The sequence below is a fragment of the Lentisphaerota bacterium genome (assembly GCA_016873675.1).
In the GTDB taxonomy this organism is placed as follows: domain Bacteria; phylum Verrucomicrobiota; class Kiritimatiellia; order RFP12; family JAAYNR01; genus VGWG01.
Genome location: VGWG01000003.1, coordinates 1 through 57,671, shown reverse-complemented (window position 1 = coordinate 57,671; position 57,671 = coordinate 1). Strand labels below are relative to the sequence as shown.

Genomic DNA, 57,671 nt, shown 5'->3' with positions numbered 1-57,671 from the left:
TTCCGGGATCGCGCCGCGAGGCGATCCACGACTATCATTTCCGCGTCTGCGGTCCCGCCGTGCTGGAACTGCAATACACCTTCCTGCGCGATTGGTTCTACATGTGCGACGAGGACGCCCGCGCGCTGTTGGTCCCCGGACATTTCCCTCAGTCTGAGGCTGCCGGGAAGACGCCTCTGCGATTGCTCAACGCCAGCCCCAATGCCATCGAGCAGCCGCTGGTGGACGCCCTGTTCACCTTGCTCGGAACCGCCCGCCATCAAGTGCTGGTGGTTACGCCCTACCTGGTACTCTCCGAAGATTTGAGGCGGGCGTTTCGTGCCGCCGCCCTCCGCGGCGTCGCCGTCAAGGTGCTCCTCCCGGCGGTCAACAACCATCCGTCGGTGGACTGGGCCGCCCGCGCGTCCTATGACGAGCTGCTGCTTTCCGGGGTGCGTCTCTTCCTGCGCCGCCCGCCGTTCATCCATGCCAAGGCGCTGGTGGTTGATGGCCGGATCGCGCTCATCGGCAGCGCCAACCTCGACGCGCGCAGTCTGCGGCTTAGCTACGAAACCACGCTCGTGGCGTTCGATCCGGAATTTGCCGCGCGGCTCAAGCAGACCCTGCTGGACGACTTTGCCCGCGCCGATGAAATCACCCTCGCGGCCTGGCGCGCGCGGCCGCGCTACGCCCATTACCTCGAAAACTTCTTCAATCTCATGAGCCCGGCGCTGTAGGTCACTCCGCCTTCGCATCGGCCGAAATCGTTGTGACGAGGGTATGGGATTCGCCGGGTTCCAGGGAGAGGGCGTTTCCTCGCGCGTTGGCGGTCTCGACGCAGATCATGCGCGTGTACTCATCATCACCGAAGTCGGGCATCCGCTTCGCCTTGTCGATCCATGGGTTCCAGACGACGGTCGTGCGGCTGCCCCGCTTGGTCACGACAATCTGCCGCTCCAAGCCGGCATCGTCAATGACGCACTCCGCCTCGGTGTCGGTATAGACGCGATCCACCTCCTGTCGGATCACCAGCGGCGTTTCCTGCGGGCATCCGGCGGTGCCGGTGACCGCGTCGGTAAACGCCGCCCCCTCGAGTCCCCGCACGGTCACGTCCATAATCTGCCTCACCCCGAAATAGCTGTGCAAGGCCTCACTCACCGTAAAGGGGTGGGTGTCGTTGTTGCGGGTGGTCAGCTCCACCTTGAGCGCATTCTCGAGCGCGACGCGGAGCGTGAGGGAAAAACGGTGAGGCCACCAGACGCGGGTTTGGTCGGTGTCGTCCAGCGCCAGCCGAATCTCGGCGCTGCGCGAGGTGTATTCCGTCGCCGCGAGCCGCCACGGGACGATCCGGGCAAAGCCGTGCGCGGGCAGGGAGGGATCGACCGGATGCGGGCCGAACCACGGCCAGCAGACCGGTATTCCACCTCGGATCGGTTTTCCGGGTTCGAACCGTGAGGACTTGCTCATGAACAAGACCGGCAGGTGTCCGGCCGGCCGGTAGGAGAGGACGTGGCCACCATAGAGCGAGACCTCGCACGAGCCGGTGACGCCGGCAAGCGCGGCGATGGGCAGTCCCTTCTCGCTCGCGCGGAACGCGATCCTGCCCCGCGCGCCGTAACGGGTGTTGAGGGTAGCAATGTCGGGATAGTGCATGGGTAATCCTCCAGAGTGAACATCGTCTAGATCCGGGTGCCAAAAGACTCCCGAACGAGTCCGCGCGGCAGTTCGCTGATGAACCGCGAGGGCTTGCAGAAAAACATGCCGCCGTCGCGGGTGCGGCGGATCTCAGGAACGGCGAGCACCAGCTCGTCGCGGGCGCGGGTCACGGCGACGTAGAAGAGCCGGCGCTCTTCGGCATCGCCACCCGGATCGTCCAAGGTGCGGCTCGAGGGAAACATCCCCTCGGTGGCCCAGATCACAAAGACCACCGGCCACTCCAGCCCCTTGGCCTGATGGACCGTGCCGAGTTGCACCGCATCCTCTTCTTCGCCGCGATTCCGGCGGTTGTACTCGTGATCCACATTGGTCAGCAGCGCCACCTCCGAGAGAAAGGCAGGCACACTGGCTGCGCGCATGATCTGGACCTCGAGTTCCCGGATATCCTCGGCGCGGCGGTCGGCGAATTCGTAGGTGCGGGCCAGGTACGTCTTGTAGAACCGCTCATAAAACCGCTCGATCAACTCCCCGCCGTTGGAAGCGAGTCCCTCGTCGTGGTACTCCGCGAGAAGCCTCTCGATCGGCTCCCACTCGCCACGCATAGACGGCCGCATCAGCGCCGCCAGCGTCTGGCGCTGCGCCGGGTTGGCGGCGTCGAATCGCTCGCCGAGCTTGGCCCACCAGCCATCCAGTGTCTTGATGCCCACGCCGCGCAGCATCCCCAGGAGGCGATCAAAGCCCAGGCGGTCATCGGGACGCGCGCAGACCCGCAGCATCGCCAGCACGTCTTTGACGTGCGCCTGCTCAAACACCCCCACGCCCGAGGTGATCCGGCAGGCAATGCCCGCGCGCCCCAAGGCAACCTGCAATTCGATCGAATGGAAATGGGCGCGATAGAGCACAACCATATCGGCGAAGCGGTAGCCGTCGTCGCGGTAGCGGCGGATCAGCCGGATCACCGCATCGGCTTGTTCGTTGCCGTCGCGCAGCCGGAGCACCCGCGGCTTGGCCCGCTCGGGCCGCGTCGCCCGGAGCACTTTTTGAAACTGGTCGGGGTTCCTCGCAATGCACGCATTGGCCACCGCCAGAATTTCCGGCCCGCTGCGGTAGTTGCGCTCGAGCGTGACGAGCGCGCACGACGGGTAGCGTTTGGGAAAATCCATGATGTTCCGGAAGTCGGCGCCGCGCCAGGAGTAGATGCACTGAAAGTCGTCGCCGACGGCCATGACGTTGCGCCGCTGCGCGGCGAGCAGATCCACCAGCTTCGCCTGCGGGCCGTTGGTGTCCTGATATTCGTCGACCAGAATGTGCTCAAATCGCTCCTGATAGCCCCTGCAGATGTCGGCATGCTCGGTGAGGAGCCGCAGCCCGTGGGTCAGCAGATCATCAAAGTCCATGGCCTGCAAACCGACTTTCCGGGCTGCGTACGCCTCGCCGACGCGGATGATGTCGGCGACGTCCACCCGCAGCGCCTCGAGGTTCTCGTCAATCACGTCACCGATGGCCAGACCCCGGCTGGCGGCGTTGCTGAACAAGCTGGCGAGCACATCCTTTTTTGGAAAGTCCTTCGACTGGATACGCAGCTCCTTCACGCAGCCTTCAATCAGCGAACGGGCGTCGTCGCGATCCAGAATGGTAAAGTCGTTGCGGAAGCCGAGCCGGTCGGCATAGCGGCGCAGGAAGCGATTGCACACATGGTGGAAGGTGCCGCTCCAGACGCCGCCGACGGCGTCGCCGCACACCGTCCGCGCCCGTTCGAGCATCTCCAGTGCGGCGCGGTTGGTGAAGGTCAGCAGCAAAATCGCATCCGGCGGCACGCCCCGCTCGAGGAGATAGGCCACGCGATAGACGATGGTGTGGGTCTTGCCCGTGCCAGCGGCAGCTAGCACGAGCATCGGGCCGTCGCCAGCGGTCGCGGCCTGCCGCTGCTCGGGATTGAGGATTTTTTCGTACGGAATCATGGGGCATAGTCTCCGCCCGCCCGGTCAAACCGGGCGAGGCTATCGGCAAGGCCGCCGGGACGGTTGCGCCCGAGCCACACGCGGCTGTGCCCGGCGACGAGCGCCTCCCAGTCGCGGCGCAGTGCGGTGCGCGTGGATGCGTCGGTCAGCGTGCCTGCAAGCAGAACGCGGCCGCGCGAGGCGGCATGGGCCACGAGATGCGCCGATTGGCGCAGCTCCTCTTCCATCGCGTGCGCGTCGGGTGCCGCGCACCGCGCCTGCTCGACGGCGGCGGCGGCGCGGGCGGCCGTTTCGGCCACCACCGCCAAGGTGGCATCGGTGACACCCGCCCCCGGCTGCCGGTCGCGTCCGTTGCAGAGAATGTGAAACAGCTCGGTGCTGTTGGAGAGCTGCCGGCCGCAGCGCAGGTAGGCATCGCCCAAGTCGAGCGTCACCCGGCCGAGCGCGCCGGCGGCGTCTTGAAAGACCTGACGGTCGAGCACGGCCGCCAGATTCAGGTTCCGGTTGGCGGCCAGACACCACGAGACCGCCGCGCCCGTCACGAACCCCGGAAGGCTCACGGGCAGTGTCTGCCAGTGGCCGTTGTCCCCCCAGTCGGTGATCAGATAGCCCGAGGCGCCGTGGCGGAGCCCGTTCTCGGCCGCCGACACCAGATTCGCCCGGGCATTGGTCACGCGCCCCGCCAGACTGTTCCACGCTGAGGTGCCGGGACAAACGAAGAACGGAATGCCTGCGGCCGCGAATTTCTCGCCATGCGCGGCATAGGGGTGGTCCGCCTCGTAGCCCCACTCCAGCGCGATGACGTCCCGCGGCAGCTCGGGCACCAGCTCGGGATGATGGATGATGATGTCGCCCCAGAAGGTCATCGTGCGCCCGTGCGCCGAAACCAGCTTGTGGATTTCCAGCAGGAAGTCGAAATAGACCCGCCCGCGCCCGATGCGCGCCGCCTGATCACGGGACCGCCCGCAGCCGACATCCCATGTCTCGTCACAGCCGACGTTGAACAGCGGCGCGGTGAACAGCGGCAGCAGCTCCGCGTAGAGCCCGCGAAGGAAGGCCACGCTCGCGGAGTCGGTTGGACACAGGCTGAACGGGTGCGGACACGGGGTCTTGGACCACGGGAACAGGAAGCCGCCGTCCGGGCACTCGGCCAGCGGACGATAGGCATCATGCGTGAGCCACCGTTCCAGATGGCCAAACGAGTTCTGGTTGGGCACCAGTGCCACGCAGCGCGTTTTGCAATAGGCATCGAGACTGCGGATTTCCTCGGCGGTCATGGGGCTGGCGGCTTGCCAGACCGCCGCATGGGCGGAATAGGCAAACGTGTGTTCGGTGTAGAGCTCCAGATGGTTGATACGCCACTCCGCGAGGCGATCCACCAGCGCAAACAGCGTCGCCATCGTCGGCACCTTGTCACGGCTGATGTCGAGCATCACGCCGCGCACAGGGAAGTCGGGATGGTCGGTGATGCGGCAGGCGGGCAGCGCCCCGCCCGTGAGCCGCCGCATCTGACGCAGCGCCATTGCCGCATAAAACAGCCCTGCCGCGTCGGAGGCGTCGATCGTGACCGAGTCGACGCCGATGTGCAGCGCGTACCCCTGCGCTGGATGCCTGCCCGGCTGACACTCAATCCGAACGGCGGCGCGCTGGACGTCGGCCGACGGCGGATTGACAGCCGGGTGCCACGCCGGACCGAAGTCCGCCTCCAACGCCTGGAGCGCGGGCAGCAGTTCGGCGACCGGGCCACTGAGCGCGATCACCCCGCCGTTCCCGGCGAACACGCCAGCCTGCGCCTCGACGCGGCGCGGCACCGGAATCAGGTCATCCCAAACGGTTGTCACAGACATGAGCGTGCCTCCTTGCAAAGAGTCCGGGTAGTATGTCACACCTGAGCCGCGCGGGACAACAGAAACGGCCCGAGCGCCGCCTCCAGCTCCGCGCGGCGGGTGGCGAGCATTTCGGGCGTCGCGGCCTCGATGATCAGCCGCAGGTAGGGCTCGGTGTTGGAGGGCCGAACGCTGATCCACCACGCGGGGAACTCCAGGCGCAGCCCGTCGAAGTCATAGACCGTGGTTGGCGGGCCGTGCGACTCGGCGGCGGCGCGCACGGCGCGGATGGCGTCGTCTTTCCGCTCGACGCGGAAGTTGACCTCGCCGGTCGTGGCGTAACGCCGGATGGGGGCGATGAGGTCGCTGAAGGTTTCGCCGCAACGGCGGGCCGCCGCCAACTGGCCCAGGACGATGAGCGCGGCCAGCTCGCCCGAGTCGCACCAGCAGAAATCGCGAAAGTAGTAGTGGCCCGCCAGTTCGCCGCCGCATACCGCGCCACAGGCGCGCAGCAGGACCTTGGCGAAGGCGTGGCCCACTTTGCCGATCACCGGCTCGGCGCCGTCGGCGCAAAGCGCCTCGATCACGCCGCGCGAGGTGCGGATGTCGTGGATCACCCGCGCCCCGGGCTCGGCGCGGAGAAAACGGCGCGCGATGATCGGAATCAGCAGGTCGGGCTGGATGAATGCGCCCGTTTCGTCGATAAACATCACCCGGTCGGCGTCGCCGTCAAAAATCACGCCCGCGTCGCAGTGGCGCGCCCTCACCACGGCCATGAGGGCCGCGCAGTTCTCGATCTCCAGCGGATTGGGCGCATGGTGAGGGAACCGGCCGTCGGGAGTGTCGTTCAGATAGACCGTCCCGTCGCCGAACAGCTCATGGACCAGCAGGGACGCCATGCCGTCGGAGCAATCGATCGCGAGCCGCAGCCCCGAAAGGTCGGGCAGCCAGGTCCGCAGGAAGGCAAGAAATGCGGCGGTGCGGTCGATCAGGCGGTACGCGCCAAGCTGCGCGGCCGGCGGCGGGAGACCGGCCGCTCCAATCCGGCGCTCCAGCTCGCACAGGCCGGTGGCATAGCCCACCGGGACAGCCTCACGCCGAGAGATTTTGAGACCGTTATAGTCCGCCGGATTGTGAGACGCGGTGATCTGCACCGAGGCGTCGTAACCGTCGATGGCTGTGAAATAATAGACCATCGGCGTGGTGCTGAGCCCCAAATCATCGACGGCGCATCCCGCCTCGGTGAGGCCGCGGACGAGGGCGTCGCGCATGGCGGGCGACGACAGCCGCGCGTCCCGCCCGACCAACACCCGACGCGCGCCCAGCAGCTCCGGCAGACAGCGTCCGATCCGGTAGACCGTTTCTGCGTCAAAGTCGGTGCCGTAGACCCCGCGGATGTCGTAGGCCTTGAAAGCGCTCATGGTACGCCCTCAGTCCAGGAACAGCAGGATGCCGCCCGATCCGTCGCGTCCCTGAAGCGTCTGGAGCAGCGTTTCCGCGCGGCTGGCGCTGTTGGTGTCGGCCCTCAACGCCCGGACCAGCTCCTGCCGCCGGTGAGCGGCAACGGCCTCGCGTTTCTCGCGCAGATGCTCCTGCTGCGAGGCCAGCCAGATGCCGCCCATCACATAGCCGAGGAGTATGCAGCAGGCGCCGATCAAGAACACCGTGCCCATCCGGATCTTAACGACCCGTTCGCTGGCCTGCCGCCAGCCATCCTCCAGCTTCCACCGTTCGCGCTCGGTCACCAGCTTCTCGCGCTCCAGCGCCATTCGCTCACGCTCGAGCTGGATTTTCTCCCGTTCGAGCTGCAGATCCACCCGCGTGATCGGTTCGCCCGTCTCATCCACTTCGATAACCGCTCCCGGATCCTGCATACGTCAGCCCTTTGAGGAGGTGTGTGCTCCGGTTCCTGATTCCCTTGGGCACATGTAATCACAAACCGTCACGCGGGGCAAGTCCAGAAACAAGCATTGCGAATCCACAGTGTTGGAAGTGGACAAGCGCTGCAAAATCTGTTTAAGTACGGGCGCTCGAATGAGCGCATGACGCCGCTCACGTGATGAAAGGATCAGCCATGGACCAAGCCATCCAAGTAAAACTCGAAGAACTCCGCGGCCTGTTGCAGGCCGATGGGGGCGATCTGGAACTCGTATCGATCGCGGGCAAGACCGTTACCCTCAAGCTGCGCGGCGCCTGCGGCTGCTGCCCCCACGCCGCCGCCACGCTCAAGCACGGCATTGAACGGGCGCTCCGCGAGTCGGTCGATCCCGAGATCACCGTCGTTCGCGCCTTGTAGCCCTCAAACACCGGCTTGCCGACGGGCCCGGCCACGCCTTCGACCGATGGGTCCAGACGGTCGGCGCGTGACGTCGGTTGAGCCCATTCAGATTCACCGATTCAAATTCACATTGACGGGTGGCCGTTTTTTTGTCATTATCCGCGCAATGTTCGCACCCGTGGTGAAATTGGCAGACACGTAAGATTCAGGTTCTTATGCCGAGAGGCGTGGGGGTTCAAGTCCCTCCGGGTGCACCAGCTTCAAAAAGGCCATTCTCATGGCCTTTCTTCCCCGGCAACAGGGGGGTGGCTATCAAAAGAGCAGGTCTTTGATTTCGAACGCAGTCATGTCCCCAAGCGCGGGTTCGGGAGTCTCGGTGATGCGTTCGACTTCGGCAAAGGTCGGACCCCGGTGGCACCAGTCGCTGAGGGCTTTGAGAGCGGCGGGGGAACCCTCCGCGACGATCTCCACGCTGTCGTCAGGAAGGTTGCGCACCCAGCCGGACAACCCCAGCGCACGCGCCTGGCGGCAGCAGGTGAAGCGAAACCCCACCCCCTGCACCCGGCCAAATACGTGTAGATGAAGCCTTTTCACGCGTATTCCCCTGACCCATTCTCGCCCATACGATATTCGCGAATAGCAGATGAGTCAACAGGAAATACGGAAGGTCAGAATGGGGTCAGAATTGCGCTTGCCAGCCGACGGCGGGGATGCTATAGTACGGGTTTCATGGAGGAGCAATGGCAGTCAAAATCAGACTTCGCAGGACAGGTTGCAACAACTGTGTGTCGTATCGCGTCGTGGCGGCGGACGGGCGTTCGCCGCGCGACGGGAAGTTCCTTGAGATGCTGGGGTGGTATGACCCCAAGCTCGAGGGAGAGAACTACAAGCTGGATCAGGAACGCATTGACTATTGGCGGAGCCAGGGCGCCCAGATGAGCGAAACCGTCGCCAATCTGGTGCGTCGCGGCAAACGCGCCGCCGTTCAGGCTTGAACGCCCCGGCGGGCGGGGATCGGACCCCCATGGCAACCCCCCTGCGCATTGATGTGATCACCGTGTTCCCAGGCATGCTGGCCGGCTTCTTCGCGGAAAGCATGATCAAGCGGGCGGTGAATTTCAAGGCGGTGGAACTGCGGACCATTGACCTGCGGGACTATTCGCAGGATGTGCGCCGGACGGTGGATGACCGGCCATACGGCGGGGGGCCCGGGATGATTCTGAAGCCCGAGCCCGTGATGAAGGCGGTGGATGCGGTGCGGACTCCGGCCTCGCGGGTGATCCTGATGTCCCCCTCGGGACGCCGGTTCGATCAGGGCGAGGCGCGGCGGCTGGCGCACGAAACGCACCTGGTGTTCATCTGCGGCCACTATGAGGGGGTGGATGAGCGGGTGCGCGAGGCGTGCGTGACGGATGAGCTGTCGATCGGCGATTATGTGCTGACGAACGGCGCGCTGCCGGCGGCGGTGGTGATTGACGCGGTGGTGCGGCTGCTGCCCGGCGTGCTGGGCGGCGGACCTCAGGCGACGCAGGACGAGTCCTTCACGGAGAATCGGCTCGAACATCCGCAGTACACCCGCCCGCCTGAATACCGGGGGCTGCGGGTGCCGGATGTGCTGCTGAGCGGCGACCATGGCACGATCGCAGCTTGGCGGCGGCGTGAGGCGCTTGAACGGACGGCGGCGCGCAGGCCGGATTTACTGGCCGCGCGGCCGGCGACAACGAACGGATAAAAACGGATTTGCAGAACGAGGAGAAACACGATGATTGCGAACGCGATTGACACGATCAACAAAGAGTCCATGAAGCAGGATCCGCTGTCGTATAAAATCGGCGACAGCGTGCGCGTACACGTTAAGATCAAAGAAGGAGACAAGGAACGCGTGCAGGTCTTCGCTGGAACGGTGATCGCTTGCGACGGCGGCAAGGCCGCCACGGCGACGTTCACGGTGCGCCGCATCTCCTTTGGCGTCGGCGTCGAGAAGGTCTTTCCCGTGAACTCGCCTTTTATCGAAAAGATCGAGATCGAGCGTTCGTCCAAGATCCGCCGGGCGAAGCTCTATTATCTGCGCGAATTGACCGGCAAAAAGGCCCGCCTGCGCCAGGCGTGAGCCGGACAGCGTGATCGCGACAGGCCGGGTATGCTCCGCATTCCCATTGATTTGCTGGCCGAGGAACGGGTTTGGTGGCGGAGGTTTCCCGACCAGGTGCTCGCCGGCGTGGACGAGGCCGGCCGGGGGCCGCTGGCGGGCCCGGTCGTGGCGGGCGCCGTGACGATGGCGCCGCTTACGGCCGAACGCGCCTATGCGGGACCGCTCGCCGGTCTGACGGATAGCAAACAGCTCACCCCCGCCCGTCGCGCCGCATTCTACGACCTCCTGACGTGCGCTCCCGACATCCAAATCGGCGTCGGCTGGTGCAGCCCTGCCGAGATCGACGACCTCAACATCTTGGGCGCGACCCACTTGGCGATGCGCCGCGCCGTGGCGGCGCTGCCGCTGCTGGCCGGCCACGTGTTGGTCGATGGCCTGCCGGTTTCGGGACTTCCCTGCCCATCCACCGCGATTGTCAGGGGCGATGCCAAAAGCTTTCTCATCGCCGCCGCCAGCGTGGTCGCCAAGGTGCTGCGTGACCGGCATATGGAAGAATTGGCGGCGCGTTATCCGGCGTACGGGTTTGACTCGAACAAGGGGTATGGCGTGCGCGACCATATCGCGGCGCTCTTCCGCCACGGTCCCTGTCCCCAGCACCGTCGGAGCTTCCGCCCCGTCCAGGATGCGCTGCAGTTTCTGCCCGGACTGAAGGCGTGAGCGCTGCGCCTCCCGCCTCCCGGATCACCGGCCGCCCCAGCCGAGTTTGCGGTTCATCACGGAGCAGGGGTTGTAACCGGGGAGATGGAGGAGGGTCACGCCGCGCGGGCTGCGCCGCAGTTCGACCCGGTCGCCGAAGGCGAGCGGGATGTCGTCCTGACCGTCCACCGAGACCACCGGAGCGGCGGCGGAGGCCCGCGCCAGGCGGATCGCCACGGTCGTCGAGTCGGGCACCACCAGCGGCCGGAAGGAGAGGGAGTGGGGGCAAATCACGGCGATCTCCAGCGCGGGTGTCGCGGGGAGGAGGATCGGCCCGCCCGTCGCCAGCGCATAGGCAGTGCTGCCCGTGGGCGTGGAGACCACGAGGCCGTCGCAGGCCGTCGTCATCACCGCTTCGCCGTCGAGTTCCAGATCGAGCCAGATCAGCCGGCCCGCCGCGCCGCGGCTGATCACGACTTCATTGAGGGCATCTGCCAGCTCCTCCCCGTCCCGGCCCGTCCGAGCAATCCGGCCGGCGAGGGTCGAGCGCCGATCACGGGTGACGGCATCGTGTCGCAGGGCACGAACCGCCTCGCCGAACTGGGCGTCGCCGACACAGGTGAGATAGCCGAGCGACCCGATGTTCAGTCCCATGAGCGGCAGATCCTGGCCTTGAAACTGGCGAGCGGCCTCGAGCACCGTGCCATCCCCGCCCAGAACGAGCACCGCTTCGACGCGCGTCTGGAAGTCCGCGAGCGGGCACAGCGGCACCGCGCCGGCGACGACGGCGGCCCGGCTGTCGGCCAGCAGTTCCAGCCCGGCCGCAGCGGCCTCGGCTGCGACCAGACGCACGGCTTCTGCGGCATGCGCCTTGCGACAATTGACCATCACGCCGACCCGTTTCATGCGTTCGCCTCCCGTTGTTTTCTTCCCGGTGTCCGCCAATAGGCCATAACCCCCACATTGCCCTCGGGGCCGAGCAGCGGCGACGTCTCGACCCCCAGCCATTCCAGTCCGATCACGCCCGTACCGAAGGCGCGAATCGCGGCCACGACCGCCTCGCGCACCGTCGGGTCGCGTACGACGCCTTTGGGGGCTTGGCCGCGCCCGGCCTCGAACTGCGGCTTGATCAGCGAGATCAGCCCGCTGCCCGGCGCCAGCGCGGCGGCCAGCGGCGGCAGGATCAGCCGCAGCGAGATGAACGAGACATCGGTCACACCGAACTGCGGCACAAACGGGAGATGCGCCGGCGTGAGATAACGCGCGTTCAACCCCTCGATCACGGTGACCCGCGGATCCTGCCGCAGCCGTCCGTGCAACTGCGCCCGTCCCACGTCCACCGCCACGACCCGCGCCGCGCCATGCTGCAGGAGACAGTCGGTGAAGCCGCCCGTGGAGGCGCCGACGTCCACGCAGTCGAGTCCCGCGACGGTGATCGGGAAGGCGGCGAAGGCGCCCTCGAGCTTATCGCCGCCGCGGCTGACAAAGCGCGGCTGCGCGGTCCGCTCGATCACGGCATCGTCATCGAAGGTGTGCCCCGCCTTGGCGGCGACCTGACCGTTGACCCGCACGGCGCCCGCGAGGATGAGCCGCTGCGCCTGTTCGCGGCTCGCGGCGAGGCCGCGCGCCACGACGATGGCGTCGAGCCGGTTCTTCTTCACGCCTTGCATCACGCCCCGCCTCACTCCTCGATGCCGACCACGTCTCCGTCAAAGAGCTCCATCGCCCGCTTGACCGCCGGATCGTCGAAAACCTGCTGCCGCCGCGCCGCCGGATTCCGCTCGGGCGCCGCCGGGGCGGCGGGCGGCGGCTCGGCGCTCCGGATCGCGTTCAGTCGCTTGATCACGTCCTCCAGGGTGACGGTTGTACTGGCGCGCGCGCAGCGGATCAGGGCGGTCTCGAGCAGGGTGCGTACGTTCAGCGCATGGCGCAGTCGGCCTTCGGTTTCGGCGAGCATCTCGGCCACCCTCAACACGCGCGCCGGGTCGGACGTCTCGGCTTGCAGGGCCAGCGTGTGAATCTGCTCCGGGGTGGCGTCGAGGCTCCCCGCATCGGCGCCGACATGCTGGAACACGAGGAGGTTGCGGAAATGGTCGAGCAACTCGGCGACGAGCCGCCGCAGGTCCTTGCCGGCGCTATCGAACAGGGCGACCAGCCGGAGGATGTCGGCCAGGCCGCCGGTGAGGATGTGGCCGGCGAGCGTTTCGAGCGACCGGCGCGATACGAGGCCGAAAACGGCGAGGACGTCGTCCTCCGTGAGCGTATCGCCCTTGAATGAGATCAACTGGTCCAGGGCGGACTGGGCGTCGCGCATGCCGCCGTCCGCACCGCGGGCCACGGCCAGCAGGGCGTCGTCGGTGATCGCCACATGCTCCTGTTCGCAGATCATGCGCAACCGTTCGACGATGAGCGCGGTGTGGATGCGGCGCAGGTCGAAGCGCTGGCAGCGCGAGATGATCGTCGGCGGGATCTTGTCGCCCTCGGTGGTGGCGAAGATGAACTTGACGTGCGGCGGCGGCTCCTCGAGCGTCTTGAGCAGCGCGTTGAACGCGGAGGCCGACAGCATGTGAACTTCGTCGATGATGATGATGCGGAAGCGGCCCCTGGCGGGGGCGAACTGCACCTGATCGCGCAGGTCGCGCACCTGATCGACCCCGTTGTTCGACGCGCCGTCGATTTCCAGCACGTCAAACGAATTTCCCGTCGCGATCTCGCGGCACAGGTCACAGACGCCGCACGGAGTGATGGTGGGCCTGTCCGACGCCAGGCAGTTGAGCGCTTTGGCGAAAATGCGCGAGAGGGTGGTCTTGCCGATGCCGCGGGGCCCCACGAACAGATACGCATGCGCCACGCGGTTGCTCTCGATCGCGTTCTTCAGCGTCCGGGTCACATGCGACTGCCCCACCACATCGTCAAACTGCGCGGGACGCCACTTTCGGGCCAGCACTTCGTACGCCATTGATTCTTACTCCTGATCATCGACCGACGGGCTGGCTTCGCCTTCGGGGAGTTTGCGATAGAGGGTGGCGAGGCTGATCTTGAGGGCTTTGGCCGCTTTCTCCTTGTTGCCGTTGGACTTGGAAAGAATCTGTTCGAGGTATTCCTTCTCCTTCTCACGCAGGAAGGCGCGGAGCGATTGGTTGCGGTAACAATCGCTGGCGGCTTCCACCTCGGATGCGGCGATGGCCGGGGTGGGGTTGCTCGCGGCCGAGGAGACGATCCGCGGCGGCAGGAGGTCTTGGGTGATCTCGTCGCCATCGGCAAACGTGACGGCGTGGCGGATGGCGTTCTCGAGTTCTCGGACATTGCCCGGCCACACATGCCGGATCAGAATGTCGGCCGCCTCCCGGGAGAGGCGGTGTTCGCCGCGGCCCCGGATGGTCTCGCAGGAGAGGAAATGCCGCGCGAGCGGGAGGATGTCCGCGATCCGCTCGCGAAGCGGAGGGAGGTCAATGGTGATGACGGCGATGCGGTAGTACAGATCCTGCCGGAAGGCGTTTTTCTTGACCTTCTCCTCGAGTTTCGCGTTTGAGGCGGCGAGCACCCGCACGTCGACTTTCATGGATGCGGTGGCGCCGACACGCCGGATCTCCTGCTCCTGCAGGACGCGGAGGAGCTTGCCCTGCAGCGCCAACGGCAGGGACGTGACCTCATCCAGAAAGAGGGTGCCGCCGTTTGCGGCCTCGAAGAGCCCCATCTTATCGGTGGTCGCGCCGGTGAATGAGCCGCGGATGTGGCCGAACATTTCCGACTCCATCAGATTCTCGGGGATGGCGGCGCAGTTGACGGCAATGAATGGCTTGTCTTTGCGCAGGCTGTTCTCGTGTAGCGCGCGCGCGATGACCTCTTTGCCGGTGCCGCTTTCTCCCTCGATCAGGACGGTGGCGTCGGTGGGGGCCACGCGCCTCACCACCTCACAGGCTTTCTTCATCGGATCGCTTTCCGCGATGACATGTTCGAACCGGGTTTGCTCGGCGGTGATCGGCACCTGCGCCTGATTGCCGACGACGCTTTTGTACGCGATGGCGCGACGGATCACCGTGAGGAAGTCGTCGATCTTGAAGGGCTTGGTGAGATAATCAAAGGCCCCCAGACGCATGGCCTCGATGGCGCTCTCAACCGTGCCGTACGCCGTCAGCATGACAAAAGGGATATCCGGGTTCGCGACGCACACTTTGCGGAACAACTCCATGCCATCCATGGGCGACATGCGGATATCGGAAACGATGCAGTCAAACGTCTGCTCGGTGAGGGCTTTCAGCGCTTGCGTGCCGTCCCGCGCCGAGACGGACTCGATCGCGTTCGTTTTGAGCAGGCTGCTGAGCAACGTCAGAATCCGCGGTTCGTCGTCAACTATCAAGACCGAAGGCATATCGGCTCCGTATGTGTATTTTTCAAGCAGGAAAAGTCACAAAGACACAAGACATCATGATCACGACTCCACCGTTTTTCGGGATTGAGGATATCGCGACTGGGTGAGAATTGCAAGCATAGGAAAAAGAGGCGAGCCTGCGGTCGAGGGAAAGCGATTGCAAGGGGTGTCGGTTTTAGGTTGAATCCGTCCGCCGCTTGTGATAATTTTCTGACGTTTTTTTACGAGAGCATGCCCATTATGACTATTCTTCAACCAGTTCGTGCGGCCTTGACCGGGTGTGGGGCGCTGTGCGCTGCACTTGCGCTGGCTGTGTCCGCAGCCGCCCAGAACGGAACGCACCCCGAAGTCGTCCAAGCGCTGGCGGTGTTTGATGCCGAGTGCGCCAAGATCCAAAGCCAGCACGAGGAAATGGTGGCCGCTCCGCCGCGTAATTACACGAACCAGCTCGCGGTGGTCAGACGCAGGTTGCAGGACGCCGGTGATCTGGAAGGCATTCTGGCCATCAGGGATGAGACGGATCGGTTCATCAAGGCCATCACGGGCGACGCCGATCCGTTTGAACTGGTTCCCGAGATGCCCGAATCCGCGCTGGTCAAAACGCCTGCGGTGCTCCGCCAGTTGCAGGACGCCTATCTGAAGAGCCGAGTGGACCAGGCCGAACTTCGAAACAAGCAGCTTGCCGATCTCACCGCGCGGCTCACCGCACGGCTCGATGCGATCATCAAAGATCTGACGATCCGCAACCGCATCTCCGATGCGGTGCTCGTCAAAAAGGAGGCCGATTACTGGCGCAAGATGCTGGCCGAGAATCAGCTGTTCGTCGCGATCGAAAGCCGCGCGCTTGAACGGTTGGGACGGGTGCCGCCCATGCAGGGCGGTCCGGCTGAGGAAACATCCGGCGCGCGGGCCGAAGCCCCCTGGCGCACGTGGACGCTCGATAAAGTCGCCAGCTACGCTCAGGAGGGATCGCTTTTTGACCATCCCGACCTGCCCGACGAACTGTCGCTCACGTTTGACAAGGAACTCGGCCAGATCCGAGCCGATGGGGTGCGCGTGGTCGCCCAGCGGTCCGTCGATATGCGTGATCTCGTGTGGATGGGCAAGGCGATTCGCTGGTTGGTCCCGTCGGCCAAACAGTTGGAGGCGACGTTCCAGATCACCTCCAAGGCTCTGGCACCCAGCAGGGACACCGGTCCTGCCGTGCAGATCATCGTTCAATGCGGCAAGGCACGCCCGCAGGTGTTCACCCAGTCCATCCTGTACCGCGACATGACCATCCAAATCGTTTGTGATGCCGCGACCGGTATGCGCCGGATCTTCTGGGTGCAGGGCCAGACCGGCACACCGCTCACGATCCCCGCCGATGCACAGAGTATCCGGGTGCTTCTCACCGTCACCGGCAGCCGTCCCGGCGAACGATGTGACAGCACAATCACCATGCGCTAAAGTGACAGGCCCGCAGGAGGATCATAAGCCGGATTCTGTTGGATACCTTGCGGCGTCCACCCGACCATTCGACTATGCGACCAACCCGGAGTCTTCCGGCCGAAGCCGGGCGGCGCGGGCAGCGCCTGAAACTCCCTATTTGGTCTTGCTCCGGATGGGGTTTGCCTGGCGACGGCGCTTACGCAACCGCCCGGTGGTCTCTTACACCGCCTTTTCACCCTTACCGACGGCCGAAGCCGTCGGCGGTATGTCTCTGTGGCACTTTCCATCGGCGCCGATATGGCAGCGCCTTCCCCGCGTTAACCACGGGGCATCCCGCCCTCTGGAGTCCGGACTTTCCTCCCGTGCAGCGGTCTCCCGCGCGCGGGCGGTCGGTCACCTCCTGCGAACCTGTCAGAGTCAATCGGCCGAATACAAAATCCTCCCGCACGTTTGGCAGGACACAATGCCCGCGTTACGCCGAACGAGATGCGCCATTTGCGGGGGCTGAGTCAGATGGCAGCCGCCGCAGACCGTGCCGCCCTCAAGCGGGACGAGCACCGGCCAGCGCTTCGGCAGCAGACGGGTGTAGGCCAGCAGCGCCTGTTGCGATGTCACCGCCTTCAAAGCGTCGGTCCGTTCGGCCAGACACCGGCTCAACTCCGTCTGCCCGTCGGCCATGCGCCGGTCCAGCTCCTGCAGATAACGGTTCACGATCTCCGTCTCGTCGCTGAGTTTCGCCTGTGCCTCCGCCACACGGGCCGCAGCCGGCGTGACCTCATCCATCAGGGCGATTTGCCGCGCCTCGCACTGCTCAACCTCCTCCATCGCCCGCGTGATTTCGTGGGTCATGGCTTGGAAATCCCGGTTGGTCTTCAGCGCTTGCTGCTGCTGTCGCAGTTTCTCCAGCCGCTCCTTGCGGTTGGTCACCTCGCCCTCGGCGGCGTTTAGGGTGAGCTGCGTAATCTTCAGATTGGACTGGGCGGCTGCGAGGACGCCCAGCGCCCCCTTCAGACGGGACTTCTCCTGCTCTTTGCGCTCGGGCAGATCTTGAATCTCCTGCTGCAAAGCCCGAATGCGCCCATCAATCTCCTGCAATGCCAGCAATGGCTCCATGACGGTCACGATCCCACATCCTTCCCTAACGCGGACTCAAAAGAACAAAAGACGGAAAACGAACGAGACCGCAAGCCTACCGAATCCGGGCGCCGCTTGTCAACCTGGAATTCAGAGTCTGCAAAGGTCCTTGCACAAAGAGCCCGAAAATGAAACAATGTCCCGCATGAATCGTTAAGGAGATGCGATGAAGAAACTATCGTCCACGCGGCAACTGGAGCGGTCCAGCGGCTTGCTCTTGGCATTCGGAGCACTTGCGTTGGCCACGGCTCCCGCTGTCGGCCAAGCAGGCTTTGCCGACGCTCGGTTTCAAGGCACAGGCAAGGCTGACCCCATCCGGATCAGCAGTGTGATCAGCAAGCCGACGGGCGAAAAAGGCTCCGGCATGATCGCTTTCGACATCGCCTGGGACCACTCGTGGCGAGCGGTGTGGGACGAACCGGATGCGAGGCTTGGCGGCAAAGGTCCGGCAAAATTTGAAAACTGGGACGCAGCCTGGGTGTTCGTCAAGTTTCACAAGCCTGGCGCTGACGGGTGGTCGCACGCGACGCTCTCGACGAACGCCGCCCATCATGGTGTTCCTGCGGGTGCCAGGTTGGATGTTGGCACGACCGACGACGGCCAGCGTGGCCTCGGGGTCTTTGTTTATCGTGATGCGCCCGGCAGCGGGCCGAACAACTGGAAAGGCGTCACCCTGCGCTGGTTGCACGGCGCGGATGGAGTCACCAGCCTCGACAAGGTGACCGTGGCTGCGGCGGGCAAGGCCCGCCCGCAGGAGGTCAAGGGGGGGCGCGGCCCCAGTTTCGGCGGGGGTGTCACGGCGGGAGATCCCGATCTCGAGAAGGCGTTGAATGTCGCGCTAGCTGGGACGGCGACGAAACAGAGCGCCAGCGATGGGATTGAGATCGCGCTTTTCGCCATTCCGATGGTCTATGTTCCGGAGGGGGCCTTCTGGGTGGGCGACGGTGTGGTCGCAACCAACGATGAGAGCCAACTCGTGGCGGAGTTAGATGCGCCCGAGGACGACGAAATGAGCGCGTCGGAACCTGCACCGAAAGCCGACCCGTCGGCCAAGAAGAAGGAGCCTCCCGCGAAAGAGAATTTGTCGGCTAGCGGGTACCCCAAAAAACAGTTACCCATTGTTGCCGCCCAGTTATCGGCCGGCAACGGAACCGAACCGTTCCGAATCGAAAGCGAAGCCGCGCTCACGCTGGGCGGAGCGAATCCAAAGTATCTTGGCAACCGCGACGGCATTCGCGGGGCTGACGACTTTAGCAGCATTCTGGGACGGCAACTCCCGTCCGGGTTTCCCAAGGGATTTGCCGCTTTCTACTGCATGAGATATGAAATCTCGCAGGGCGAATTCACGGCCTTTCTCAACACACTGAGCAGCAAACAGCAAGCGGCCGTGATGGGGGCCATGGGCTCTGGCCATCACGGGATCAAGGTCGCCGTTGCCGGAACCCCGGCGCTTTACGACACGGACGCGCCCTACCTGGCCTGCGACGGATTCAGTTATCTGGATGGCGCACGGTATGCCGCCTGGGCGGGGCTGCGTCCTATGACGGAACTGGAATATGAGAAGGCCTGCCGCGGACCGCTCAAGCCCGTGCCCGGCGAATATGCCTGGGGTACGGACAAGCTTGCCGGGTCGAATGCGCCCCTGCCACCTCAAGACGGATATGCCGTGGTTGACCCTTATACGCCCAATGAAAGGGTTGTCTGGGAAGGCGCCAACGGCCCCGACGCGGAACGCGGCAATGCCGCCTGGGCAGGGACGACCATGCGCAGCGTGCACAACGGAAAAGAAGTTTCCCATGCCATCAACGAGATCAATCGGCCGCTACGGTGCGGAATTTTTGCCACGCCGGACAGTGATCGGGTCCGAGCGGGTGCCTCCTACTGGGGAATCATGGAGTTAACGGGAAACCTGTTTGAGCCAACGGTTACGATCGGCAATCCACTGGGGCGTCAATTCCCGGGCACGCATGGTGACGGCATCCCGATCACGCATTCAGCCTGGCGTCTTCGGGAGACGAGTTTTCTGCTTCGCGGATGTGGTGTTTTCGGCTGGTGGTCCCCACCAACCTGTTTGCGCGTATCGGATCGTGGATCACTGAAAGACAAATCATTCATGGGCTTTCGATGTGTGCGCACTGCCAGGCCAAGCACCCCCGCCGAGAGCCGTGACGAATTCAAGCGCCTGGTGCAGACGTTGTTCCATCAAGCGCTCCGCATCGACAATGTGGCGGTTGAGCGAGGCGATGCCAAAACAACGACGGTCCGATTCGACATTACCTGGGACGAATCGTGGCGGAACGCGACCAATCATGACGCCGCCTGGGTGTTCTTCAAGGCACGCAGTGAAGGCGCGACGAACTGGCATCACGTCAGGCTGGCCGCCGATCAGGTTTTGAATCCCGCAGGCTACGGCCAGGAGACGGGAACCAAGCTGGAATTCGTTGTGCCCGACGGCCCGGACGGTTTCACCGGTGTGTTTCTGCGCCGCACCGCGCCGGGCACGGGGCCACTATCGGCGAAGGGCGTCACGGTCGTGTGCGATGCGCAGGCACCGAACACCGCTATTCAACCCTTCGGCATCGAAATGGTCTATGTGGCGGAGGGATCGTTCTATCTGGGATCGGGCGGGACAGAGCCTAATCGGTTCTACCAATATACCGACGGCAGCCAGAACACACGGCCGTATCAAGTTATGGACAGCGGAGCCATCCCGACCGGTCCGCAGGAAGGTCGGCTCTGGGCCTTGGGCGTCACGCCGGACGCGACAGATGCGGGCGAAATTCCGGCTGCGTTCCCCACTGGCTACGAGGCTTTCTACTGCATGAAATTCCCGCTCAAACAAGGCCAGTTCGCCGGATTTCTCGAAATGCAGTCCGAGGTTCAGTCGGATGCACATGCCTTCCACGGGGGAGATTGGCCTGTCTGCCTTAAATACTCTCCCTCCAAAGGGGTGGGGTTGACTTGGTGGCAGGGCGCGGCGTTCGGGGCTTGGGCGGGATTGCGGCCGATGTCGGAACTGGAATATGAGAAAGCCTGTCGCGGCCCAGGCCAACCCAACCCGGATGAGGTCGGTCCGGGATATTGGGGCATTCGGCTGCTGAACCTCGGTGGACCATTCCAGCAGACGGTTTCGGTGGGCGATGCCATCGGACGCCGCTTCGCGGGTACGCACGGGCGAGGTGTGACGAAGGCGCCGGCCGACTGGCCTCCGCCGGAAGGGAATGGAATCATGCTGCGCGGCGCCTGCTTCGGCAATCAAGCCTCTCAGGCGCGCACATCCTACCGCTCCAAAACCTCGACGAGCCGCGCGATACTCGATCAAGCCGTCTCACTTCCGAGCAATGACTTCGAAGGCTGGCGTGGTGCGCGTACGGCGCCGGCCTTGGCGCCCACGGCAGCAAAGAAAGAGAAAGAACCGCTCAGCAACAGCCAGCTTGAGCTGGATCCACTGCCCGATCTGCGCAACGCCGACATCATCGTTTTCTATCTCGCCGGACAGTTCCGCAATGCCGAAAGCAAGGCGCTGAAGGTCGAACTGGCGTCGCCGCTGCCCGACGCGTGTTTCCCGGAAGGACCCGCATCGCGCGCTTTCACAGCCGCGCCTGATAGCAGTACGTCGTTCCGGATACTGACCGTGCTGACGCGCCAGACCGCGCGATCGATCCGCAAGGTTCAGATGGTGTCTTGCCGGATCCAGACGCCCGATGGCAACGTGCTGGCCGAGCAGAGGGTTCGGCTGCCATTGCCAGATCCCCTGTTGACACCGGCGCCGCCTGTTGTCGGTGTGATCACCGGTGGCGCGGTGCCGCTGTTGATCACCAATGCCACCGACCGCGCTCACCCCGCGACCATCGAGATCCAACCGCCGCAAGGTATGGTGATGTCCGAGACGAATCGGCGCATCGATATCCCGCCTGGCGGCTTGGCCAGCACAACCTTGACCGTACCAGGCCAGGCGGTCTCCCCGGGTGTCTATTCGATCCGCTATCAGGTTACTGTCGGCAGTGGCGCTCCCCAGGCTGGCGACACGGCCGCAGAGCTTCGGGCTCAATCGCGGTGGTGGGTCGGGCGACGCCAACTTCCGAAGAAAGGTCCGTCGATGGATGTGAACGATGAATCACAGACGCCGGGGGGTGGAGACGATCTGGACGCATTGTTGGGCAATTCCGGAATGAAGAAGCCCGAGAAAAAATCCGCATCCGATGATCCGGCCTGGGCGGCGGCACCGGCCGACGTGTTCCAGTCCGGCAAACTGCCCGAGCGTTGGGAGCAGGTCATAAATGGCGCCAGCCTGTGGCTTGGGAAGCTCAACCCGTTGCCGGATGCGAATACGATTGTCCTCGCCGCGACGCGCATCACAGCGCCCGCTGACCGTGATGCGGTCATTCAAGTGGGGAGCGAAACCGTCGGATGGACCTGGCTGGACAACAAGGTGCTGGCGAGTAAAGACTTTGGCATGCCGCCTGGATCGAAGCCCTTTGTCGGACGTGTCTGGGTCAACGGCGATGTCGTGTACGATACGCATCTCGAAGCGCAGGAACGCCGAAAGTCCTCCGACTTCGTTCAGGGGAAGACCTTCCGCCTGCGCAAGGGCGGAAACACGATGCTGGTTCAATGTCGCGCGAATGGGGACAAGCCCGAAAATCTGGCGAACGTCTTTGTTCTGTTTCGCGATGCCAAGGATGGCAAACTTATGGATGATTTGGTGTTGGATGTGACCAAGCCGGAGTAACCAGCAGAGGGTTACTGGCGGAGAAAGGAAAAAAGTTATGAATCTATTGCCTGGCAAACGTTTGTTCGTTGCCTATGCCCGGATCGCTTGCGCGCTGCTGGCCTCCAAACTGGCCTTTCCGGTCTCGCCTGTGCACGCAGAGGGACACTTTGACCCGGAAGTGCGATTCACGAACCTGACGGTTGTTGCGCGTGACGCCAAGACCGCAACGATTCGTTTCGACATTACCTGGGATGGCTCCTGGCGCCACGAGGTCAACCACGACGCGGCGTGGGTCTTTTTCAAGGTTCGGGCCAATGATCCCCAGGCGGAATGGCGCCACGTCCGCCTGGCTGCCGACCGGGTGCTGAACCCAAAAGGCTATGGTCAGGCGACACCCCCGTCTGCCCAGCCGAGTAATGACGGTTTCCTGCCGTGGTATCTTCTGGGACGGGCGGATTTCGGCAAGTCGGGCGACATGGAGCGCAGTCTCGACTTCTTTGCGCGTGAGCGCGTTGAGACACAGTTGGAGTTTCTTGTGCCGCGTGGCAATGATCCCTCGACGGGGCTCGGGGCAGGCGGGTTCACGGGTCTGTTTCTGCGGCGGGCAAAGAACGGTGCAGGTCGGGCCGAGGCCCGAGGCGTTACGGCGATTCTGGACCTGACGAGCATCCCGGATATCCCTGATATTCAGCGGGCGCAGATCCGGGCGTTTGGCCTCGAAATGGTCTACGTGGCTGAAGGGCCGTTCTACCTGGGCACCGGCGGCACAGAGACAGGTGTGTTCTACGCCTATACGGAGGATGGCTTGAGTAATCCACCGTACCGCGTGAAGAGCGCTGACGCGATCCCGACCGGACGTCAGCCGGGCAAGCTCTGGGCGCAGAGCGTCCAACCGGAGGACGGCGGCGAGATTCCTGCCGCTTTCCCCAACGGTTATCGGGCCTTTTACTGTATGAAGCAGCACCTCACGCCCCGGCGCTATGCCGAGTTCCTGGAAACGTTGACTCCGGCACAGGCGGATGCCCGCTGGAGTCCGGAGATCAAGAGCATCGAGCGTTCGGGTGTGTCCCCGAATTATGTGTACACGTGGCACGCGGGTGGCGCTCGGAATGGGGCGGGTTTACGACGGCTCCTCTGGGCGGACATGGCGGCGTACATGGCTTGGGCGGGGCTGCGCCCGATGACGGAACTGGAAATGGAGAAGATTGTGCGGGGGCCCCGCCCTCCCATTCCGGAAGAAGCCGGCCCATCCTATTGGGGTGTCTCTGCCTTCCAAGTCTGGCTTTGGGAAGCGGGCAAAGGCTGGGACACGATGAGCGAATGCGTGGTGACAGTCGGCAATGCGACGGGACGCAAGTTCAAAGGCTCTCATGGCCTTGGATCGGTGGCCCTGCCGGCGGATTGGCCACAGGACGATGGAATCGGATCAGGCATGCGATGTACGACCTATCCGGAATGGAATCGCGCGCGCGTGTCCGACCGTTTCAATGCCGTACGGGTGGACAAGGAGCGGGTCGACTTTCGCAAGTTCCGCGCCGTGCGCACGGCTCCCTGAAGGAAGGCGAAGAATCCTTTAGCGTAGTCCCTTACGAATTGAATCAATCGAATTGAGGGAAGGATTTGGAGCGAAAAGAATATTGAACAGAAGGCCGCAAAGCCACGAAGGGGGGATGGTTCGGTCAGATCCGTCCGACACAGGGAAAGGATGAGAGAGATGAATGATCCAACGGGGGGCAGGAGTCCAATCGCACGCGGGGTAGTGAGACTGACGACGGGGTTGGTGTTGTGGCTGGGCGCATCGTGCCTCGCGGCCGACGACGATGCCGCCGCTCGGTTCAAGGGCGCGCCGACCTATGACCTGGCGGTCACGAACGTGAAATGGGAGGCCGCGACGAAGGACTACAGTTATGTGACGTTTGACCTGTCGTGGTCATGGTCCTGGCGGGCAAAGTGGGTCGAGCCAGCCGCAACGAGTTGCACGGGCAAGGATATCGAAGTCGAGAACTGGGATGCCGCCTGGGTGTTTCTGAAGTTCCTGCCCAATAAGGATTCCAAGGAGAGCATCGAACGGAACCACTGGCAACATGCGTCTCTTGACACCGATGGCTCACATCACGTGATGCCCGCCGGGGCGACCAACACCGTCGGCGTGACGATCGGGGGGGACCGCGGACTCGGGGTCTATATTCACCGCGCTGCGATCGGGCATGGCGCGAACAACTTCAAGGGTGTAAAACTGCGGTGGTTGCACGGAACCGACAAAGTGGACCCGACCCAGGCCGCGATCAAGGCGCATGTGGTGGCGATGATCTATGTGCCCGAAGGGCCGTTCCGAGTCGGATGCGGCGCCGATCCGGGCTTTCCTCCATTTACGGACGGACCAACAGTGCCCGTTGCTAAATCGGCTGATGGATATCCGCTCGGAAATCTGACCGATGGCGCATGGCGCGGAGGCCCGACGATTCCGTTCTTGGTCGATGCCGAGTGGAACAAACCTGTGGCCGACGGAACCCGCGCGCGGCGATTGGGCCCGGTCGCCGGCCAACTCTGGGGCACACTTACTTACGCGGAACGAATGGCCGGCGGCACGTCCATCGGAACGCCCGGCACGCTGAACGACGAATATCCAACCGGCTACGAGGGTTTCTATTGTATGAAATACCCGACGACACAGGGTCAGTACGCCGATTTTCTGAATTCGCTTCCGCCCGATGTCGCCGCCACCCGCGCCTTCATCAGCGGCGACAGCTGGGACCCCGAGGGCGGTATGGGCGACATGGAAGAGATCACGATGCCAGGGATCGCCGGTCACTCGTCTTTTGTTGTGCGGGAACTGGATGGATTCACGATCCATTCTTCGGCGGAAGCGCCGGCCACCGCTCCGAAGTTGGAGACCATGGCCGGGAAGCCGGACGCGTCCGAGACGATGGACGGTGATCATGCGTTTCTAGCCGATGCGATGGCGGATCCCCGTTCGAAGTATGTCAAGCCGCCGGTGTACACCGCCCGTCTGCCGTTCCGCCGCTGCAGTTATCTCTCCACGGCAGACTACTTCTCGTACGCGGTTTGGGCGGGGTTGCGGCCGATGACGGAGCTGGAGTTCGAAAAGGCGTGTCGCGGCCCGGCCCGCGCCGTGGTCCGGGAATTGACCTGGGGTGAGGTGAGCGACAACAAGGCCCTCACCAAAAAATGGAAGAAGGGCAACAAAGTGCTCGATCTCGGCATGCCTACCGAACGGTATGATGGCGGGCTGATTCTGGACGAAGGCCAAGCAACCCGCGTGGGGAATATGCTGACCGCCGACAGTGACCGGCAATCTGCCGGTGCGACTTATTGGGGACTCCCGGACTTCGCGGAAATACAAGCCTTTCGGATCGGCAGTCTCGCGGGGCGTGCGTTTCGCGGTACGCCGGGTGACGGCCGAACGCCGGCCGGCAAGCCCGGTGCCCCGCCGAAACGAATCAAAAACGCCCCCGCCTTTGAAACGGCTCCGAAAGAGTGGGGTGAGCCAACGCATACGGGAATGAGGGGGGCTCTGATCTCGGAACGGACCTGGATTGGGGGCGAACACATGGGCGGCACTCGACACGCGCGCAACGCCATTCGCCTGGTGGGTCCGTCCGGCCCGCGGCGTCGTTCCGGCGGCGGGGGCTCGCCGAAGCCAGGCCCCGTTGCGACAGCGGCGCCTGTCGCGGTTACGCATGCGGATTCCGTCAAGGTTACGAATATCAAAGTGACGGCCGGTGCGGAGCCCTTCCGCACGATCACGTTCGACCTCGCATGGGACAACTCCTGGCGCGCGGCATGGGAGGAGCCGGCCGACAAAAACGTGACGGGGAAGCCGCTCAAAATCGAAAGCTGGGACGCCGCCTGGGTTTTCGTCAAGTTCCTGCCCCCTGGGGCGAGCGCGTTCTCGCACGCCACGCTCGACACGGATGCCACGCACCACGCGGTTCCGGCGGATGCCGCCCTGCAAGTCGGCGCGAGTGACGATGGCGCGCGCGGCATGGGGGTTTTCATCTCTCGGAAAACCGTCGGACGGGGGGCGAATGCGTTCAAGAACATTGCCGTTCGTTGGTTACACACTGCCGATGGCGTCACCGATCCCGCCACGATCAAGCCCGAGGTTTATGCCGTCGAGATGGTTTACGTGCCAGAAGGGCCGTTCCAGTCAAAAAGCGTTTTTGGTGGGCCGTTGACGCTGATCAACACGGCGGACGCCACACGGGAGGGCGGGTATTTGGGCGCGACCAACAGCGCGCCGGAGAGGGCGACGTGGCCGAATGGCTACCGCGCCTTTTACGTCATGAAGAACCCGATCAGCCAGGGACAGTACGTGGCGCTGCTCAATACCGCGAATCCCGGTGAGAAGCCCTATGCCTATAACCATGGACGGTACACCGCGCTGTGCAATGGGAACGTCTGGCGCTACGGACTCGACCTCACCGACATCAACGGCTACACCATTACGCGCACGGAGGACGGGGTGTTTGTCGCGAAGCAACCGGAACGTCCCTGCAACTTTCTGTCCTGGCCTGATATCATTTCCTATACGGCCTGGGCGGGGTTGCGTCCGCCGACGTGCCTGGAATATGAAAAGGCGTGTCGCGGGCCACGGGCGGTGGCGCGAGAAGCGGATGCCTGGACGGGCGCGGTATGCGGCCCTGCGGTCGGGCTCGGGACCGATCCCAGCCTGGCGAAGACGTTCGGGAACTATGGCGCCTCCTACTGGGGCATTCCGGATCTGAGCCTGAGTGGCTGTGTGCAGGAATGGCCCGCTTTGATTCGGAGTTATGGCGGTCCCGCCAAGGCGTTTGCGGGAACCCATGGAAAGGGGATCGCCACGGTGCCGGACGACTGGCCCTGGTCGGCCATGGGCGACAGCGTCTCCATGGGGCAGTGGCAGGGACCGTCCATTATCGGGATCTGGGTCCAGCCGGAGCAGATGTACGAGGTGCTCGGTAAGTTTAATCGTATTGACTGTGACCGCACCGGCCGTTTTGGCGCGCGCGCCGCGCGCACCGCGCCGCAGTGAGGATGGCTTGGGTCGTCGCGGTCCATCTTCGGTTGGCGGCTGGCGTGACGTGGATGCCCCTCATGCTTGAAGGGCATGCCCGGCATGCGTGACCTCGTTTCGTGGCGAGCGTGCGAAGGCTGGACGGCTTGAAAAAACGCGCCGATCAGCCGGGTGTGCGTGTCCCTGAACCCACGGCCCGCAGGCTGCGCAAACAAGGCAGTTCCTTGCCCGTGACGCGCCAGGTAAAGGGTCCGAGTTTCTCGTTTCGTCCGTTGACGATCAGCCGTTCCACGGGCGCATAAACCACGAAGCGGATCTTCAGCGGCTTCCAGGCAGCGGTTGCCCCCGAAGTGTCGGCGTAGAGCGTTGTTCCCTGCATGCGTGCCGTGAGGGTTATCGTACTGCGAACACCCTTCGTGTACGCGAACGATTCGCCGTCGTCGGCACCGTAACAGAATGTGGCGCTTTGCCCGTCCCGCAGGAAGCAGTGCATGTCAATCTGGTCCATCGCGATGCGGTGAGTCGTCGGCGCTTCCGGCAGCATCGGCACCAGCGCGCCGCCACGCGCGTACATCAGCGTCTGGAACTGCCCCATTTCGACGCGGACTCGGGCCGGGCCTGTCAGCCATTCGCCGGTGCGCAAGTCGTACCAGTCGCCCGCTGGCAGGATCACATCGCGTGAACAGGCGTGTGGGTTGCTGTGGGTGAGGGGTGCCTGCATGAGGGCAGGCCCCACCATAAACTGGTCGTTAATGCGGTCGAGCGGCATGTCGCTGGAGTCCTTAAAATCATAAAAAAGAGGACGCCAGACCGCGTCGCCCGTTTGTTCCTGGTTTATCCAGAGATTGTACAGGTACGGCATCAGGCGGTAGCGCAGGCGGATGAGGTGGGCGATCATCTCGCGAACCGGTTTCGTGAAGGTCCAGGGCTCTTGCGCACGATCGCTCTTGCAGCAATGATTGCGCAACACCGGGAACAGGAACCCGAGCTGGTACCAGCGCAGGGCCAGCCATTCGTCTGCCGCGCCCACAAAGCCGGGCACGTCAGGCCCGCACATCGGCACGCCGGATAGCGCCAGGTTGAGCACGCAGGGGATCGACGCCGTCAGGTAGGCATCGTTGGACATGTTGTCGCCAGTCCAGAGCGCGGTATAGCGTTGTGAACCGATAAACCCCGAGCGACACAGCAAGAAGGGGCGTCGATCCGGATGGGCCGCCAGGAAGCCTTCGCGCGAGGCCTTTGCCATGCCTGTGGCGTACTGGTTGTGAAACGCCGCGTGGGGCAGTTGGCCTTTGTCGAACCGCATCGGGTCGAGCTCGGCCGCGCCCACGGAGGGATCGTTCATGTCGAGCCAGGCACCGTCCAGTCCGTTTGCTGCAAACTTCCGCACCTCGCGGGCCCACCAGTTGCGCCCTGCATGCGTTGAAAAATCGGGAAAAAGCGTCGTTCCGGGCCACACAAAGCCCTGGTAAGGGGTCCCTTCCGGGGTCAGGCACAAGGCGTCAGCTTTCCGTCCGCGCTCGGCCACGCCATAGCCAGTTTCGTCTTTCACGCCGGGGTCCAGGATCGGCACCACGCGCTGGCCATCGGCCTGAAGCGCGGCGAGATCCTTGACGGGATCGGGGAAGTGGGTGCTGTTCCACGAAAAGACGCGGTACCCGTCCATGTAGTCAATATCCAGCCACAATCCGCTGTTCGGAATATCATGCAGCGCCATCTGCTTTTTAATATAGGCAAGATCTTGCGCGCTTTCGTAGCCCCAGCGGCATTGATGATGCCCCAAAGCCCAGAGTGGCGGCAGGGGTGTCGTTCCGACCAGGAACTGGTAGCGGCGGGTCAATTCGGCCAGCGACCCGGCGGTTAGAAACCAGACTTCCGGCATGCCGTCGTCGGAGCCCAGATAGAATCGTCTCGGCCTTGTGGTTCCAGCCGTTGAAATGCTTTCCTCGAATGAACCGCCTGCGCAGGCAAATACGGCAAAGGGATTGTTGACGAGTATGCCGACCCACCCTCGCGCCGTCCGGATGGCCAGGTACGGGATGGAGACATAAGGCGGATCGGTCCTCGCGCGTTGGAGATCCTCCCACGCAAAATCGCTCATGACATCGGTGTTCCAGAACTTGGTCCGCAGGCCGGTCTTTTCCAGATCAGGCGATACTTTCTCGCCAAAGCCATAGAACCGAAGGACATCGTCATACTCGAATTGCATCATCCAGGCCTGGCCGCAAATGCCGAATGAACCCGACTCCAGGCCGACAAGAACCTCGGCGCCATCAGCATCCGACAACGTGAAGCGCGCGGCCTTGGAAAAAGCCGCCTTGCATGCGCCGGAGGCCGGTACGGCGACGGCCTTTTCCGGCGCAAGCTCCGCCTGGCTCAAATTGGTGCCCCAACGCGTGTCGGAAACCTGCAACCGGAAAATGTTGCCGCCAAAGTCCTGCACATTCGCCCGAAGTTTCGTTTTCCCTGCGCCCAACCGGCCAGCGGTGAACGAGTCAGCGAACACAAAATTGCCCGGATGATGGAGTTTCTTAAAGTACACGGCTTCTCTCCGTTTATTCCGTGGTCCACTCCGTGATACGCAATCGCTTCTCATACGGCGTGATCACGCGCCCGCTGTGAACCGGGCTGAAAGCGCACGTTTGGAAGTGAGACGTTAGCAGAACCGGAAAGGATGCGTCAAGCAAGAACGACCGCCCCATTACCGTGTCTTGACATTGCCCATCGCCTCCAGAACCGGAAGCTCCGTTAGAGGATCCCTCCACCGGCAGCCACTAGCCTGGTGAAGGAATAGGCTCGGCCAGCGTGATCGTTTTGCCCTGGGGCCAGTGGTGATTAGACTCTTCCTGCTGGTTGGATTGCTTGCGAAACGCAACACGGCCATGTGGCCGCCCTGACTCACCGGTCATGGGCCAGCGCGCCGGTGGGGCAGGCTTCAACGCAGGCGGCGGCGACTTGGCTCAATCCCTTCTCCAATGACTCATGGAAGGGAACCCCGATCCGCACGGTAAAGCCTCGGCCAATGAAGGTTAGGCCCAGCGGTTCCCGGGCGGCGTTGGCGATGCGCACGCAGATGCCGCAGGCGATGCATTTTCCCGGTTCGTAGACGGTGTTGCCGTGTCGCACGATCTCGACCGGACGCCGATGGGCCGGTTTCCAGCCGCGCGGATTCACCCCGTAGTCGTCGGCATAGCGGCGCAATTGGCAGGCCTCGGGTTTGCGGCAATCGCAGTGGAGGCACCGCGCCGCCTCTCCGGGTGCCTCGTCCGTTGAGTAGCCGCCCGTCGCGTGATCCGCAGGCTCCGTGCGTGGCCCCGGCGCAGTTCCGGTCATGAAAGCCGCGAGCTCGTCCGGCGTCAGGGCAGCGCTGAGCCGGTGATTGTAGCGGTGCCGCGTTCCGACGACCGCCTCGCCGCGCAGCATCTGGCCGACCGCGAGGGCGGCGGCCTGTCCCTGCGCAACCGCCCGCACGGCCAGTCGGCCAGGCACCACCGCGTTGCCGCACGCAAAGATCACGGGGTCGCCGGTGCGGTGGGTTCTCCAGTTTGCTGTGATCCCGTGCGGACCACTTTCGAGTCCGAGGGGGTCCAGGAGGCTGGATGCGCTGGCACCCCACGCCAGAATGATTGCGTCAAAACGCTGTTTGAGGTCGTGAAGCGAGCAGGTGACGCCGATCTCCACGCCGGTCTCAAAGGTCATGCCGAGGCGGGCGATTTGCGCGATTTCGGCGTTGAGCACGGCCGACGGCAGTGTGTCACTCAGCTCCGGCGCGCGCAAGCCTCCGCCGGGCCTGTCGCCTTTTTCAAACACGGTGCATGCGTGTCCGTCGCGCGCGAGCGCGCAGGCGGCGGAGAGCCCGGCCGGGCCGGCGCCGACCACGGCCACCCGGAAGCCGCTCGATTCCAGGCGCTCGGGAAGATACGGGTCCGGCGAGGCGAGGTCGGCGTCGGCCACGAAACGCTTGAGCCTGCAGATTGCGACCGGCGCGTCGTGCGTGCCGCGGCGGCACGCCTTTTCGCAGGGCGCCGGGCAGATCCGTCCCAGCGCTGCGGGGAGCGCGATGTGCCGCTTGACGACGCGAATCGCCTCGCGCAAATCGCCGTCGCGGATCGCGCGCAGCATGGCGGGGATGTTCATACCCGCCGCACAGGCGCGCGCGCAGGGGCCTTCGCAATCGCCGAGATGATCCCCCAGCAGCAGTTCCAGAGCCGTGCGGCGCGCCTCCAGTACCGTCCCGCTGGCGGTCGCGATGTCCATGCCGTCCTGAACCGGGGTGGAGCACGCGGGATGCAGGCAACCCGTCCGGACGTCCTCGACCACGCAGAGCATGCAGGAGGTGACGTGCTCCAGGCCATCGCGAAAGCAGAGCGTTGGGATGGCGATGCCGAGCCTGCGGGCCGCGACCAGCAGGGTTGTTCCAGCAGGCACGTCCACCGGGCGCCGGTCAATGTTTAGCGTAACCATGTTTCACAATCCTGTTTCCGGACATCACCACGACGGCCCCGGCCGGGCAGGCCGTCCTGCAGCCGTCGCAGCGCACGCATGTTTCGGGGTTGATCGCGTGCCGTTCATACGGGGTCGGCGGGATGGCGCCGACCGGACACTGTTGCGCGCAGCGGGTGCAGCCGATGCAGTCGTCGGTGATCTGGTAGGAGATCAGTGCCTTGCATTGGCCCGCCGGGCATACGCCTCCGGCGTGCGCCTCGTATTCTTCCCGAAAATAGCGCAGCGTGGTGAGCACCGGGTTAGGCGCGGACTTTCCCAGACCGCAGAGGCTGCCGCGTTTGACCACGGACGCCAAACGCTCGAGCTCATCGAGATCGGAGGGTTTGCCCGTGCCGCCGCACAGCCGTTCGAGTATGTCCAGCATGCGGGTGGTGCCGATCCTGCAGAAGGTGCATTTCCCGCACGACTCATGCTGGGTGAAGGCGAGAAAGAAGCGGGCGATCTCCACCATGCAATCTGCGTCATCGAGCGCCACCAGCCCGCCCGAGCCCATCATGGCGCCCGCCTCGACCAGCGCCTCGTAGTCGATGGGCGTATCGGCAAGCCGTTCGGGAATACATCCGCCGGAAGGCCCGCCAATCTGCACCGCCTTCAGGCGGCGCCCGTCGGCGATGCCGCCGCCGATGTCGTCGATCACCCGGCGGATCGTCATCCCCATGGGTACTTCGATCAGGCCTCCCCGCCGCACCTTGCCGGCCAGCGCAAATACCTTGGTGCCTCTGCTGCGCGCGGAGCCGATGGCGGCGAATGCGGCGGGCCCGTGGCGCAGGATCCACGAAATCAGGGCGAAGGTCTCGGTGTTGTTCACCAGCGTGGGGCGGCCGTGCAGACCGCATTGAGACGGATAGGGCGGCCGCATGCGGGGCATGCCGCGCTTGCCCTCAATCGAGGCGATAAGTGCGGTCTCTTCGCCGCAGACGAACGCGCCTGCCCCCGTCATGATCGTGAGTTCGAATGAAAAGTCGCTGCCGAGGATGTGGGGTCCCAGCCAGCCGGCGGCGCGGCAGGCGTCGAGTGCCGCGCTGACGCGCCGGATCGCCAGCGGATATTCGGCGCGGATGTAGAGCACGCCCTGTGTCGCTCCGACTGCGTATCCGGCGATCAGCATCCCCTCGATTATGCGGTAGGGAAACGATTCGAGTAGCATGCGGTCCATGAACGCGCCCGGGTCGCCCTCGTCGCCATTGCAGACCACATACTTGACGTCGTTCACCTCGCGCGCGACCTCGCCCCATTTGCGGCCGGTCGGATAGCCGCCGCCACCCCGGCCGCGCAGGCCGCTGTCGGCGATCTGGCGCACCACGTCCTCAGGGCGCAGCCGCAGCGCCGCTTGGAATCCTTCGAACCCGTGCGCGCCGCAATAATCGGAGAGACTGAGCGGATCGAGCTGGCCGCAGCCCTCGGTGGCGATCGGCACTTGAGGGTCGAGATAGGGCGCGATCTGGGGGTCGCGCGCGTCCATGCCAGCGCAATGCGCGCCCGTCCAAGCCGCGTCGGTGTAGAGCTGTTCGACCCAGTGTCCGGCGGCGTGACGGAGACGGGTCCAGCGGCTGGGCGGGGGAAAATGCGCGGTTAAGATCGCGGGGATATCTTCCGGCTTCACCCGCGTGTACAGGCGCGACGGGCGCCCGTGCGCCGCCACTTCGATCACCGGCTCCTCGTAGCAGAGGCCGAGACAGCCGACCCGCTGAATGCGCACGGGGAGGCGCAGCGCCGACACGCGGTCATGTAGCGCGGCTTCGATCTCCGAAGCGCCGCTGGCCACGCAACAGGAGCCCATGCCGACGCGGATGTCGCCGACTGACGGACCTGGCGACGGATCGGAGGAGGCGCCGCGCGAGTCCTGTCCGCCTCCCCGGTTGAGAAAATCCTGCAGGATGTTGCCCACGGTCTCGGGAGTCGCGTAGCCATAGATCACGCTGTCCACCTGCACCACAGGGGCCAGCGTGCAGCAACCGAGGCAATTGACCTCGCGCAGGGTGAAGCGGCGGTCGGCGTCGGTGTCGGCACCATCGGCGAGCTTCAAATGGCGACGCAGCGCCGCCAGAATGCCACTGGCACCCTTGACGTGGCAGGCCGTTCCCACGCAGACGCTGACTGTGTGCCTGCCTGCGGGCGTGTGTCGAAACTGCGTGTAGAAGGTCGAGACGCCGACGATGGCGGCCGGCGTGATTTCGGAATGGTCGCAGACGTAGCGCAGGGCCGCCTCGGGCAGATAGCGATACCGCGCCTGAATCCCCTGCAGCACAGCAATGACCGCCGCGCTGTTGCGTCCGGTTTCGTCGAGGATTCGGTCGAGATCTTCGGCGCGGACCGGATCAGCCAGTTGGATATTCGGGGTGCTCACAGGCAGTTGCCTTCGCGGGGTTTCATTTCGGTCCGATGCAGAACAGGTGTTTGACGCCCCGGATATAGAGGCGGCGACCGACGGCGGCCGGGGTGCAGACACTGGCTTCTCCGAGGTCCGGTTCAGCGATCAATTCAAAGGTTTCGGCGGCCTTGAAGATGCGCGTCCGACCATCGGCGGTGATCCAGTAGATGCGGCCTGCGGCGAGGATTGGCGAGCCGTAGCCGCCCGTGTCAAACTCGTGGCGCCAGATCCGCGAACCATCCGCCGCAGCGATGCAGGAAAACGTCCCGTCGCTCGTGGGCATGAAGAGGTGGTTGCCGTCGGCGACGGGGCTTCCGGCGTCGGGCAAATCCAGATCGGTGGACGACCAGATCACGTCGCCCGAGGCGACGTCGAGCGCGACGGCCTGGGCGTACCGGTTGGCGGCGAACACGCGGCCGTTCGCATAGGCGGGAGACGCGCCGATCTCGTTGCTAAGCACATCCTGCATCCAGAGTTCAGCCCCTGTCAGGGCGTCATAGGCGGCCACCATCGGCGCCGCCGAGAGGATCAGCCGCAGGCGTCCGTCCGCGTCCGTGAGGATGGGCGACGCCCAGGAGATCGCGCCCTCCCGCGACTGTTCCCAGCGGTCCTGTCCAGTCTCCACATCCAGCGCCTTGACCGATGAGCCGCCGGTATGGTCGAATTGGACGAAGACCAGATTGCGCAGAATCAGCAGGGATGAGGCGTGTCCGTAGGGATTGCCGGGCGTGCCCAGATGGCGCGCCCAGAGGCGGCGGCCCTCGGCGTCGAGGCCAAGGATGACGCCCGTGCCGAAGATCGCAATCACCCGCCGGCCGTCAGTGGCCAGCGACGGCGCGGCATAACCGGTGTCCGAGGTGACCTCTGGCGGCGTGGCGGGTGCTCCGGGGACGCCCTCGGTGTCGGCCGTCCACAACCGAACGCCGGTGTCGGCGTCGTACCCGTACACTTCGCGCGTCTGTTCATCGGCGCCAGCCAGGTAAACGCGGTTGCCCCACACCACGGGCGAGTTGAATCCGCCCCGCGGCACCTCCGTTTTCCAGAGTACGCCGGTGCCGGTTGCGCCGTCCCAGGCGATGGGGGGATCGGCCTCGCGAGCGATGCCCAGGCCGCCGGGTCCGCGGAAGAAGGGCCACTCGCCAGCGCCTGCGAGCGGTTCGATCAGGGTTTCAGGAGCGAGGGGGGGATTCGTCGCGGGAGAGTGTCCCGGCTGCGGTGCCGTCGGCATGGGATTGGGTGTCCGTGACTGTCCACCGATCCGGAGGTGTAGCCCCCAGGCCGCCAGCAGGATCAGCGCCCCGCTAATCGCGATGACCCGCCGGGCGCGCGCGGCGGACCGCCAAAAGCGATTATCCCTGCCGGAAGCGGGTTGCGGGGTGGGGGTGGGGCGGCGTCCCGATGCCATGAGCTGTAATGACAACAGGAACACGACACCCGCAACGCCCAGCAGGCTGGCGCCGGTCTCAAGCTGCCATTGTCGCACGAAGAACGCCCGGCGGGCCAGCCAGTCCAATTCGCGCACCTGTTGCCGGAGCTCGGCATTCTCCCCATCCCGCTCCAGCTTTTCGGATAACGTCTTCAGCGCGGGCGTATCGAGCGGATCAATGGTATTGAGCAGATACCGGTTCGTCGCCATCAACAGCGAAACGATGATGATGAACACGGCGGAGACCGCCGCCAGCCGGCGGCCGATGACCACGCGCAGCGATTCCGCTGGAGAAAGTGGGGGCGTCATTTCGGCGACTCCTTTCGCTTTCTACCGACCGGGCAATACGCGAAGCAACGGCCGCAACTGAAGCAGCGCGCCCGGTCCGGCTCGTAGTCGGTTCGCGACCGCCAGAGCGCCAGTCCGATCAGTTGAGCCCCAACCGTGAGCGCCAGCAGCGCGCCGAGAAAGACGCCACCCACAGCAAATCGCCTCTGAATCGCGCGCGCCTCGGCGTCGAGCGCCACGGTCGCACGGCCCGATGTGAAGAAGGCCTCCCGCTCCAGGCTCATGGGCTGCGCCGCATCCCGATGAATCTCCAGCGCCAGCGCCACGCGGGGATGCGCCCGCGACAGCAGATTGCCGAAAAAATATCCCGTTGCCGCGGCGGCGACGGCGATGAGCGGTACGGCCGCCAGAATCAGCGCCAGCCGCCGAACGCCCGTCGCGCGCGACTCGGGCGCGGCGGCGGGCAGCGGACTGCGGATGGCGCCGTAGGGACACGCGTCCTCGCAGAGGCGGCATTGCACGCAGGCGTCCGGGGTGATCGTCGTGTGCCGCCGCGAGACGCGGGACAGTAGCCCAAGGATCGCGCCGTACGGACACGCAAACCGGCAGTAGGGGCGGCCGATGAACAGGCTCGCCAGAAGAAACAGCGCGCCCGTGACCGCCAGATGGAACGGCGCGCCCAGCCGGAAGAAGCCCACAAAGGGATCCCATTCGCAAATCAGGAAACCCGCGCCCGTCGCGGCAAACAGCACGGCGACGCTCAGATACCCCCAGGGCAGAAGGCCAAGCGTGTGATTCAGCCAGATGGGCGTCTTGATCGGCCGCCACAACGCCAGTTCCTGGATCGCGCCCAGAGGACAGACCGACGCGCAGAACACGCGGCCGACGAGCAGCGTCGCCAGCAACGGCAGAACAAAAAACGCGATGACCGTCAGCGGAATCGCGCAACTGGCATCGGCCCACCCCAGCGCCAGATTTTGCACGGCGCCGACGGCGCAGACACAGCCGCGTCGCCAGAAGCCGAAATAACCCAGGCTGAAGAGGGTGAGCAGCACCAACCCCCGCCGCGACCGATTCCGGATGGCGAGCCAGCCCGCCAGCGCCAGAGCCGCAGCCAGAACCGCGACGTCCAGCCACTCCAGTAGCGGCCCTCTGGCGCCGGGCAGGAGGAGGTCGGGCGACACATAGTCCGTTTTGAAATCTGGCCGCGGAAAACGATCCGCCGCCCGGAGCGTCAGCGCTGTCACCCAGACGCCCACGCCCATCCACAGAGCTTTAAACGTGCGCATCCGGCGCTCCCTTCACAAGATAGGGTTGGTCGGCTGGCACGCGCCGGAACGCGCCTGCGGGGCAGGCGCGCGCGATGGCGCAGTCGTTGCAGTTCACGCAGCGGTCGTGCCGCACTTGCAGGAAGAGTGAGCCGTTGCCAAACTGGCTGCAGCCTTTCACGCAGACCGCGCAGCCGATGCAGCGCTCCTCGTTGATCGTGTATTCGTAGAACGGATCCTCGACGAACGTGCGTATAAGCGCGCCCGCCGGGCAGAGCTGGTTCTCGGCGGCCGTGTCAATCCGTTGCGCCTGCGGCTGATGGTAGCCGCCGCACAGCTTGCAATAGCCGCAGAGGGCGTAGGCATGAACCGCCTTGACGGCTGACGGCGTCAGCACGCACGCGGTCTCGCATCGGCCGCACTGCACGCACAGGGTGGGATCGATCTGCCAGACGCGCGATGATCGGCTGCTGCGCGATGCAGACAGGCCGGTGGCGGCGCCGACGGCGGCCACGGCCAGTCCCCACAGCCCGTTCTTAATGAACTGTCTGCGGGTGACGCCAGCCGCCAGCGCGTCGGTTTTTTGGGGTGTTGTCATGAGCGGCCCCCCTGTGCCCGGCGCCGGGACAACGCCTGCGGCAGGCCGCAGCGGGAGTAGGCGCGACAGGATGAGCAGATCCCCTGGTTCTCGCAGGATTGTCCGGGCAAAGAAACTTGGCCGCGGAGGAACAGCCGCGAGGCGTAGTACGCGGCGCCGCCCAGCACAGCCAAACGGCCGCAGAATCGGATGAATTCGCGGCGACTTCGGGTCTCGTTGATGGTGGTCATGGCGTTCCCCCCTTATTTCAGCTCAAACACGCGGATCTGCAGGCGGTCGGTGTCACACACCAAAATCCGGTCGTTGGAATCCACGGTCAGGTCCAAGCCTGCGGCGGCGCTGTCGAAGTGGTCCGGGGCGGCGACCACGCCCGTGAAGCCGCCGCGCTTCGCGTACACCTTCACACGGGAGAGCCCCTTCTCGCTGGTCACGACCGAGCCGTCGGCGAGGCGGGCGACATGGGCCGGGTTGCAGCAGCCGGAGAAATTCTCAATTCCCATCCCGGGGCGCTCCGGCCAGACGGCGATTCGCTCGCCGGTAAAGGCGTAGTCCTCCAGCCGGTGTCGGCCGGGATTGACGATCCACAGGGTTTCCCCCTGACCGAGCATGAGGTCGAAGCTGGGGCTCGGCACAATGAAACCGCGCTCCTCCGGGTGACCGTGCCGACCGGTGATCGTGTTCTTGAGAACGCCGTCGGGCGCGTAGCGCAGCACGGTCAGGCTCCGGGCATCTGCCACAAACACATCGTCGTCGGCGGCCGCCAGGGACGTGATGATCGCATCCGATCCGATACCGGCGAAGGTTGCGGTCGGGCGGCCCTCCGCGTCAAAGGCGCGAACGGCAGTGCCGAGTCCGACATACATTCGGCCCTTCGCGTCCACGGCCAGACAGGAGATGTCGCCGTCGAACGTTTGGCTCCGGATGGTTTCTCCCTGTGCTGACAGGACGACCAGATTGCTCCCGCCGCCGGCATAGATCCGGTCGTCGGGACCCACCGCGATCGCGCGCAGAACCGTGAGTCCGGGAGGCACCAGCGGACGGGCCTCACGGTAGAGGATCAGGGCTGGGTCGATCACGGCCAAGGAGGCAATCTGTGCGTCGTAGGCGGATATTTTGGCTTCGATCATCCGGTCACCAGCCCGCGGGACTGTCGCGCAGCCCCGCTTGGCCACGATGCCCGCACACGCCAGTACGCCAGCCAGAAAAAGAAGCGTCGTTCCCTTGTGCATTAGTGCCCTCCGCGCAAATCCACGCACACCATGCGGGTGGAATCGCGCAAGACCAGCAACCCGCCGGCCAGCGCCAGGGGGCCCCAGGCGTCGTGACCGGTCAGAATGTGTTTCCGCCCCAGCTCGTGGTAGCCCTCGGCCGTCGCGCGCAGCATGGTGAGCATTCCGTCATCGGCGAGCACGTAGAGCTTGCCATCGGCGGCGAGGTAGGGGCCGAGGCCGAACCGGCGATCGCGTCCGCTCGTCCAGACGAAGGTTCGCGCGTCATCGGGGCTGACGCAGACGAGCTGATTGCGCAGCGGCCCCGCATCGTTGGGCAGCACCCCGAACAGGTGTCCGTCAATCTGAACGGGGGTTTGCTGCTCCGAGGCGAATCCCTGGTTGGCCTTGAAGGTCTGCAGCGTGGCGACGCGGAACGTCTCGCCCTCGCGCGTCACCTGGAGCATCATGCCGCCGCCGCCGTAGCCCGCCGTGACGAAGATTCGGCCGTCTTCCAGGATGACCGGGGAGGGGGCGATTACCGAGCGGTCCCAGTCCCGTGTAAACCACAGCAGCGTGCCCTCCCGCCCAGCTTCGACGCTGACCCCGACCATCCCGCCCAGCGCGGCATAGACAACCATGCGCTCGCCGCCGATTACCGCAGGCATGATCGAGGCGTGCGACATCTCCAGACCGTCCGGGTTGGGGGTTTTCCAGCGGATCTGCCCCGTCGCGCAATCCACGCCCATCATCAGCGTCTCGGGACCGGCTGGCGCGAGGATGGCCGTGTCGTCAACAATCAGCGGACATTGGCCGGCATGCCACATGGGGACTTTGGAGCCGAACGTCGCGACCAGGTCCAGCCCCCACCGCAGGTCGCCGGTGACGGCATCCACGCACATGACATGGCAGCGGGGGCCGAGCGTCACGACGTGGCGGTCGGTTACGGCCGGGACGGTACGCGAAAAGCCGTGGTTGCGCGGAACCTCCACCGGATACCCCCGCTGCCAGAGTTCACGTCCGTCCGCGAGAGAGAGGCAGCGCAAGAGATCACGCCGCGCGGTCTCGTCATAATCCAGCACATAGACGCGGCCGCGATGGATGGCCGCGCCAGCGTGGCCCTCGCCCAGTTGTACCTGCCACAGGATCGGCGGCTGGTTGGTCTCCCAGCGGTCGGCCAGCGCCACCGGATCGGCGCACCGGTTGTCAGTGCGGGCCCCGCGGAATCCCGGCCACGAACCGGGGAGATCGGCGGCGGTGCCATCGCCAGCCCGGAAGTGATCGCCGATGCGAACCGTGGCCCCGGACGCCGTCGGGCCAGCCTGAACGGGTTCGCCATCCATGCCGGGAACATGCACGACCAGATCGGTCGCCGGATCAAACGCAAGCCAGCCCGCCAGAACGGCCGCGCCGAGCAGCGCGGCCGTGCCGGGAATGAGCCAGGCGATGACGGTATGGTTCATGGCAAATGGGCGCACATTCAGTACAGGCGCAACGCGAAGACGCAGATGATGATAGCGTAAAACCTTCTAGGATTCCAGTGTAATGCGTAAAACCAAGTGCACCGCCGAATCGGATTTTTTGAGGGCTATACAAGTTCGCTGGAACGTGCCATACTTGCAGTATTCGTTTTGGGTGCGGCATGTCGCTGCGCAGACAATAAAGGGCGTATGTTGGAAAATGATGTGTGCCTGTGTCGGCGCAGCTTTGCGCGGGAGGCAAGACCCTCAACCGTCTTAAGGAGTTGCCCTATGAAAGGAAAACAATGAAAATGCGAATAGTCCGACGATATACAACTCCATGTTATCCGACACGTCAATACCTGATGGAGCATCCGGAACTACTGCAATGGATTCCAGAACGCTGGCGGCAGCACCGCCTCGTACTGGGAGTGTTGAGCATGGTCATCCCTCTGATTATATCGAAACCGGCCGTTGCTGGCGACTCTAAGAACGCGGCAGTCGACGCACCTCGCGTCGCGCCACTTTTCATCCACGGAGAAGGCCGGGGTGGCTTCGGATGTGTCGCCGTGAATCCCCCCGTATTCCTCTCTGAAGACGAAGCACGGCAAGTGGTCCAGGATGAGGCCAGAAAGGCGGGGATTGATTTTTCCGCAGACGCGCTCACGCTGAAGGATATGATGGTTCCGGTAACCGATCAATTCGGGTTCTTGGATGAGAGGGACGAAAATACGAAAGAGAGAAAACAGAAGCCGAACGCGCAAAAGCGTGACCTTGTGTTGGACGGGTACGACAAACAGCACGACGTCGCTTACCAGGTCGTAACCCGGAAGGATTTCGCCGACTGGGAAAGGAAGGATCACACGCGCATGTGCTCGGTGTCGAGTTTCGATTTCAAAACCACAGCGCAAGTCCTAACCAATGGATTAACTCACACAAAAGGAAAGACCATTGTGGCCGTGTTCTATGACCCGGCCGCCTCTGCTCCTAATATGGATTATCCAAAGAAAGAGGCAACCGATACTGAACGGCGCTCTTTCTGGGAAGCAAGACAGAAAGCCGCTAAGGACATTGGCGAAAAGGAGCTGCGCGAACAAGTGCAGGATTTTGTGAAATGGCTGAAAGGACAGGGAGTCATCTGATTTGCACGTCACACTCCATCTGACGTCGGAATGCAACTTCCGTTGTCGGTATTGTTACGCGGCACCGCATCTGGGCGGCACCATGACGGCCGATACGGCCCGAGCAGCAGTTGACCTCGCACTGCGGCTCAGCGCGCAACAGTCGCAGGGGCAAAGCTTGGGGATTATATTCTTCGGTGGCGAGCCGTTGTTGCGTCCTGATCTTGTTAGAGAGACGATATGTTACTGTCGGGATATCGAAGCAAGGACCGGCCAGTTGTTCCATTTCAAACTAACGACAAATGGCGCTCTGCTCGACAAGACGTTTCTGACCGATCCCCTGACCGCAGGTGTATTCGTGGCGCTTAGTCATGATGGGGTGCAGGCCGCACACGATGTTCATCGAATCGATGCGTCGGGCAACGGAACCTTTGAAAGACTGCGCCCGGTCATCGACCTTCTGCTCGCACATAAACCGTACGCGCCGGTCATGTTAGTGACGACCCCCGAGACGGTGTCGTGGTACGCTGAATCTGTCCGATTTTTCTTCGCTTGCGGATTCAGGTACCTGATTTGCTCCCTGAACTATGGCACACCATGGTCGCGGCGCGCACTCAAAGAACTTGAACGGCAATACGGCGAATTGGCTGATTGGTATGAGACGCAGACCCTCAGAGAAGAGAAGTTCTATTTCAGTCCATTTGATGTGAAGATTGCCGGACACATCTTTCCGGGAAGTTGTCGGCACGAACGGTGCGAACTTGGGCGTAGGCAGATTTCCATCGCGCCGTCAGGGCGCATCTTCCCTTGTGTTCAGTTTGTGGGCGACGGCGGGGATTCGGAGTGGTGCATCGGAGACGTACGAACCGGTGTGGATGAAGTGCGCCGCCAAAGACTGTATTTGGAAAATACGACGGAGAAAGAAGCATGCCTCCCATGCGCCATACGGGAACGCTGCAATCATTTCTGCGGGTGCCTCAATCGACAGGCAACCGGACTTCTGGGCCAGGTGTCACCGGTCCTTTGTGCACATGAACAGATTACGCTGCGAATCGCAGATCGACAGGCAGAGCGGCTATTTCGACGGAAGTCCCCGATGTTCATCCAGAAGCAGTACAACGAACTATTTCCTCTTATCTCGCTGGCAGAAGATCATGCAATCCTCGCGGCGGGCAGACAAAGGAATTAACACGAAGTCTGATCGGGCGGAACGATAGGGACGGGCCTACCGACTGTCTATCTTGATGATAAGCGGGGTGAAGCGCATTTTTAAGATTCTACTTGATATTTGCGCCGGGGATGGGTTGTCCGTTCCCGCATAAAGGAAGAGACCCCATTGCGTGACGACAAGGGTTTTGAAATCGATCTTATCGTTCAGCACGGGCGCTCATGGATGCCCGTTGAAATCAAATCGTCCATGACATTCAATTCCGATTTCATCAAGCCGATTCGCATCTTCTGCGAGCGGGAGAAAGCCGCCGGGGCCCCTGCGTTGATCTATGCCGGTTAAACTTTGTGTTGCAAAGCGCTTTGCCGTTTGCTAATCTGGTTTCGTCGAAAGGGGAATTGGCATGGCGGACAGGGGTGTACACGAGGCGCTGGCGCAGGTGCGGGAGATGCAGGGGGTCGTGCAGGACCGTCTGCGGTTCCGTGGTTTTTCGTCCCGCGCGCGCATGATCGGCGGATGCGTCGCCCTGATCGGCGCTGCCGTATTGGGGCGTTTCGCGCCGCCGGACGCGCCGCTGGTTCATCTGGCGGGGTGGGCGGCGGTGCTGGTGCTTGCAGGCGGCGTGAATTACGGCGCGCTGCTGCTCTGGATGGGCCGGGCGGGTCGCTGGCAACGGCGGGCCGAATGGGTGCCAGCGCTCGAGTCGCTGCCGCCGCTGGGTGTCGGGGGAGCCCTTTCTATTGCGCTCTGGCGGGTGGACGCCATGGACCTGCTTCCCGGCGTCTGGATGCTCTGCTATGGACTCGTACACCTGGCCTACCGCCGCAATCTGCCGGTGGGTGTGTATCTGGTGGGGTTCTTTTATCTGGTCGCGGGCGCCGTCTGCCTGATGATGCCCGGGCTGCAGTTTACCGACCCCCGCCCCATGGGCCTGGTCTTTGGGGTGGGCGAAGTGGCTGGCGGACTGGCGTTGCGGGGTGGCAACGACGAAAAGGAGGCCGCAGATGACGGATTCCCTGCATGACCCGGCCGGTGCCTTGGAGCGCCTGTTTCACGAGCCGAAGCGCCTCGCGATTTTATCGGCGCTCTGCACGGCCCGCAACGGACTCGCCTTTACGGAACTGCGCGACACCTGCCGCTTGACCGACGGCAATCTCAACCGCCATCTCAAGACACTGGAGGAGGCGGGGATCGTTCGCGTGCAAAAGGCTTTTGTGAATGATAAGCCGCGCACCACGATTGTGCTGACGCGAGGAGGCCTGACGCGCTTTCACCAGTATCTGGAGACACTGGAGTCGGTGTTGCAGGAGGCCCGCCGGGCGGCCCGGCGAGCAAACGCGCCAGCGCGCACGACGCTGGCAGCGCCGGTGCGGGCGTAGCGCGTTGACCAGGTGTCAGGTTTCAGGCGATAGGAATAAGAAAGACAAGGTGACGTCATGAAACTCTGTCATGCAAAGTACTCTGCCAATATGGACGGGCGTGCGCGCCGCCTGTCGGTGGCCGTGCTGGCGCTGGCGCTGATCGTGGCGCTGCCGGTAGCCGGTGGTCGCTGGGTCGGACTGCCGGCATCGGTCTGGCTCGAATTCCCGCCGCAGCGGGTGATCGTGCAGCATGCGCCGTTTGTGGGGTGGGTTTGGGTGGGTCTGGCGCTGGCGATTGTGGCGGTGGTTCTGCCGGTAGTGTGGCGTGTGATGCGCGCCGACCCCCTGTCATGCGCGATCGGAACGCGCCACGGCCGCTTTGCGGACCGGTTTGGAATGCCCGCATGGGGCTGGGCGGGACTCGGCTGGATGCTGATGGCGTGGGGGGTTGCGTGGACTCGCATTCCGGCGCTCGCGCCGATCCAGCGCCACACCTACGTGTTCCTTTGGATGGGGTACATTGTGACGATTCTGGGGCTGACGCAACGCCGCGCGGGTGCGTGCTGGCTCACGCGCCGGCCTGCCGCGCTCGCGGGATTGGCGGCCTGCAGTGCGGTTTTCTGGTGGGGATTCGAGTTTCTCAATCGCAGCGTGCAGAACTGGTTCTATCAGAACGTGGAACGTTTCTCGCCGTTCGAGTATGCGCTCATGGCCACGCTTTCCTTCACCACGGTGCTGCCGGCGGTGCTGGGCACGCACGACTGGCTGGCCACGATGCCGCGTCTGACCGCCGGACTGGAGGATTGGGGCCGCATTCGGTTTGCGCGTCCGCGGCTGGCTGGCGCAGGATTTGCGCTGGCAGGGGCTGCCGGACTCTTTCTCCTGCCCGTGTTTCCGAATGTGCTCTTTCCACTGCTCTGGCTGGCCCCGCTGGCCGTGCTGTGCGGGTTGTTGGCGGCGGCGGGTCAGGAGACGCTGTTTGATGATCTGGGACGCGGCGACTGGCGCACGCTCGTGCGTCTTTCTCTGGCGGCGGTGATCTGCGGAGGTTTTTGGGAGATGTGGAACATGTACAGCTTGGCGCGCTGGGTCTATGACGTGCCGTATGTCGGTCGCTTCTACGTCTTCGAGATGCCGTTGCTGGGATTTGCCGGGTATGGCCCGTTTGGTTGGGAGTGTGCAGCCGTGGCCATGGTCTTTGGCCTGTGGCGGCCGCAATGCAAAGGAGATCCATCATGAGTACAGAACAAGATCCTGTCAAAGACAACAGCATCGGCGCAGAAGATGTTCTCGATCAGCAACTTCCGCCGCCGCTTCTAGGGTTTCCGGTCCGTGTTGTTGACCGTCGTCCGATACGCGGTTGGGGCGCGATTCTGGATGCGTTGCTCAAGCAACCCGACCGCCTGGCGGCGGGTTTGACCGGCGCCGACAGCGGATACCTGACGCGGCAACTCACCGTCATGGGGCTTCTGGGCATGGCGGCCTACGGCGTAGTCGTGGGGCTGTTTCCGGGTGACATGCAGATCGCGATTGTGCCGGTGAAACTGGCAGGCGGTTTGCTGGCGTCCGCTGTAATCTGCTGGCCCAGTCTTTACATTCTGCTCTGCCTGTCCGGCGGCCGGCAGTCGGCGCGCGATCTGACCGGGTTGCTGGCTGCTTCGCTGGCTCTGCTGGTGGTTTTGATGGCGGGCTTTGCGCCGGTCGCGTGGATCTTCACGCAGTCCACGCATTCCGCCGGCTTTATGGGCGGAATGCATGTTCTGCTTTGGCTGATCTCGTGCGTGTTTGCGCTACGGCGACTGGGCGGTTGGCTGGTCGATTTAAACGGCACGTTCATGCAGGCGCTCCCGGTCTGGTGCATCATCTTTGTCGTCGTGTGTCTCCAGATGACGACCACCTTGCGGCCGCTGATGGGACCCTTTGAGGGATGGGATTTTGCGCCGCGGGATTTCTTCCTGCATGCCTGGTTTAATTAGGAGACGCAAAGGAGCAGCGCAGATGTGCGGACCAAGCAACGGTGCCAGCGGAGGTCTACGCAGGGCCATGGATCCCGTGCGGCTGTGCCGCATGGAGAAATCGTTGGTCGATGCGTTGCGCGAAGACCGTAGCACGGAGCTGTTCTCCCTCGGCTGGAGCCTGCTGATTGTTCTCGGCATGGCGGCGTTTGGCGCGGCATTTGGCTGCTGGCGATCGCCCTGGCAGGCGCTGTACGGAGCCATCAAGATGCCGCTGATGCTGCACGCCGTGGTCTGGCTGAGCGTGGCGGCAAATACCATGCTGAATTGGCTGTTGGGCGGCGGTCTCTCGGTGCGGCAGTTGCGTCGGTGTGTCTTGGGGGCGATGTCCATCACCGCCGTTCTGCTGGCGTCGCTGTCGCCGGTGGTGGCCTATCTGGTCACGCAGGCGCCGCGACCGGAGGCGTCCGGAGGCCTGGCGGCGTATCGCGTGTTGTTGTCAGCGCTGGTGATCAGTGTCGGGTGTGCCGGGGTGGTCGGCTACGCGCGCTTGTTCCGCCTGCTGCGCGCGCTGACCCCGAACTGCGGCGTGGCGTGGCGGGTGCTGGTGGCGTGGGTGCTGACCACGGGATTGGTCGGCACGCAGTGCGCCTGGCTGCTGAGTCCATTTGTGCAACGCCCGGATCTGGCGATCACGTTCTGGAATCCGGCCGCCTTTTCCAGCAACTTCTTCGAGCATCTCTGGTTTCAGGTGATGTGTCCGTGGCTCGGAGCCCTGGGCGCGCCACGATAGTGAGGAAAACACAACCATGTGGATCAAACTGATCTCGCCGGCCGTGACGCGGCGTCCGATGGATTCGGACTGGAAGACGCATATGGCACCGCCGCTGGCCCTGCTGGTGCTGGGCGCGCTGACCCCCCACCGGCATCGGGTAACAGTGGTGGACGAGAACGTGCAGCCGCTGGATTGGAGTGATACGCCGGATTTGGTTGGCATCACGGTCAAGGCCGATACGTTTCTTCGAGCTTCACGTATCGCGGCCGACTACCGGCGGCGTGGCATCCCGGTTGTGATGGGTGGCATTCATCCAACAGCCTGTCCGGAGGATTGCCTGCTGCACTGTGATGCCGTGGTGATTGGCGAAGCCGAGTATTTATGGCCGGAACTGCTGCAACATGTCGAGGCCGGGTGTCTGCAGCGATGCTATCGCAACACACGACTGGTCGATCCGGCCGATTCCCCTGTGCCACGATGGGAACTGCTCGATGCCCAACGTTACCTGTTTACCAATACGCTGACAGCCGGGCGCGGTTGTCCGTGGCGTTGTTCTTTCTGCTATAACAGCTCTCCCAATATTGACGCACGGTATCGCATGAAACCCGTCAGCCATGTGCTGCGCGAGATCGAGAGTCTGGGCACGCGACATGTGATGTTCATTGACGACAACTTTCTGGGAAATCCAGCACAGACACGAGAATTAGTAGCTGCGCTGCGGCCGCTGAATCTGACGTGGCACACAGCGGTCTCGGCGGACATTGGCCGACACGAGGACTTGCTCGACGAAATGGCGGCCAGTGGCTGCAAGAGTCTGTTCATTGGTTTTGAAACCGTGCGCCGCGCCGCCCTGCAGGGGTGCGGAAAGGGTCAAAACCGGCCGGAGGAGTATGACGCCACCATTGCCCGGATTCATGCGCGCGGCATGTTGGTCAACGCCAGCATGGTGTTTGGTTTTGATGAGGACACGCCGGATGTCTTTCCCGACACGTTGAACTGGTTGTTGCGCAATCGCGTCTCCTCCATGACGGCGCACATCCTCACTCCATATCCGGGGACCGTGCTGCACACGCAATTGGCATCCGAAGGACGTATTATTGATCGCGATTACGAACACTACAACACGGCACACGCCGTTTTTCGCCCGGCGCGCATGTCGGCGACAGACCTGGAGCAGGGGCATCGGTGGATGTACCGCCGGTTCTACTCCTGGGAAGGGATCGCACGTCGTTGGCCAACCGCGACGGCCCAGGTGCGGGCATATTTGGAATTCAATCTCCTCTACCGGAAATTTGGCCGCCCGGCTTCCATGCTGGGACATCTGGTGGGGATGCGTAATGTGGCGCGCTTGGCCAAGTGGGTCGCCTATGGCGGCGAACCCGAGCAGCCAGTAGGTCGGTTGCTACGGGACCGGCAGGATGATGCACACGGCGGGCGCGTAGCGCCGCGCCTATCCGGCCAACGTATGACAACGTAGTCTAATTGGGAAGGAAAGAAACATGAATGATGCGTCGAGCCGAGATGAATGGTGGCGGCGGGTTCGGCAGGTGTATGCGGGGGCGCTGGCGGCGGGGGCGTTCTATTTCTTTCTGGTGCCCGGGTGATCGTCTGCGTCAACCTGTGCGATCCGGCCTTGCGCGATCCGGGGATTCCGCAGCAGGCCTGGCTGTTGCATCGCACGCTGGCGCCGCGCTTCACGGCGTGGGCGCGCGAACGGATCGCTTCGGGTCGCGCCGGGCATCTACCGCTGCACGATGTGCCGCGGACGGAATGGCCGATCTTCGGTTCGGTCTTCTATCTGTGGGCGACGGAAGCGCTGCAGGCCGATTGGGAGAAGCAGAACCCGGCCCGTCGCGGTCCGGCGCCGGCGGTCTATGCGCGGCCGGCGATTGATGCGGCGATAGCCGTGATCCTCGATCCGGTGCATCACACCTGGGTGCGGCAGCACTGGGGCGATGACTATCTGCACAACCAGAACTGCTTCTTCCGGTCGTTGCTGATCGCCGGTGTCACCAGCTACACCCGCCTCACCGGTGACCGCCAACACCTGCCCCTGCTGCGCGACCAGGTCCAGACGCTGCGCGCCACGCTCGACGCATCGCCCACGGGCCTGATCGAGGATTACCCGGGCGAGTGCTATCCGATCGACGTCATTTGCGCCGTGGCTTGCATCCAGCGGGCGGCGGCGCTGCTCGATCTGGACGTGCGCGACTTCGTGAACCGCGAACGGCGTGCCTTTACCGGTCCCATGCTCGACTCACACGGGTTGCCGCCCTACGTGGCTGATTACCGCACCGGCCAGGTTTTTGAATGCAGCCGCGGCACCGGCAATTCGCACACGCTGATTTTCGCGCCGGAGCTCTGGCCCGATCTGGCGCGCGATTGGTATGCGGCATATGAAAAGCACTTTTGGCAGGATAAGGGGTGGGCTGTCGGGTTTCGCGAATATCCGCGCGACGCGGGGAAGCAAGAAGAACAGGCATCGTGCTAACAAACGCCACGCTAGACGCCGATTTGGCTACCGATATCGACGACCAAAATTAGAATTACCAAAATTAGAATTACTGGCGGCCGAGAGGCGGGCATTGTATACTCTCTACACATGACGTTACACGAACTGATCACGCGGGCGCCGAAGAGCGACATTCATGTCCATCTGGACGGATCGTTGCGTCTGGAGACGTTGATCGAGCTGGCGCGGGAACGGGGCGTTGCGCTTCCCTCTCAGTCGCCAGCGGGCTTGCGGGAGCTGGTGTTCAAGCCGGTTTACCGTGACTTGGCCGATTATTTGCAGGGGTTTCAGTATACCTGCGCCGTGATGCGGGATGGCGAGGCCCTTGAGCGGGTGGCGTATGAGCTGGCGCAAGATGCGATCACCGATGGGGTGCGCTACATGGAGGTCCGGCTGGCGCCCCAGTTGCTCGTCACGCGCGGCTGTGAATTGGGCGGGGTGTTGCAGGCTGTGGCGGCGGGGCTGTCGCGGGCGGCGCGTCACTTCCGCGCCAGCGTGGCTGTGGCTTCCGGCGCGGACATGCCGTTCGTATCGGGCATCATTTGCTGCGCGATGCGCAATTTTCAGCGGGGGATGAGCGGCTATTACGACGCCCTGCTCGATGCCTTTCCCAGCATGCCGCACAAGCAGATCGTGGCCCTGGCGTCCCAGGAGATGGCGCGGGTGGCCGTGGCTAGCCGCGACCGCGACGGCCTCCCCGTTGTGGGTTTTGACCTCGCGGGTGAAGAGGCCGGCTACCGCGCCGGGCACCACGCTGCCGCCTATCAGGAGGCGCACAGCCGGTTTCTGCGCAAGACCGTTCATGCGGGCGAGGCGTACGGCCCCGAATCGATCTATGAGGCGATCACTCTCTGCCATGCCGAGCGAATCGGGCACGGCACCTGGCTTTTTGCCCCGGACCGGATCGCCAGCGCCGCCATCGCCGACCGCGAGGGGTATGTCAACGCGCTGGTCGAATACATCGCCACGCGGCGCATCACGATCGAGGTCTGCCCGACGAGCAACCTGCAGACCATGCCTGAGCTGGGTGGCGATTTGGCCAACCACCCGGTGCGCCGGATGATCGAACGGCAGCTTCCGGTGGCCGTGGCGACCGACAACCGGCTGGTCTCGCACACGACGGTGACGGCGGAACTGTGCCGCGTGGCGGATTGCTGCAAACTCGACATTGCGGGCGTGAAACAGTTGGTGCTCGCCGGATTCAAAGGGGCGTTCTTTCCCGGATCGTATGTGGAAAAACGGGCGTTTGTGGCGCAGGCGGCCGCCCGGTTCGAACGGCTGGCGCAAGGGAGCGGACATGGGAGCGAGTGATGGATTGAGCGCGGTGCTGGCAGACGAGGTGCGTAGCCGCGTGTTTGACGAGCCGGGTTTTATGCGGCTGACGCAGGTCGCGCGTTACGGCGGGCGCCTGTCGCGCGTGAGTTTCCGGCCGGTCGAGCTGAAGACCGGGCGGGTGCTGCAGGCCGAAACGGGCGAGGCGGGCCGGATCACCGTCACCAATCTGGACGCCGCCGACGCGCGCGCCGCCATCGAGGAGGTCATCCGCCAGCCGGGCGCGCGCGAGCTGCACGTGCAGACGGCCTCGGCCGACCTCCATATCCGCGTGACGCACAAGGGACGGGAGCTGGTCTCCCGCAGCAAGCCGCTGGCGCGCGAGGCCGAAGAGGCGCTGCCGCACGACCGGGTCAAGCAACAGCCGCTGACCGACTTTGATTCCGCGCCGCTGCTGAAAGCGCTGGGCATTGCCGATGCCGATGGCCGGATCAAGGCGTCGATGCGGGGCAAATACGATCAGGTCAATGCGTTCCTTCGGATTCTGGACACGACGGTCGGGGACGCGGACGGGAAAGGGTCCGAGGACGAGATCATCATCGCCGATTGCGGGTGCGGCAAGGCCTACATCACGTTTGCAGCCTATTGTTATCTGACGCACGCGCGGAAGCGCTCCGTCAAGGTGCGCGGCATTGATCGCAATGTCGAGTTGATCACCGCCGCGCGACGGCTGGCGGCCGATCTCGGCGTGAATGAGGATGTGCGCTTTGTCGCGGGGGAACTCGCCGACAGCACGCTGGACGTACGGCCCAACCTGACGATCAGCCTGCACGCCTGTGACACGGCGACCGACGAGGCGCTGGCCCGCGCGGTCGAGTGGAAATGCCCCCGGATTCTCTGCGCGCCGTGCTGCCAGCATGAACTCAACAAAGGGCTGTCGGGGGGCGGAGCCATGAAGGCGATGTTGCGGCACGGCATTTTGCGCGAACGGCTGGCCGACCTGCTCACCGACACTTTCCGCGCGCAAATGCTTCGCATCCTGGGCTATCGTGTGAAGATCGTCGAATTCGTCACGCACGACGCGACCGCCAAGAACCTCCTGATTCGAGCCGAATACGGCGTGGCGCCCGGTCAGGGCGACGCCGTTGCGGAATATCGCGCGCTGCGCGACCTGTGGAAGGTGACGCCGTGGCTGGAGCAGCGGCTGGGGGAGTCGATCAGTCGGTTTCTCTAACGTCCGAGCGAGTCGGCCTGAGCGGTTGGTGGACGGGAAGAGCACGAAGCGCGACACGGTTCGCTGCCGGGTGCGACGTATCGTTCAAGATTGCGAATTGCGCGAAGCGGCGATAATAGGCTAAGCTATCGGCCGTTATGGGCAGTTCTCGCGAAATCGAATGTACGGCGTGCGGACAGACCGCGTGGGCGCGGATCGAGCCGGTTTACGAGGGTTTTCAGCGGGTCGGCGAGGAGGTGGTCTGCACGGCGTGCGGTCATCGCTATGCCGACGCCGCGCCTTTTGCCGCCGCCGCCGAGCGGCCGAAGGTATTCACGGCGGCGGATAAGCCGTCTCTGCTGAATATCTTTGCCGACGACGAACGCCGCACATGCTGCGGGTGGTGCGCGCATTTTGTGGTCAATCCGTTCAGCCAGCGGTGCGGGATCACGAACCGAGAAACCCAGGCGACCGATCTGTGCCTCCGTTTCAAAGCCAAATCGGCCGATGACGCCGAACAGACATCACCATGATTGCCGTGCTCCTTGCCACCCACCTGGAAGCCCGCCCGTTGCTGGAGCGACTGGCGGCCGAACCCATTCCCGCGCGGCCCTTCGACACGTGGCGCTTCGCATTGGCCGGTGGCGGGCTCATTGTCGTCAGCGGCATGGGCGCCGCCGCAGCGCGGCGGGCGGCGGCGTATGCGCTCGACCAGCCGGATGCGGACCGAGTCATCAACACGGGCATTTGCGGTTCCTTGGGCGGTGGCGAGCCGGGCGCGCTGTTTTCCGTGAGCGAGGCGCTGGATGGCGACGCATGGCTGGCGGGCACGACCACCGCCGGGGTGAGCCTGCCCACGGGTCCCTGGATGGGCTTGCAGCGGGCGCGTCTCGCGACGGTCGGCGAGCCGGTCTTCGATGCCAGACGGCGGCAGGCGCTCGCCACAGTTGCGGAGCTGGTGGACATGGAGGGATTTGCGGTCGTCAGCCTCTGCCGGGAACGTGGCGCGGCGTGCCACCTCGTGAAGGGTGTGAGCGATCTGGCCAATGCGGAAGGACATGCCGCGATCATCCGGAATCTGCCGTTTGTCTGTGACGCCCTGGCCGAGACGGTGATGGCCGGACTGACGGACCGGGCCTCATGCCCCGCCCCGTGAAACCATTTGAAATACGCACGATGAAATGAAGGACGCAGGCGATGCCAAAAAGAACAGATATTCACAAGGTGATGCTGATCGGCTCGGGCCCGATCGTAATCGGACAGGCTTGCGAGTTTGACTACTCGGGGGTGCAGGCCTGCAAATCCCTTCGCGAGGAGGGATACGAGGTGGTGCTCGTGAACAGCAACCCGGCGACGATCATGACCGACCCCGAATTCGCCGACCGCACCTACATCGAGCCGTTGAGCGCCGACTTCCTCGCCGCCGTGATCCGCCGCGAGCGGCCCGACGCCCTCCTGCCGACCGTGGGCGGTCAGACCGCGCTGAATCTGGCGATGGCACTGGACAAGGCGGGCGTTCTTGAGAAATACGGCGTTGAGATGATCGGCGCCACCGCAGAGGTGATTGAACGGGCCGAAGACCGCTCGCTGTTCAAGGAGGCGATGCTGAAGATCGGTCTGGATATGCCACGCAGCGGATCGGCGCGCACGATCGACGAGGCGCGCAAGGTCCGTGACACACTGGGGTATCCGCTGGTCATCCGCCCGGGTTTCACCCTGGGCGGCGCGGGTGGCGGCATCGCGCGCGACGAGGCCTCATTCGAGCGGATTGTTCAGCAGGGCCTGTTTCTGAGTCCAACCCACGAGGTGCTGGTTGAGGAATCGATCGAGGGCTGGAAGGAATTTGAGCTGGAGGTCATGCGTGATCGGAAGGACAACTGCGTGATCGTCTGCTCGATCGAGAACCTCGATCCGATGGGCGTGCACACAGGCGATTCGATCACCGTCGCCCCGGCGCAGACGCTGACCGACCGCGAATACCAGAGCATGCGCGACGCGGCGCTCGCCGTGATGCGGGTGATCGGCGTGGAGACGGGCGGGTCGAACGTCCAGTTTGCGCTGAACCCGGCCAATGGGCGGATGGTGGTGATCGAGATGAACCCGCGTGTCTCGCGCTCGAGCGCGCTGGCCTCCAAGGCGACGGGCTTCCCGATCGCGAAGATCGCGGCCAAGCTGGCCGTGGGGTATACGCTGGACGAGCTGCGCAACGACATCACCCGCCAGACGCCAGCCTGTTTTGAACCGTCGATCGACTACGTGGTGACCAAGATTCCGCGATTCGCCTTTGAAAAATTCCCCAGTGCCGACCCCGTGCTTGGCACGCAGATGAAGTCGGTCGGCGAAGCCATGAGCATCGGGCGCACGTTCAAGCAGAGCCTGCAGAAGGCGCTGCGTTCGCTGGAGACCGGCCGGGCCGGGTTCGGGGCTGACGGCAAGGACGGTTGCTTCGAAGCCCGCGACGACGCGGCGCTGGAGGCCGCCATGCGCACGCCGCATGGCAACCGGCTGTTCGACGTCCGAGCCGCCTTCCGCCGCAGCTGGAGCGTCGCGCGCATTCACAGCATCTGCAAGATCGATCCGTGGTTCCTCCGCCATCTGGAGGAGCTGGCGGCCTACGAGGACGAGATCCGCGCGGCTGGCTCGCTCGCGGGGCTGGAGCACGACGCCGACCGGTTCATGCAGGCCAAGGAGTTCGGCTTCTCCGACCGGCAGATTGCCTGGATCCTGAAGGAGACCGAAGACGCCGTCCGCGCCGCGCGGCAACGGCTCGGCATTGTTCCCGTCTATGGGCTGGTGGATACCTGCGCGGCAGAGTTCGCCGCCCTGACCCCGTACTATTATTCAACCTACGGTTCAGGCGGTCCGCCCGAGGCCCTGCCTGCGGCTCGGTCAGGCCCGGCGCGCCCGAAGATCATGATCATCGGCGGTGGTCCCAACCGCATCGGCCAGGGGATTGAGTTTGACTACTGCTGCGTCCACGCCTGCTTCGCCCTGCGCGACGCCGGATTTGAGACCGTCATGGTGAATAGCAACCCGGAAACCGTCAGCACCGACTACGACACCAGCGACAAGCTCTATTTCGAGCCGCTGACGCTCGAGGATGTGCTGCACGTCTACCGCCACGAGGGATGCGCGGGCGTGATTGTGCAGTTCGGGGGGCAGACGCCGTTGAACCTCGCGCGGGCGCTCGAAGCCAACGGCGTGACGATCATCGGCACCAGCCCGCACAGCATCGAGCAGGCCGAAGACCGTAAGCAGTTTCAGGAGATGGCGCAGCGTCTGGGGCTGCGCCAGCCCGAGAACGGACTGGCGACCGGCGTCGACGAGGCCGAGTCGGTCGCCGCGCGCATCGGCTTCCCGGTGCTGATGCGTCCGAGCTTCGTGCTGGGCGGCCGGGCGATGGTGATCGTCTTTGACCGCGAGACGCTCCGGACCTACATGCGCGATGCGATCGAGGTGTCGGAAGACCGCCCCGTGTTGATTGACCGTTTCTTGGCCAACGCGTGCGAGGTGGACGTCGACTGCATTTCCGACGGCGAGACACACGTGATCGGCGCGATCATGGAGCACGTCGAGCTCGCGGGCATCCACTCGGGCGACAGCGCGTGCATCATTCCGGCACCCAACCTGAGCAAGACGGTCAAGGCGATCATCCGCAGGCAGACGTTCGCCCTGGCTGAGGCGCTGAAGGTCAGAGGCCTGATGAACATCCAGTTCGCCGTCCAAGGGGAGGACGTGTACATCCTCGAAGTCAATCCGCGGGCGTCGCGGACCGTTCCTTTTGTCAGCAAGACGACGGGCGTGCCGCTGGCCAAGCTGGCGGCGCTGGTGATGGTGGGGGAGAAGCTGGCCGAGATGGGCTTTACCCAGGAATTCATCCCGCAGCACTACGCGGTCAAGGAAGCCGTGTTCCCCTTCACCCGCTTCCCCGGCATCGACGTGGTGCTCTCGCCGGAGATGAAGTCAACGGGCGAGGTGATGGGCATTGACGGCAACTGCGGGCTGGCCTACCTGAAGAGCCAGATTGCGGCGGGCAACCGGCTTCCCAAGGGCGGTGGCGCCTTCCTGAGCGTCCGCGACGAGGACAAAGACGCTGCAGTCGAGCTGGCGCGCAAGCTCAAGCAGCTCGGCTTTACGCTCTACGCGACACTCGGGACCAGCACCGCGCTGTGGAAGTCGGGCATTCGAGACCGGGCGGTCTTCCCCATCTCGCGCGGCCACCCCAATGCGATCGACTTGATTGAAAACGATGAGATCAACTGGATCATCAGCACCCCCACGGTGGGCACGGAACAGGCGTGGGACGAGGTGAAGATGCGCGCCCACGCAGTGACGCGCAACATACCGATCACGACCACGATCAACGGCCTGAGGTGGTCGATCATGGGGCTGAAGTCGTATCAGACGGCGCACGGATCTGTCAAGGTGCGCTCGATTCAGGAATACCATGAACGGTCGCCGCAGGTGCGGCTGCCTCGGCGCGCCTAAGGGAAAGGGTTCTTGGACATGGCAGCATTTAACTGGGCAGAGCAACGGCACAAGCGGGCGTATCTTGCGCTGGAGGATGGCACAATCTTGCGCGGCTGGTCGGTCGGCGCTCCGGTTGACCGGGTCGGCGAGGTGGTGTTCAACACCGGCCTGACGGGCTATCAAGAGATCATCAGCGACCCCTCGTATGCGGGGCAGTTCGTGACGTTTACCTGTCCCGAGATCGGCAACGTCGGCCTCAATGCGGCCGACCGGGAGTCGTTGCGGATCCACGCGAGCGGCTTGGTGATGCAAGCCTGCAACGCGGCGAGCAATTGGCGGAGCGAGTCGGAACTCGGACGGGCGCTGGAGGACGCGGGTGTGCCCGCGCTCGCGGGGATCGACACGCGGCGGCTGACGCGCCTCCTGCGCGACCAGGGGACGATGAAAGGCTTTATGTGTGTGACGGGCACCGTGGGCGAGGCGGATGGCGTGGCGCAGGCCCGCGCGTGGGAGGGCCTGGATGGCCAGGATTACGCGGCGCGGGTTTCGTGCGCCGAACCCTACGCCTGGGACGCCGATGGCCGCGAAACCTGTTCGTGGGGAATGGCTGCCAGCCTGCCGCCCGCCGATCTCAAGATCGTGGCGTATGATTTCGGCATCAAATGGAACATCCTGCGCGGCTTGCGGCGGCAGGGGATGCAGGTGACGGTGGTGCCGGCAAAGACCCCCGCAGCCCGCGTGCTGGAGCTGAAGCCGGATGGCGTCCTGCTTTCCAACGGACCCGCCGATCCTGCGGCGCTGCCCTATGCAGTGGCCGCCATCCGGGAGCTGCTGGGACAGGTTCCGGTGATGGGCATCTGCCTGGGGCACCAACTGCTCGGTCTGGCGTTGGGCGGACGGACCTACCGCCTGAAATTTGGCCACCACGGATGCAACCATCCGGTGATGGATCTGGCGACCGGGAGCGTGGCGATAACCTCGCAGAATCACAACTTTGCGGTCGCCGCCGAGACGCTCGACGCCGCCCGTGTCGACGTGACCCACATCAACCTCAACGACCAGACGGTCGAGGGGATACGATGCAAGGACTTCCCCGCATTCTCGGTGCAGTACCACCCCGAGGCGTGCCCCGGCCCCCACGATGCGGCACCGCTGTTCAACCAGTTCAGGCGTTTGATTACCGTCTCTGGGCGCGCGGCGCACTGACCCATTGGCGGCGGCCAAAGAAACAGCACGTCAGCGATTTATAATTATTCTGACTCCTTTCGTGCAAACGCCCCCCCGCCAGCCAGTAGCCAGTGTTGCACGGGCTACTGGCTGGCGGGTACCCTTACTCGCTTACCCTTAACCGCAACGCTTACTCGAAGGTGTGGGGGTAGCCGAGTAAGAGTAACCGGGTAAGACTGCGCGAAGCGCGAGGTAGGGCGCGGCGTCCCTGCCGCGCCGCAGATCACGAAAAATGCCCAGATAATGCCCATTTCCGCCTCCTGACGTCGCTCCAGTTTACCCCCCAATTAATCAGCCTCACCCACGGGGCGGTAAA

Annotated in this window: 45 protein-coding genes, 1 tRNA gene and 1 other RNA gene (1 of these 47 running past the window's edge); 26 read left to right on the top strand and 21 right to left on the bottom strand. The window is 64.0% G+C overall.

The window, feature by feature from the left end:
- Positions 1-716, top strand: the end of a protein-coding gene (locus FJ222_00935) for a hypothetical protein (protein MBM4163003.1). 784 nt of this gene lie to the left of the window's left edge; only the last 716 of its 1,500 coding nucleotides appear in the window; the start codon falls outside the window, past its left edge; its stop codon occupies positions 714-716.
- A gap of 1 nt (position 717) precedes the next feature.
- Here the strand turns inward: FJ222_00935 and FJ222_00930 are convergent, their stop codons facing one another.
- Genes FJ222_00930 through FJ222_00910 form a run of 5 tightly spaced genes read right to left on the bottom strand, consistent with a single transcriptional unit; the run spans position 718 to position 7,296 of the window.
- Positions 718-1,632: a D-hexose-6-phosphate mutarotase gene (locus FJ222_00930; GenBank protein ID MBM4163002.1), complete on the bottom strand. Its 915-nt coding sequence runs from the start codon at positions 1,630-1,632 to the stop codon at positions 718-720.
- Between the two features lie 26 nt (positions 1,633-1,658).
- The gene (locus FJ222_00925; GenBank protein ID MBM4163001.1) at positions 1,659-3,596 is read right to left on the bottom strand and encodes an ATP-dependent helicase; all 1,938 of its coding nucleotides are present in this window, start codon (positions 3,594-3,596) and stop codon (positions 1,659-1,661) included.
- Entirely contained in the window at positions 3,593-5,443 is a 1,851-nt protein-coding gene (locus FJ222_00920; protein ID MBM4163000.1) for a glycoside hydrolase, read from the bottom strand. Before FJ222_00920 ends, FJ222_00925 begins: the two co-directional genes overlap by 4 nt.
- 35 nt (positions 5,444-5,478) lie before the next feature.
- Positions 5,479-6,843: a phosphomannomutase/phosphoglucomutase gene (locus tag FJ222_00915; protein MBM4162999.1), complete on the bottom strand. Its 1,365-nt coding sequence runs from the start codon at positions 6,841-6,843 to the stop codon at positions 5,479-5,481.
- A gap of 9 nt (positions 6,844-6,852) precedes the next feature.
- Complete coding sequence (locus FJ222_00910) at positions 6,853-7,296, bottom strand: hypothetical protein (GenBank protein MBM4162998.1); 444 nt, start codon at positions 7,294-7,296, stop codon at positions 6,853-6,855.
- 185 nt (positions 7,297-7,481) lie between these two features.
- On the opposite strand from FJ222_00910, the gene FJ222_00905 reads away from it, so the two are divergent.
- A complete protein-coding gene (locus FJ222_00905; GenBank protein ID MBM4162997.1) occupies positions 7,482-7,718 on the top strand; it encodes a NifU family protein in 237 nt (78 codons plus the stop codon).
- A 154-nt stretch (positions 7,719-7,872) separates the two neighbouring features.
- Positions 7,873-7,957 (top strand) — tRNA-Leu (locus tag FJ222_00900).
- A gap of 55 nt (positions 7,958-8,012) precedes the next feature.
- Here FJ222_00900 and FJ222_00895 read toward each other — a convergent pair.
- On the bottom strand, positions 8,013-8,300 hold the full coding sequence (locus tag FJ222_00895) for an acylphosphatase (protein ID MBM4162996.1): 288 nt from the start codon (positions 8,298-8,300) through the stop codon (positions 8,013-8,015).
- A gap of 140 nt (positions 8,301-8,440) precedes the next feature.
- Between FJ222_00895 and rpsP the strand changes: the two genes are divergently transcribed.
- From rpsP to FJ222_00875, 4 genes are read left to right on the top strand one after another with little or no spacing between them, the layout of a single operon-like run.
- Positions 8,441-8,695, top strand: a complete 255-nt coding sequence (gene rpsP / locus FJ222_00890; GenBank protein ID MBM4162995.1) for a 30S ribosomal protein S16 — start codon at positions 8,441-8,443, stop codon at positions 8,693-8,695.
- Between the two features lie 41 nt (positions 8,696-8,736).
- Positions 8,737-9,432, top strand: coding sequence for a tRNA (guanosine(37)-N1)-methyltransferase TrmD (trmD, locus tag FJ222_00885; GenBank protein ID MBM4162994.1), 696 nt, complete (start codon positions 8,737-8,739; stop codon positions 9,430-9,432).
- A 30-nt stretch (positions 9,433-9,462) separates the two neighbouring features.
- Complete coding sequence (locus tag FJ222_00880) at positions 9,463-9,810, top strand: 50S ribosomal protein L19 (GenBank protein ID MBM4162993.1); 348 nt, start codon at positions 9,463-9,465, stop codon at positions 9,808-9,810.
- Between the two features lie 30 nt (positions 9,811-9,840).
- Positions 9,841-10,509 (top strand): ribonuclease HII, encoded by a 669-nt coding sequence (locus FJ222_00875; GenBank protein MBM4162992.1) that lies wholly within the window; start codon positions 9,841-9,843, stop codon positions 10,507-10,509.
- 24 nt (positions 10,510-10,533) lie between these two features.
- Here FJ222_00875 and FJ222_00870 read toward each other — a convergent pair whose 3' ends face one another.
- From FJ222_00870 to FJ222_00855, 4 genes are read right to left on the bottom strand one after another with little or no spacing between them, the layout of a single operon-like run.
- Positions 10,534-11,496, bottom strand: a complete 963-nt coding sequence (locus FJ222_00870; GenBank protein MBM4162991.1) for an NAD(+)/NADH kinase — start codon at positions 11,494-11,496, stop codon at positions 10,534-10,536.
- Positions 11,391-12,158 (bottom strand): TlyA family RNA methyltransferase, encoded by a 768-nt coding sequence (locus FJ222_00865; GenBank protein MBM4162990.1) that lies wholly within the window; start codon positions 12,156-12,158, stop codon positions 11,391-11,393. The genes FJ222_00870 and FJ222_00865 overlap by 106 nt, the downstream gene beginning before the upstream one ends.
- Before the next feature lie 11 nt (positions 12,159-12,169).
- Positions 12,170-13,447: a DNA polymerase III subunit gamma/tau gene (gene dnaX / locus FJ222_00860; protein MBM4162989.1), complete on the bottom strand. Its 1,278-nt coding sequence runs from the start codon at positions 13,445-13,447 to the stop codon at positions 12,170-12,172.
- 6 nt (positions 13,448-13,453) lie between these two features.
- Positions 13,454-14,860 carry a sigma-54-dependent Fis family transcriptional regulator gene (locus FJ222_00855; GenBank protein MBM4162988.1) on the bottom strand — a complete coding sequence of 469 codons (1,407 nt, stop codon included), beginning with the start codon at positions 14,858-14,860 and terminating at the stop codon, positions 13,454-13,456.
- 240 nt (positions 14,861-15,100) lie between these two features.
- On the opposite strand from FJ222_00855, the gene FJ222_00850 reads away from it, so the two are divergent.
- The gene (locus FJ222_00850; GenBank protein MBM4162987.1) at positions 15,101-16,309 is read left to right on the top strand and encodes a hypothetical protein; all 1,209 of its coding nucleotides are present in this window, start codon (positions 15,101-15,103) and stop codon (positions 16,307-16,309) included.
- Positions 16,310-16,317: 8 nt separating this feature from the next.
- On the opposite strand, the gene rnpB is transcribed toward FJ222_00850, so the two are convergent.
- An RNA gene (gene rnpB / locus FJ222_00845) (RNase P RNA component class A) lies at positions 16,318-16,695 on the bottom strand.
- Positions 16,696-16,708: 13 nt separating this feature from the next.
- Complete coding sequence (locus FJ222_00840) at positions 16,709-17,413, bottom strand: hypothetical protein (GenBank protein MBM4162986.1); 705 nt, start codon at positions 17,411-17,413, stop codon at positions 16,709-16,711.
- A 178-nt stretch (positions 17,414-17,591) separates the two neighbouring features.
- On the opposite strand from FJ222_00840, the gene FJ222_00835 reads away from it, so the two are divergent.
- The 3 genes from FJ222_00835 to FJ222_00825 all read left to right on the top strand — a co-directional run bounded on the left by FJ222_00835 (position 17,592) and on the right by FJ222_00825 (position 27,174).
- Entirely contained in the window at positions 17,592-22,157 is a 4,566-nt protein-coding gene (locus tag FJ222_00835; GenBank protein ID MBM4162985.1) for a hypothetical protein, read from the top strand.
- Positions 22,158-22,194: 37 nt separating this feature from the next.
- On the top strand, positions 22,195-23,694 hold the full coding sequence (locus tag FJ222_00830; GenBank protein ID MBM4162984.1) for a hypothetical protein: 1,500 nt from the start codon (positions 22,195-22,197) through the stop codon (positions 23,692-23,694).
- Between the two features lie 150 nt (positions 23,695-23,844).
- Positions 23,845-27,174: a hypothetical protein gene (locus FJ222_00825; GenBank protein MBM4162983.1), complete on the top strand. Its 3,330-nt coding sequence runs from the start codon at positions 23,845-23,847 to the stop codon at positions 27,172-27,174.
- A 145-nt stretch (positions 27,175-27,319) separates the two neighbouring features.
- Here the strand turns inward: FJ222_00825 and FJ222_00820 are convergent, their stop codons facing one another.
- The 9 genes from FJ222_00820 to FJ222_00780 form a co-directional block, all read right to left on the bottom strand.
- The gene (locus FJ222_00820) at positions 27,320-29,752 is read right to left on the bottom strand and encodes a hypothetical protein (GenBank protein ID MBM4162982.1); all 2,433 of its coding nucleotides are present in this window, start codon (positions 29,750-29,752) and stop codon (positions 27,320-27,322) included.
- Between the two features lie 302 nt (positions 29,753-30,054).
- Complete coding sequence (locus FJ222_00815; GenBank protein ID MBM4162981.1) at positions 30,055-31,620, bottom strand: FAD-dependent oxidoreductase; 1,566 nt, start codon at positions 31,618-31,620, stop codon at positions 30,055-30,057.
- Positions 31,601-34,009 carry a 4Fe-4S dicluster domain-containing protein gene (locus FJ222_00810; protein MBM4162980.1) on the bottom strand — a complete coding sequence of 803 codons (2,409 nt, stop codon included), beginning with the start codon at positions 34,007-34,009 and terminating at the stop codon, positions 31,601-31,603. Before FJ222_00810 ends, FJ222_00815 begins: the two co-directional genes overlap by 20 nt.
- 22 nt (positions 34,010-34,031) lie before the next feature.
- The gene (locus FJ222_00805) at positions 34,032-35,768 is read right to left on the bottom strand and encodes a hypothetical protein (GenBank protein ID MBM4162979.1); all 1,737 of its coding nucleotides are present in this window, start codon (positions 35,766-35,768) and stop codon (positions 34,032-34,034) included.
- Positions 35,765-37,036, bottom strand: a complete 1,272-nt coding sequence (locus FJ222_00800; protein ID MBM4162978.1) for a 4Fe-4S binding protein — start codon at positions 37,034-37,036, stop codon at positions 35,765-35,767. Before FJ222_00800 ends, FJ222_00805 begins: the two co-directional genes overlap by 4 nt.
- A complete protein-coding gene (locus FJ222_00795) occupies positions 37,023-37,613 on the bottom strand; it encodes a twin-arginine translocation signal domain-containing protein (protein ID MBM4162977.1) in 591 nt (196 codons plus the stop codon). The genes FJ222_00800 and FJ222_00795 overlap by 14 nt, the downstream gene beginning before the upstream one ends.
- Entirely contained in the window at positions 37,610-37,843 is a 234-nt protein-coding gene (locus tag FJ222_00790) for a hypothetical protein (GenBank protein MBM4162976.1), read from the bottom strand. The genes FJ222_00795 and FJ222_00790 overlap by 4 nt, the downstream gene beginning before the upstream one ends.
- A 12-nt stretch (positions 37,844-37,855) precedes the next feature.
- The gene (locus tag FJ222_00785; protein ID MBM4162975.1) at positions 37,856-38,842 is read right to left on the bottom strand and encodes a hypothetical protein; all 987 of its coding nucleotides are present in this window, start codon (positions 38,840-38,842) and stop codon (positions 37,856-37,858) included.
- On the bottom strand, positions 38,842-40,284 hold the full coding sequence (locus tag FJ222_00780; GenBank protein ID MBM4162974.1) for a hypothetical protein: 1,443 nt from the start codon (positions 40,282-40,284) through the stop codon (positions 38,842-38,844). Before FJ222_00780 ends, FJ222_00785 begins: the two co-directional genes overlap by 1 nt.
- A gap of 437 nt (positions 40,285-40,721) precedes the next feature.
- Between FJ222_00780 and FJ222_00775 the strand changes: the two genes are divergently transcribed.
- From FJ222_00775 to carA, 15 genes are all read left to right on the top strand, one after another.
- Complete coding sequence (locus FJ222_00775; protein MBM4162973.1) at positions 40,722-41,423, top strand: hypothetical protein; 702 nt, start codon at positions 40,722-40,724, stop codon at positions 41,421-41,423.
- A gap of 1 nt (position 41,424) precedes the next feature.
- Complete coding sequence (locus FJ222_00770; protein MBM4162972.1) at positions 41,425-42,591, top strand: radical SAM protein; 1,167 nt, start codon at positions 41,425-41,427, stop codon at positions 42,589-42,591.
- Between the two features lie 382 nt (positions 42,592-42,973).
- Positions 42,974-43,594, top strand: coding sequence for a hypothetical protein (locus FJ222_00765; GenBank protein MBM4162971.1), 621 nt, complete (start codon positions 42,974-42,976; stop codon positions 43,592-43,594).
- On the top strand, positions 43,575-43,949 hold the full coding sequence (locus tag FJ222_00760; protein MBM4162970.1) for a helix-turn-helix domain-containing protein: 375 nt from the start codon (positions 43,575-43,577) through the stop codon (positions 43,947-43,949). Before FJ222_00765 ends, FJ222_00760 begins: the two co-directional genes overlap by 20 nt.
- A 57-nt stretch (positions 43,950-44,006) precedes the next feature.
- Positions 44,007-45,170 (top strand): hypothetical protein, encoded by a 1,164-nt coding sequence (locus FJ222_00755; GenBank protein MBM4162969.1) that lies wholly within the window; start codon positions 44,007-44,009, stop codon positions 45,168-45,170.
- On the top strand, positions 45,167-45,907 hold the full coding sequence (locus FJ222_00750; GenBank protein MBM4162968.1) for a hypothetical protein: 741 nt from the start codon (positions 45,167-45,169) through the stop codon (positions 45,905-45,907). The genes FJ222_00755 and FJ222_00750 overlap by 4 nt, the downstream gene beginning before the upstream one ends.
- A 22-nt stretch (positions 45,908-45,929) precedes the next feature.
- Positions 45,930-46,679, top strand: coding sequence for a hypothetical protein (locus tag FJ222_00745; GenBank protein ID MBM4162967.1), 750 nt, complete (start codon positions 45,930-45,932; stop codon positions 46,677-46,679).
- Positions 46,680-46,695: 16 nt separating this feature from the next.
- Complete coding sequence (locus FJ222_00740) at positions 46,696-48,138, top strand: B12-binding domain-containing radical SAM protein (protein MBM4162966.1); 1,443 nt, start codon at positions 46,696-46,698, stop codon at positions 48,136-48,138.
- A 123-nt stretch (positions 48,139-48,261) separates the two neighbouring features.
- Positions 48,262-49,152, top strand: a complete 891-nt coding sequence (locus tag FJ222_00735) for a hypothetical protein (protein MBM4162965.1) — start codon at positions 48,262-48,264, stop codon at positions 49,150-49,152.
- 111 nt (positions 49,153-49,263) lie between these two features.
- On the top strand, positions 49,264-50,484 hold the full coding sequence (locus FJ222_00730) for an adenosine deaminase family protein (protein ID MBM4162964.1): 1,221 nt from the start codon (positions 49,264-49,266) through the stop codon (positions 50,482-50,484).
- Complete coding sequence (locus FJ222_00725) at positions 50,402-51,679, top strand: SAM-dependent methyltransferase (protein ID MBM4162963.1); 1,278 nt, start codon at positions 50,402-50,404, stop codon at positions 51,677-51,679. Before FJ222_00730 ends, FJ222_00725 begins: the two co-directional genes overlap by 83 nt.
- Before the next feature lie 137 nt (positions 51,680-51,816).
- The gene (locus tag FJ222_00720; protein MBM4162962.1) at positions 51,817-52,191 is read left to right on the top strand and encodes a hypothetical protein; all 375 of its coding nucleotides are present in this window, start codon (positions 51,817-51,819) and stop codon (positions 52,189-52,191) included.
- Positions 52,188-52,814: a hypothetical protein gene (locus FJ222_00715; GenBank protein ID MBM4162961.1), complete on the top strand. Its 627-nt coding sequence runs from the start codon at positions 52,188-52,190 to the stop codon at positions 52,812-52,814. The genes FJ222_00720 and FJ222_00715 overlap by 4 nt, the downstream gene beginning before the upstream one ends.
- Before the next feature lie 41 nt (positions 52,815-52,855).
- Positions 52,856-56,146 carry a carbamoyl-phosphate synthase large subunit gene (gene carB, locus FJ222_00710; GenBank protein MBM4162960.1) on the top strand — a complete coding sequence of 1,097 codons (3,291 nt, stop codon included), beginning with the start codon at positions 52,856-52,858 and terminating at the stop codon, positions 56,144-56,146.
- A gap of 18 nt (positions 56,147-56,164) precedes the next feature.
- Positions 56,165-57,334 (top strand): glutamine-hydrolyzing carbamoyl-phosphate synthase small subunit, encoded by a 1,170-nt coding sequence (gene carA / locus FJ222_00705; GenBank protein ID MBM4162959.1) that lies wholly within the window; start codon positions 56,165-56,167, stop codon positions 57,332-57,334.
- Positions 57,335-57,671 lie beyond the last annotated feature (337 nt).

Bases quoted from the DNA above. Each gene is read 5' to 3' on its own strand.
- FJ222_00930 (MBM4163002.1), bottom strand. From the start codon at position 1,632: ATGCACTATCCCGACATTGCTACCCTCAACACCCGTTACGGCGCGCGG.
- FJ222_00925 (MBM4163001.1), bottom strand. From the start codon at position 3,596: ATGATTCCGTACGAAAAAATCCTCAATCCCGAGCAGCGGCAGGCCGCG.
- FJ222_00920 (MBM4163000.1), bottom strand. From the start codon at position 5,443: ATGTCTGTGACAACCGTTTGGGATGACCTGATTCCGGTGCCGCGCCGC.
- FJ222_00915 (MBM4162999.1), bottom strand. From the start codon at position 6,843: ATGAGCGCTTTCAAGGCCTACGACATCCGCGGGGTCTACGGCACCGAC.
- FJ222_00910 (MBM4162998.1), bottom strand. From the start codon at position 7,296: ATGCAGGATCCGGGAGCGGTTATCGAAGTGGATGAGACGGGCGAACCG.
- FJ222_00905 (MBM4162997.1), top strand. From the start codon at position 7,482: ATGAAAGGATCAGCCATGGACCAAGCCATCCAAGTAAAACTCGAAGAA.
- rpsP (MBM4162995.1), top strand. From the start codon at position 8,441: ATGGCAGTCAAAATCAGACTTCGCAGGACAGGTTGCAACAACTGTGTG.
- FJ222_00880 (MBM4162993.1), top strand. From the start codon at position 9,463: ATGATTGCGAACGCGATTGACACGATCAACAAAGAGTCCATGAAGCAG.
- FJ222_00875 (MBM4162992.1), top strand. From the start codon at position 9,841: ATGCTCCGCATTCCCATTGATTTGCTGGCCGAGGAACGGGTTTGGTGG.
- FJ222_00870 (MBM4162991.1), bottom strand. From the start codon at position 11,496: ATGGCTGGGGGTCGAGACGTCGCCGCTGCTCGGCCCCGAGGGCAATGT.
- FJ222_00865 (MBM4162990.1), bottom strand. From the start codon at position 12,158: ATGCAAGGCGTGAAGAAGAACCGGCTCGACGCCATCGTCGTGGCGCGC.
- dnaX (MBM4162989.1), bottom strand. From the start codon at position 13,447: ATGGCGTACGAAGTGCTGGCCCGAAAGTGGCGTCCCGCGCAGTTTGAC.
- FJ222_00855 (MBM4162988.1), bottom strand. From the start codon at position 14,860: ATGCCTTCGGTCTTGATAGTTGACGACGAACCGCGGATTCTGACGTTG.
- FJ222_00850 (MBM4162987.1), top strand. From the start codon at position 15,101: ATGACTATTCTTCAACCAGTTCGTGCGGCCTTGACCGGGTGTGGGGCG.
- FJ222_00835 (MBM4162985.1), top strand. From the start codon at position 17,592: ATGAAGAAACTATCGTCCACGCGGCAACTGGAGCGGTCCAGCGGCTTG.
- FJ222_00830 (MBM4162984.1), top strand. From the start codon at position 22,195: ATGAATCTATTGCCTGGCAAACGTTTGTTCGTTGCCTATGCCCGGATC.
- FJ222_00825 (MBM4162983.1), top strand. From the start codon at position 23,845: ATGAGAGAGATGAATGATCCAACGGGGGGCAGGAGTCCAATCGCACGC.
- FJ222_00820 (MBM4162982.1), bottom strand. From the start codon at position 29,752: ATGAGAAGCGATTGCGTATCACGGAGTGGACCACGGAATAAACGGAGA.
- FJ222_00815 (MBM4162981.1), bottom strand. From the start codon at position 31,620: ATGGTTACGCTAAACATTGACCGGCGCCCGGTGGACGTGCCTGCTGGA.
- FJ222_00805 (MBM4162979.1), bottom strand. From the start codon at position 35,768: ATGACGCCCCCACTTTCTCCAGCGGAATCGCTGCGCGTGGTCATCGGC.
- FJ222_00800 (MBM4162978.1), bottom strand. From the start codon at position 37,036: ATGCGCACGTTTAAAGCTCTGTGGATGGGCGTGGGCGTCTGGGTGACA.
- FJ222_00795 (MBM4162977.1), bottom strand. From the start codon at position 37,613: ATGACAACACCCCAAAAAACCGACGCGCTGGCGGCTGGCGTCACCCGC.
- FJ222_00790 (MBM4162976.1), bottom strand. From the start codon at position 37,843: ATGACCACCATCAACGAGACCCGAAGTCGCCGCGAATTCATCCGATTC.
- FJ222_00785 (MBM4162975.1), bottom strand. From the start codon at position 38,842: ATGCACAAGGGAACGACGCTTCTTTTTCTGGCTGGCGTACTGGCGTGT.
- FJ222_00780 (MBM4162974.1), bottom strand. From the start codon at position 40,284: ATGAACCATACCGTCATCGCCTGGCTCATTCCCGGCACGGCCGCGCTG.
- FJ222_00775 (MBM4162973.1), top strand. From the start codon at position 40,722: ATGGTCATCCCTCTGATTATATCGAAACCGGCCGTTGCTGGCGACTCT.
- FJ222_00765 (MBM4162971.1), top strand. From the start codon at position 42,974: ATGGCGGACAGGGGTGTACACGAGGCGCTGGCGCAGGTGCGGGAGATG.
- FJ222_00760 (MBM4162970.1), top strand. From the start codon at position 43,575: ATGACGGATTCCCTGCATGACCCGGCCGGTGCCTTGGAGCGCCTGTTT.
- FJ222_00755 (MBM4162969.1), top strand. From the start codon at position 44,007: ATGAAACTCTGTCATGCAAAGTACTCTGCCAATATGGACGGGCGTGCG.
- FJ222_00750 (MBM4162968.1), top strand. From the start codon at position 45,167: ATGAGTACAGAACAAGATCCTGTCAAAGACAACAGCATCGGCGCAGAA.
- FJ222_00745 (MBM4162967.1), top strand. From the start codon at position 45,930: ATGTGCGGACCAAGCAACGGTGCCAGCGGAGGTCTACGCAGGGCCATG.
- FJ222_00740 (MBM4162966.1), top strand. From the start codon at position 46,696: ATGTGGATCAAACTGATCTCGCCGGCCGTGACGCGGCGTCCGATGGAT.
- FJ222_00730 (MBM4162964.1), top strand. From the start codon at position 49,264: ATGACGTTACACGAACTGATCACGCGGGCGCCGAAGAGCGACATTCAT.
- FJ222_00725 (MBM4162963.1), top strand. From the start codon at position 50,402: ATGTGGAAAAACGGGCGTTTGTGGCGCAGGCGGCCGCCCGGTTCGAAC.
- FJ222_00720 (MBM4162962.1), top strand. From the start codon at position 51,817: ATGGGCAGTTCTCGCGAAATCGAATGTACGGCGTGCGGACAGACCGCG.
- FJ222_00715 (MBM4162961.1), top strand. From the start codon at position 52,188: ATGATTGCCGTGCTCCTTGCCACCCACCTGGAAGCCCGCCCGTTGCTG.
- carB (MBM4162960.1), top strand. From the start codon at position 52,856: ATGCCAAAAAGAACAGATATTCACAAGGTGATGCTGATCGGCTCGGGC.
- carA (MBM4162959.1), top strand. From the start codon at position 56,165: ATGGCAGCATTTAACTGGGCAGAGCAACGGCACAAGCGGGCGTATCTT.